At 68.6% G+C, this 55,310-nt stretch carries 42 protein-coding genes, 1 tRNA gene and 1 pseudogene; 25 read left to right on the plus strand and 19 right to left on the minus strand.

What is annotated here, in order from left to right; all coding sequences use genetic code 11:
- The first annotated feature begins 380 nt into the window (after window positions 1–380).
- Window positions 381–1,949, plus strand: coding sequence for a CBS domain-containing protein (locus tag H0524_RS12575; RefSeq protein ID WP_255435921.1), 1,569 nt, complete (start codon window positions 381–383; stop codon window positions 1,947–1,949).
- Between the two features lie 324 nt (window positions 1,950–2,273).
- Here H0524_RS12575 and H0524_RS12580 read toward each other — a convergent pair whose 3' ends face one another.
- From H0524_RS12580 to H0524_RS12590, 3 genes are read right to left on the minus strand one after another with little or no spacing between them, the layout of a single operon-like run.
- Window positions 2,274–4,283, minus strand: coding sequence for a hypothetical protein (locus tag H0524_RS12580; RefSeq protein WP_180198819.1), 2,010 nt, complete (start codon window positions 4,281–4,283; stop codon window positions 2,274–2,276).
- Window positions 4,280–5,431, minus strand: a complete 1,152-nt coding sequence (locus tag H0524_RS12585; protein WP_180198820.1) for a 5'-methylthioadenosine/S-adenosylhomocysteine nucleosidase — start codon at window positions 5,429–5,431, stop codon at window positions 4,280–4,282. Before H0524_RS12585 ends, H0524_RS12580 begins: the two co-directional genes overlap by 4 nt.
- Window positions 5,428–6,159, minus strand: a complete 732-nt coding sequence (locus H0524_RS12590) for an NUDIX domain-containing protein (RefSeq protein WP_180198821.1) — start codon at window positions 6,157–6,159, stop codon at window positions 5,428–5,430. Before H0524_RS12590 ends, H0524_RS12585 begins: the two co-directional genes overlap by 4 nt.
- A 1,138-nt stretch (window positions 6,160–7,297) precedes the next feature.
- Between H0524_RS12590 and H0524_RS12595 the strand changes: the two genes are divergently transcribed.
- The 3 genes from H0524_RS12595 (at window position 7,298) to H0524_RS12605 (ending at window position 10,301) form a co-directional block, all read left to right on the plus strand.
- Window positions 7,298–8,572 carry a M23 family metallopeptidase gene (locus H0524_RS12595; RefSeq protein WP_180198822.1) on the plus strand — a complete coding sequence of 425 codons (1,275 nt, stop codon included), beginning with the start codon at window positions 7,298–7,300 and terminating at the stop codon, window positions 8,570–8,572.
- Window positions 8,573–9,234: 662 nt separating this feature from the next.
- On the plus strand, window positions 9,235–9,624 hold the full coding sequence (locus H0524_RS12600) for a hypothetical protein (protein ID WP_180198823.1): 390 nt from the start codon (window positions 9,235–9,237) through the stop codon (window positions 9,622–9,624).
- 215 nt (window positions 9,625–9,839) lie between these two features.
- Complete coding sequence (locus H0524_RS12605) at window positions 9,840–10,301, plus strand: hypothetical protein (RefSeq protein WP_180198824.1); 462 nt, start codon at window positions 9,840–9,842, stop codon at window positions 10,299–10,301.
- A 263-nt stretch (window positions 10,302–10,564) separates the two neighbouring features.
- On the opposite strand, the gene H0524_RS12610 is transcribed toward H0524_RS12605, so the two are convergent.
- Entirely contained in the window at window positions 10,565–11,233 is a 669-nt protein-coding gene (locus H0524_RS12610; protein WP_180198825.1) for a response regulator transcription factor, read from the minus strand.
- Window positions 11,230–12,387 (minus strand): sensor histidine kinase, encoded by a 1,158-nt coding sequence (locus H0524_RS12615; RefSeq protein ID WP_309225090.1) that lies wholly within the window; start codon window positions 12,385–12,387, stop codon window positions 11,230–11,232. The genes H0524_RS12610 and H0524_RS12615 overlap by 4 nt, the downstream gene beginning before the upstream one ends.
- Window positions 12,388–12,556: 169 nt before the next feature.
- Between H0524_RS12615 and H0524_RS12620 the strand changes: the two genes are divergently transcribed.
- Together H0524_RS12620 and H0524_RS12625 are read left to right on the plus strand one after the other, a co-directional pair.
- A complete protein-coding gene (locus H0524_RS12620) occupies window positions 12,557–13,321 on the plus strand; it encodes an ABC transporter ATP-binding protein (protein WP_180198827.1) in 765 nt (254 codons plus the stop codon).
- Window positions 13,315–15,717 carry an ABC transporter permease gene (locus tag H0524_RS12625; protein ID WP_180198828.1) on the plus strand — a complete coding sequence of 801 codons (2,403 nt, stop codon included), beginning with the start codon at window positions 13,315–13,317 and terminating at the stop codon, window positions 15,715–15,717. Before H0524_RS12620 ends, H0524_RS12625 begins: the two co-directional genes overlap by 7 nt.
- 246 nt (window positions 15,718–15,963) lie before the next feature.
- Here H0524_RS12625 and H0524_RS12630 read toward each other — a convergent pair whose 3' ends face one another.
- The 9 genes from H0524_RS12630 to H0524_RS12670 all read right to left on the minus strand — a co-directional run bounded on the left by H0524_RS12630 (window position 15,964) and on the right by H0524_RS12670 (window position 29,139).
- Window positions 15,964–16,740 (minus strand): NAD-dependent deacylase, encoded by a 777-nt coding sequence (locus tag H0524_RS12630; RefSeq protein WP_180198829.1) that lies wholly within the window; start codon window positions 16,738–16,740, stop codon window positions 15,964–15,966.
- Window positions 16,741–16,854: 114 nt separating this feature from the next.
- Window positions 16,855–18,450 (minus strand): long-chain-fatty-acid--CoA ligase, encoded by a 1,596-nt coding sequence (locus tag H0524_RS12635; protein WP_180198830.1) that lies wholly within the window; start codon window positions 18,448–18,450, stop codon window positions 16,855–16,857.
- Window positions 18,447–18,848, minus strand: a complete 402-nt coding sequence (locus tag H0524_RS12640; protein WP_180198831.1) for an acyl carrier protein — start codon at window positions 18,846–18,848, stop codon at window positions 18,447–18,449. The genes H0524_RS12635 and H0524_RS12640 overlap by 4 nt, the downstream gene beginning before the upstream one ends.
- Window positions 18,849–19,071: 223 nt before the next feature.
- Complete coding sequence (locus tag H0524_RS12645; protein ID WP_180198832.1) at window positions 19,072–20,451, minus strand: MFS transporter; 1,380 nt, start codon at window positions 20,449–20,451, stop codon at window positions 19,072–19,074.
- A 394-nt stretch (window positions 20,452–20,845) separates the two neighbouring features.
- Complete coding sequence (locus H0524_RS12650; RefSeq protein WP_018719874.1) at window positions 20,846–21,229, minus strand: hypothetical protein; 384 nt, start codon at window positions 21,227–21,229, stop codon at window positions 20,846–20,848.
- A gap of 26 nt (window positions 21,230–21,255) precedes the next feature.
- Entirely contained in the window at window positions 21,256–21,636 is a 381-nt protein-coding gene (locus H0524_RS12655; protein WP_026323001.1) for a hypothetical protein, read from the minus strand.
- A gap of 34 nt (window positions 21,637–21,670) precedes the next feature.
- Entirely contained in the window at window positions 21,671–22,456 is a 786-nt protein-coding gene (locus H0524_RS12660; RefSeq protein ID WP_180198833.1) for a thioesterase II family protein, read from the minus strand.
- A 62-nt stretch (window positions 22,457–22,518) separates the two neighbouring features.
- A complete protein-coding gene (locus H0524_RS12665; protein WP_180198834.1) occupies window positions 22,519–28,812 on the minus strand; it encodes a type I polyketide synthase in 6,294 nt (2,097 codons plus the stop codon).
- Window positions 28,813–28,836: 24 nt separating this feature from the next.
- The gene (locus tag H0524_RS12670) at window positions 28,837–29,139 is read right to left on the minus strand and encodes an acyl carrier protein (protein WP_180198835.1); all 303 of its coding nucleotides are present in this window, start codon (window positions 29,137–29,139) and stop codon (window positions 28,837–28,839) included.
- Between the two features lie 278 nt (window positions 29,140–29,417).
- On the opposite strand from H0524_RS12670, the gene H0524_RS12675 reads away from it, so the two are divergent.
- Together H0524_RS12675 and H0524_RS12680 are read left to right on the plus strand one after the other, a co-directional pair.
- Window positions 29,418–30,701 (plus strand): LLM class flavin-dependent oxidoreductase, encoded by a 1,284-nt coding sequence (locus tag H0524_RS12675; protein WP_180198836.1) that lies wholly within the window; start codon window positions 29,418–29,420, stop codon window positions 30,699–30,701.
- The gene (locus H0524_RS12680) at window positions 30,698–31,504 is read left to right on the plus strand and encodes an alpha/beta fold hydrolase (RefSeq protein WP_180198837.1); all 807 of its coding nucleotides are present in this window, start codon (window positions 30,698–30,700) and stop codon (window positions 31,502–31,504) included. The genes H0524_RS12675 and H0524_RS12680 overlap by 4 nt, the downstream gene beginning before the upstream one ends.
- 23 nt (window positions 31,505–31,527) lie before the next feature.
- Here the strand turns inward: H0524_RS12680 and H0524_RS12685 are convergent, their stop codons facing one another.
- Window positions 31,528–32,925: a pyridoxal-dependent decarboxylase gene (locus H0524_RS12685; protein WP_180198838.1), complete on the minus strand. Its 1,398-nt coding sequence runs from the start codon at window positions 32,923–32,925 to the stop codon at window positions 31,528–31,530.
- Between the two features lie 180 nt (window positions 32,926–33,105).
- Here H0524_RS12685 and H0524_RS12690 point away from each other — a divergent pair.
- From H0524_RS12690 to H0524_RS12715, 6 genes and pseudogenes are all read left to right on the plus strand, one after another.
- Window positions 33,106–33,188: transfer RNA gene (locus H0524_RS12690), tRNA-OTHER, on the plus strand.
- Window positions 33,189–33,352: 164 nt separating this feature from the next.
- Window positions 33,353–34,492 carry an acyl-CoA dehydrogenase family protein gene (locus H0524_RS12695; protein WP_180198839.1) on the plus strand — a complete coding sequence of 380 codons (1,140 nt, stop codon included), beginning with the start codon at window positions 33,353–33,355 and terminating at the stop codon, window positions 34,490–34,492.
- 25 nt (window positions 34,493–34,517) lie between these two features.
- On the plus strand, window positions 34,518–35,030 hold the full coding sequence (locus H0524_RS12700; RefSeq protein WP_018728329.1) for a hypothetical protein: 513 nt from the start codon (window positions 34,518–34,520) through the stop codon (window positions 35,028–35,030).
- On the plus strand, window positions 35,027–35,578 hold the full coding sequence (locus H0524_RS12705; protein ID WP_018728330.1) for a flavin reductase family protein: 552 nt from the start codon (window positions 35,027–35,029) through the stop codon (window positions 35,576–35,578). The genes H0524_RS12700 and H0524_RS12705 overlap by 4 nt, the downstream gene beginning before the upstream one ends.
- A 28-nt stretch (window positions 35,579–35,606) precedes the next feature.
- Entirely contained in the window at window positions 35,607–36,596 is a 990-nt protein-coding gene (locus H0524_RS12710) for a VlmB-like protein (RefSeq protein ID WP_180198840.1), read from the plus strand.
- A 291-nt stretch (window positions 36,597–36,887) separates the two neighbouring features.
- Window positions 36,888–38,191 (plus strand): annotated as a pseudogene (locus tag H0524_RS12715) (methylated-DNA--[protein]-cysteine S-methyltransferase).
- Between the two features lie 25 nt (window positions 38,192–38,216).
- Here H0524_RS12715 and H0524_RS12720 read toward each other — a convergent pair.
- Both H0524_RS12720 and H0524_RS12725 read right to left on the minus strand, forming a co-directional pair.
- Complete coding sequence (locus H0524_RS12720; protein WP_180198841.1) at window positions 38,217–38,399, minus strand: hypothetical protein; 183 nt, start codon at window positions 38,397–38,399, stop codon at window positions 38,217–38,219.
- A gap of 17 nt (window positions 38,400–38,416) precedes the next feature.
- Window positions 38,417–39,415 (minus strand): bifunctional lysylphosphatidylglycerol flippase/synthetase MprF, encoded by a 999-nt coding sequence (locus tag H0524_RS12725; protein ID WP_180198842.1) that lies wholly within the window; start codon window positions 39,413–39,415, stop codon window positions 38,417–38,419.
- Window positions 39,416–39,698: 283 nt separating this feature from the next.
- Between H0524_RS12725 and H0524_RS12730 the strand changes: the two genes are divergently transcribed.
- The 7 genes from H0524_RS12730 (at window position 39,699) to H0524_RS12760 (ending at window position 48,240) form a co-directional block, all read left to right on the plus strand.
- Window positions 39,699–40,889: a sulfotransferase gene (locus H0524_RS12730; RefSeq protein WP_180198843.1), complete on the plus strand. Its 1,191-nt coding sequence runs from the start codon at window positions 39,699–39,701 to the stop codon at window positions 40,887–40,889.
- A complete protein-coding gene (locus tag H0524_RS12735) occupies window positions 40,886–42,115 on the plus strand; it encodes an ABC transporter substrate-binding protein (protein ID WP_180198844.1) in 1,230 nt (409 codons plus the stop codon). Before H0524_RS12730 ends, H0524_RS12735 begins: the two co-directional genes overlap by 4 nt.
- Entirely contained in the window at window positions 42,112–43,806 is a 1,695-nt protein-coding gene (locus H0524_RS12740; RefSeq protein WP_180198845.1) for a thiamine pyrophosphate-dependent enzyme, read from the plus strand. The genes H0524_RS12735 and H0524_RS12740 overlap by 4 nt, the downstream gene beginning before the upstream one ends.
- Window positions 43,803–45,191, plus strand: coding sequence for a pyridoxal-phosphate dependent enzyme (locus tag H0524_RS12745; protein ID WP_180198846.1), 1,389 nt, complete (start codon window positions 43,803–43,805; stop codon window positions 45,189–45,191). The genes H0524_RS12740 and H0524_RS12745 overlap by 4 nt, the downstream gene beginning before the upstream one ends.
- Window positions 45,188–46,342 (plus strand): Glu/Leu/Phe/Val dehydrogenase, encoded by a 1,155-nt coding sequence (locus H0524_RS12750; RefSeq protein ID WP_180198847.1) that lies wholly within the window; start codon window positions 45,188–45,190, stop codon window positions 46,340–46,342. Before H0524_RS12745 ends, H0524_RS12750 begins: the two co-directional genes overlap by 4 nt.
- An 18-nt stretch (window positions 46,343–46,360) precedes the next feature.
- Window positions 46,361–47,776, plus strand: coding sequence for an adenylosuccinate lyase family protein (locus H0524_RS12755; RefSeq protein ID WP_180198848.1), 1,416 nt, complete (start codon window positions 46,361–46,363; stop codon window positions 47,774–47,776).
- Between the two features lie 62 nt (window positions 47,777–47,838).
- Entirely contained in the window at window positions 47,839–48,240 is a 402-nt protein-coding gene (locus H0524_RS12760; RefSeq protein WP_180198849.1) for a transposase, read from the plus strand.
- A gap of 8 nt (window positions 48,241–48,248) precedes the next feature.
- Here the strand turns inward: H0524_RS12760 and H0524_RS12765 are convergent, their stop codons facing one another.
- Together H0524_RS12765 and H0524_RS12770 are read right to left on the minus strand one after the other, a co-directional pair.
- A complete protein-coding gene (locus tag H0524_RS12765; RefSeq protein WP_180198850.1) occupies window positions 48,249–48,998 on the minus strand; it encodes an SDR family NAD(P)-dependent oxidoreductase in 750 nt (249 codons plus the stop codon).
- A gap of 199 nt (window positions 48,999–49,197) precedes the next feature.
- Window positions 49,198–49,995: an AfsR/SARP family transcriptional regulator gene (locus H0524_RS12770; protein ID WP_180198851.1), complete on the minus strand. Its 798-nt coding sequence runs from the start codon at window positions 49,993–49,995 to the stop codon at window positions 49,198–49,200.
- Between the two features lie 1,049 nt (window positions 49,996–51,044).
- On the opposite strand from H0524_RS12770, the gene H0524_RS12775 reads away from it, so the two are divergent.
- From H0524_RS12775 to H0524_RS12790, 4 genes are all read left to right on the plus strand, one after another.
- Window positions 51,045–51,542 (plus strand): hypothetical protein, encoded by a 498-nt coding sequence (locus H0524_RS12775; RefSeq protein WP_309225091.1) that lies wholly within the window; start codon window positions 51,045–51,047, stop codon window positions 51,540–51,542.
- A 728-nt stretch (window positions 51,543–52,270) separates the two neighbouring features.
- Window positions 52,271–52,798: a hypothetical protein gene (locus H0524_RS12780; protein WP_309225092.1), complete on the plus strand. Its 528-nt coding sequence runs from the start codon at window positions 52,271–52,273 to the stop codon at window positions 52,796–52,798.
- Window positions 52,799–53,039: 241 nt separating this feature from the next.
- Window positions 53,040–53,237 (plus strand): hypothetical protein, encoded by a 198-nt coding sequence (locus H0524_RS12785; RefSeq protein ID WP_180198818.1) that lies wholly within the window; start codon window positions 53,040–53,042, stop codon window positions 53,235–53,237.
- Window positions 53,238–53,791: 554 nt separating this feature from the next.
- Window positions 53,792–55,310: type I polyketide synthase (locus H0524_RS12790; RefSeq protein ID WP_180198852.1), on the plus strand; the 1,519-nt coding region annotated here is incomplete at its 3' end.

Below are 55,310 nucleotides of genomic sequence, written 5' to 3' on the forward strand. Positions count from 1 at the left end.
CGCTGTGGCTCTCGGCCACCGCAAGGTCTGATGTTGTGTCCACAACACACAGACGATCATGCGGTGGCCGTCCTCGTTCCCGCGGGACCCGAGGTCACCTCACGAACGGCGACTGCCGTATTAGAGCACCGACCGACCCGACCGTCGTCACCCCGCGCGGCCACTAGTTGTTGAGGTCTACTCTGCGCATGTCAGGAGTTGCCCATGTTCCCCTGATCCCGCCCGAGTGAATCGCCCAGGGAACATCGAGTCCATCAAATTTCGGCACAGTCTCGAGGGAGGGTTGAAGACTGCTTGGCAGTTTGAAAGCCTGCGTAGGCTGTCCCGGTGCCGCTGGCTCGGCGACACTGCTGTGTCTCGCGCGATATCTGGGGGGGGCGATGACGACGGCGTGGATGGTCCGCGCAGGACGAGAGGGCGAGCGCGAGGCGGATGCCCTCGAGCAGTCCCTGGTCATTGCCGGTTGGCCGGAGGTGGGCGACCTCAGCGAGGTGGCGACGCGCAGGGAACTGCACGCGGTTGTTCGAGCGGCATACCCGAACCGCTCGCGAACAGTGGTGGCGAACTGGACCGGGCAGCTGTGGCGTCTCATCCAGGTCATGGCGGTCGACGATTTCGTAGTGCTGCCCCTGAAGACCGTGCCGGACCACGTGGCCATCGGTCGGATCGCTGGCGGATACCGATACCGCCGGGATGCCGCAGCGGATCGGCGCCACGTGCGTCCGGTCGTCTGGGTTCAACGAGCACTGCCGCGACCGGCCATCGGGCAAGATCTGCTATACAGTCTGGGGTCACTGCTGACCATCTGTCAGCTTCGACGTAACGGAGCCGCGAGACGGATCGCTGCACTCGCCGAGACCGGCGCCGACCCCGGTCCCACCGTTGAGGAGATGTCCAGCAACGAGTGGGTGACCCCGGATGGCTTCATCGCCCGTGCTGTCGCAGCTGAGGACGGCCTGGAACTGACCATCCGGGAGCTTCTGCGACAGTGGAACGCCGGGCGACGGACCAGCTCCGCTGTAGCTGTCATCCAACGTGACCTCAACGAGAACGGTCTCACCACGGTTCCGCCCTTTACGGAGGGCTGGATCGACAGCAGTATCCGTGTCTTCAAGTCTGGTGCCGAGACTGACGACTCCACAGACGAGACCGCAGTCGAAGAGTTGATCGACGATGAGGATGGTGCTCGAGTCGAGTCTGATGAGCCTGTCGATGACGAGCTTGTCCCGGATAAGCCGTTCGCGCTGCGGTTCGGCAACCTGCTGCGGACGGACACCGCAGTGGTATCGGTGCGACCCACGGATTCGACTGCGTTGGCTAGAACACTGATGCTGCGCTACAACTACTCGCAGCTCGCGGTGATCGACGATGACGGCACCTTCAAAGGGGCCATCAGCTGGGAGTCGATCGCAAAGGCGCAGATGGCACATCCGGCGGTGCCGACAGTCGATCAGGCGAAGCAGTCTGTGCCAGATGCCGCCCACGATGAGCTGGTATTGCCACGAATCGATGAAATATCTGGTCGTGGCTTCATCTTCATCCGGTCGAGAGACGGGAAGGCGATCGCTGGGATCATCACAGCTGCCGACCTGACCAACCGATTTGGCGAAATCGCCAGACCATTCACCATGATCGAGGAATGTGAGCGCCGGCTGCACCGTAGGGTGAAGTCCAAGATCGCCGCGGACATCATCGAGGCCGCCACGAACAAGAGACACAAGGACGCTGACAGCTTGACCTTCGGAGCCTACGTCCACGTCCTCAAGGACGAGAAGGAATTCCGGCTCCTCGACTGGCCGCTCGACCACGCCCAGTTCGTTCAGCAGGTCAAGGACGTTGCCGAGATCCGCAACAAGATGATGCACTTCTCGCCAGACCCCGTTCCGAACGAGTGGGGGGCGATCGACGGTCTACTCGCCATGTTGCACGCCGTCGACCCTCTTCCCTGATCCGGCAGCGGTGGAGCCCACCAGTAGTGCCAGCTCGCGGTCGGGGTGACGTTCGTGGCCGTACAGAGGGCTGCAGGGCGTCGTGGCAGCCGCAGCGAGAGTCCACCGTCGCGGTCGGCCCTTCCAACACCGTCCGCGTCGCGGCCGGCATCCGCTTGACCAGAGCGTGCACATTGTCCGGGCCGAGGAGGACACCCGCCACTGAGGTTCCCCCAGTATCTCGGAAACTTTGATGTTCCCCGGGTTTGATGGGGACCTTGCCCCCCGACTACCCCTGAAAACACAATGCGGTCCTGACCTCCGAAGTGGTCAGGACCGCATGTGTCAGTCCTCCATCGCCGCAACGAGCCGCCGGAGGCCGGCGTGTTCCCGGCGGCTTTCGTGGGTGATCCACTCTTTGCCTTCGGCGGCGATGCCTTCCAGTACATGCACAGTGCGATCGAGGCCCGAGGCGTCGAGGGAGACCTGGGAGGCGATGCGGTCGTCATCGCCGAGCTCCGGCATGCCTGGCCACTCACCGGTGATCGTCAGCTCGTCCCGGGGATTGTTCGTCAGAGTCAGGGAGAGCTTCTTCTCGCCGTTGCGGGCATCGACGACGTGCGCCGCGACGACCGAGTTGTATTGGTAGGTGAGGCGCTGCTGGTCGCCGAATCCCGCGGTCCCGAAGTCGAGGGTGACCGTGACCTGCCGGACGCCGTCCTTGGTGAGCAGGAAGAGGAGAAGTTTGTATCGCGAGTAGCGCCAAGGTCCTTTGCTGACTCGGGCCCGTTTGCACCCGGGCACGGGCGCCTCGATGAAGGCGTGCGCTATCACGTCCTGCGCGGCTACGCGGTAGTGCCGCAGTGCGTCCTGGAGGAGGATCTTGCGATCGCAGTCGAGCCAGTGCGCCATTTCTGCGTCGGTGGGCCTCGATTCCAATTTGCGCACCCACCTGTCGTACGCCGCCTGCCGGTCCTCATAGTCGTGCCGGAGCCGGAGCAGGTCGTCTCGGTAGCGGTGGCGCTCGAGAAGGATCGCATACCAGCCCTGAATGGCGAGTCGAGCCCCGGCCACGACACCGGCCATCGCGATCGCCGTCGTGAACGGTGCTTCGACGAGGGCCTGCCACAGGAGCAGCGGCCCGGCCGCCACCAGGGCGAACACGGCCGCGCCGAAGGCGGCCCGCGTCGGGGATGGCACTCGGGAGTTCTCCGGATCCGCCGTGAGCTCACCGCTGAGCCACAGCCGCTTGACGTCGCTGGCGAGGAATCTCACCAGCCAGGCGACCCGCTTGGCGTCGACACCTTTCTCCCGGTACAGCTCGACCAGCTCATTGCGGAGGGACTGCCGGATGCCCGCCGTCTCCGCCAGCCACGTCTCCCGGCCCATGTCCTGCGGTAGGTAACGTCCAAAGTAGCGGCCGAACAGGGAGTCCATCGCTGAGGCGAACCGGTCGAACTGTGCGGGAACACGCTGAGGTATGAAGGTGAGACGTTGGCGGGCGATCCGGCGGCGATGCTGAGCCAGTCTGATCGTGAATCCTGTCCGGACCGCCACGACAGCGGCTCCAAGAACCACCATCAGGTAGCCGGCCGAGCGAAGCGACGAGTACGCCCAAGCGTGGTTGACCACCAATAGGCCCGTGGCGAGGAGCAGTGCCGGACCGCCGAAGGCGCGCAGGAAGTCCGCCGCGTCGGTGCGGATCGGGGGTGGCGAAACCTGCCGAGGAGGTATCGGCTTGGTCTGAAAGAACTTCCAGACGCGCTGCGTCCGGTCGTTGGCCGTCCTGTCCCGCCGGGCGGCCGCGAATGTCTTCTGCCAGGTCCAGTCCTGGTGCGGGCCGGCCAGGAAGACCTCGAGGTGGTTGAGGATGCTCTCCTGTAGGGACGGGTCGAGTGATTCGAACTCCTTGACTACCGCGCCGATCGCGGCCGGGTCGGGAGTCTCCGCCGTGGTCTGCGGCAGCGAGTCCAGCAGCGAGCCGACGACATTGATGCCCCGGGCCCAGGGATCTTCGGAGTGTTGCGTCGCCCAGCGGCGCACATGTGCCAACTGCGCGAGTTCCTGGTCCGTCAGGCTCTGCACGGTACGGCCACTCAGCAGTGCCAGTGCCAGGTAGAAATTGACGCGGGAGTTCTTGTAGCCCCGGGCGACCGCTTTCCTGATTAGCTCCCTCGCCTCGGAGGGTGCGCTGATCTCCAGGTAGCGGAGGCCGACTTCGAACTGCCGCTCGGGTGGGTCGTCCCCGCTGACGTGGTATCCGACTTCGATGTGGACCTCCTGGGCCTGGAAACCCACCCAGGCATCGCCGTCCGCGACGTTGGTAAACGATCTCTCCTGCGGTCCGGCACTCATGACAGATTCCGTAAAGCCGCGATGAGCCCTGTGACCCGCGTGGCGAGGTCCGTCCAGTCCAGCAGCAGGCCGCGCAGCTTCCGCAGAGCGGTTGTCGCACGACCGCGTGCCTCGTCGTCGGCCGGAGGCACCTCGGCGGCGGCGGCGTCCATTTCCTGCTCCGCGGCGCGGTACGTGACCGTGTCCACGTCACCCGCATCATGGCATTTCCGGAGCGAGGCACGTAAGTCTGCGAGCTGGTCGTGGAATGTCTCCCGGCCCGGACCGCTCGGCGCGCCGTGGACGGTCGCGTGGTGAACGGTATGTGCCTGAAATCCGACGCGAGCGTTACCCTTGGCGACGTTTCTGACAGAGCCCGACACCGATTCATCACCTGCTTCTTTTCGGGGACGGCGAGGGGAGGAGCCATACTGCGCCCCGAGCTCCTGGGCGAGCGCGAGGGCGAAGGCCGCGGCGTTGGCGGCGGCACGCGGCTGCCAGTTCTCGCCGTCAGTGTGGATCTTGGTCCCGTCGGCGTGGTCGCTGATGCCGCGGACGACGACGGCCGGCAAAGAGCGGTTCAGGTGGGCGGCCTGGGCGACCCCGGCCGACTCCATCTCCACCGCCAACGCGTCGTTGTAGTGGTCACGAATGCGCTTAGCCTCGGGCGAGGACGTCGAGTCGAGGACGGCCTCTCCAGCGGCGATCGGGCCGAACCGCACCTGGGGCACTCCTCCGGCGAGGCCCCGCGCCCAGCCCCGTTCCCGCTCAAGATGCCGGGCGAGCTGATCACAGACATGGGGGATCTCCCACACCCGAGGTCGGCTGCGGAACGCGTCGCTTTCGCTGGTGCCGCCGTGATAGGCGTACACGTGGGTGGCCACGACGACGTCGCCAAGGCCGACGGAGGGCCAGAGCGCCCCGGCTACGCCGACGAAGATGACCGCTTCCGGATCGAACTCGGTCATGGCGCGTTCGGCGATGACGGCGGAGGGGTGGTTGCCCTTGCCGACAAGGCCGAGGATGATTTCACTGGAGCCTCCGGTCACGGTGCCACGCTCGAAGCGCGTGCCCATCGGATGTACGTGCGGTTCGACTTTCGTGAGACGTTCGCGGACTGCGTGGTACTCGAGGTCCAGTGCGGTGAGCACGACCACAGGTCTGGTCATCTCTCGTCTCCTCCGACTGCGACGGCCGAAGCCGTGCGGATCATGGGTGGGTAGAGGTTCCGGCACGGACCGGCGCGGTAGACGCGGGCCGGGCGGCCGGTGCCCGCGGCGCGGGGTGGACCGGCGGGGACCACGAAGCCCTTCGTGCCCTGGACCTTGCGGTAGAAGTTGCGGGGATCAAGCGGCGTGCCCCAGACAGCCTCGTATACCTGCTGCAGCTCTGTGAGGGTGAAGACCTCGGGGCAGAAAGCGGTGGCGAGCCCCGTGTGCTCCAACTTGGAACGGGCACGCTCGACCCCGTCGATGACGATGCGTAGGTGGTCGAAGGCAAGCGGTACCCGCGCGGCGAGTACATCGTCGGCCGGCGTCCACTCGGCAGCTGCGGCGTCGGTTCCGGCGATGGGCTCGGGAAGGCGCGGCACGACGGCGAGGTGAGCGACGGAGACTACGCGTCCACGAGGGTCACGGTCGGGGTCGCCGTACGTACCGAGCTGCTCCAGGTGCGGGATGTCGGTGAGTCCCGCCTCCTCCCGTAGCTCCCGGCGAGCGGCGCTGAGGATGTCCTCGTGCTCATCGGCGAGGAACCCACCAGGCAGCGCCGCTCGCCCAGCGAATGGCTCGACGCCGCGCCGCACGAGAAGCAGGTGCAGACGGCCACCGCGCAGGGTGAGGATCACGAGATCGACGGTGAGCAGGATCCGGGGTGGTTTCCAAGTGTCGTCGGGCACGGCTCGACCATAGCTTTTTGTCGATTTGACAAGAAATGGTTCCAAGCTGTCGCGTTGCCGACACTTGAAGTAGCGTCCAGATTGCCAAGAGTGAGTCCGGCGGTGATGTGGTCTCACGGGGTGGTAGCGCGCAAGCGCCGGTGGCGCTCTGGCCTCGGGCGCCCTTCGACGAGCCGGAGGAGGCCCGCGATGGAGTCAGGTGGCGTGACCAGCGCCCGCAGGGAGAGTCGCAGCCGTCATCACTTCGGTACGGAGCGTCGACGAGTACGCCCTTTGAGGCATCAGCTCCGAGTAGCGGCGGTGGGACGAAGTTCCGTGAGAAGCTTCTCGACACGGGCACGGATTTCGTCGCGGATCTGACGGACGGCGTCGACGTCCCTTGCCGGCGGGGACTTCGAGCTTCCAGTCTTCGTAGCCCGTGCCGGGGACGACGGGGCAGGCGTCGCCGCAGCCCACGGTGGCGATGACGTTGGAGGACTCGACGGTCTCGTACTCGAGGATTGCGGGTCTGGTCGGTGACGTCGATGCCGACCTCGCGCGTGGCCTCGACGGCGGCCGCATCGGCATGCGGGCCGTGGGGGAGAGCAGGGCTTGGTACTCCAGCCGTAGCTGCGCAGCGGCTGGACCCATGTGGGCCAGCAATGCGTTTCTGGAAAAGGTGTCTAATCAGTCTCCGAATGACTCCTTGCTGACTGCCCCGATCGGGGAGGTGTGTCAGGCTGTGCGGGTCTCGGCCCACCCGGATCGGTACCGTAAGCAGGTGGGCGATGCGGAGATCATCATTAAAGCCATCTGGCCGTCACCGGTGTCGGCGTATGGGGTGGTGTCGGATGGCAGGCCCACGTACTCGGCCATTGAGGATGACTCGGACCAGTTTTCGCAGGTGGTGAGGTCGGGTGCGGCGTTTGGGGTTCACGCCGAAGGCGATGGCGACGCTGAACTTCAACACGATTCTGTTGACCTCGGCGGAGGGGGACCGGATCCTCGGTACGGTTTCGGATGGCCGTTTGATGTCGTACCAGATTAATGGGGCGGGGAGCTGGTGGCCGCGGCCGCCTCAATCCCAGCACATCTCAGCGAACCCCTGAGGAGACCCATGCCTTCGAAAACTGGAATACGTCGCTTCCTTCCGGCGGCATTGGCCGCCCTGGCCCTCGCCGTCAACGGTGCTGTGGTGGTCGAGACAGCGCGTCCGGCCGAGGCTCGGGCCGACGGTGTGCGGCCTTCCTTCCAGCTTCCATTCCCGTGCGGCGAATCATGGGAGCTCTCCACTTATCGCAGTCATGACGACTACGACGTCGACATGTTCGCGAGTAATGGCACCACGGCCGGCCGACCTATTCTCGCGGCTGCCGCCGGTACCGTCTCGTATGCTGGTTGGGACGGTGGCGGTGGCTGGCACGTCCAGCTCAACCACGGCGAGGGCTGGGAGTCGCTCTACCTGCACATGGAGTCGCCCCCGGTGGTCTCCACCGGACAATCGGTCCAGCAAGGGCAACTGCTCGGCAAAGTGGGCAGCACCGGCAACTCAAGCGCCCCTCATCTGCATCACGAGCAGTTGCGCGAAGGTGCCAAGGTGGAGACCTACTTCAACGGCATCCGCTCGGAGATTACGACGGACGGTTTTCCCCTCGGGGAGCCGCTGTCGCCACCGGTCAATGCCGTGAGTTCTAATTGTGGCGATATTTCCATCTACGGAATCCTGCCGGACGGTAGGCTGACCTATTCGTTGGTCGAGTCGGTTTCGGGTCGGTTGTTGAGAGCTATGACGTCGGGTGTGGCGTTGGGGTTCACGCCGAAGGCGATGGCGACGCTGAACTTCAACACGATTCTGTTGACCTCGACGGAGGGGGACCTCTATCGGGTTGATGTGATCACGAACAATGAGTCGTTGGTGTTCAACCCGCCGGTGAAGATTCTTAGTGGCGGATGGACGTACACTCATCTTTCCTATGACGGTGCCGAGGGTCTGTATGGACTCACGTCGGCGGGGGTGTTGCGACGCCACGAGGTGACCGCGATGAAGCCGGCTGGCAGTGAGATCGTCAATTGGGTGACGGTCGACAGTGGTTTCACTCTCGAGACGCTGGCCACGACTGGGCCGGACTGGATCCTCGGTACGGTTTCGGACGGCCGTTTGATGTCGTACCAGATTAATGGAGTGGGGAGCTGGGAGTCCGGCGAGCTCACGTCGAGTACCTGGCAGAACATGACTCACCTGCTGTCTCCCGGCGCCGGTACGTTCTTCGGCCGTACCAGCGATGGCGCCCTGCACCGATACGGCGACCGGGACCCTTACGACAACAACGGCAGCGACCTGTACGGGCAGGGCAGGGTGACCGATTCCGGCTGGACCGAGGTCCTGCTCTCCGCCCAACCCTTCGGCTTCTGGTACTCCAGCCGTAGATCGTGATGGTTATGGATGTGTTGGTGCTGGTAGTGGCTGGCTTTGGCGCGGTGTGGGTGGCCGCGTCGCCAGGTTGACCAGGTGTTCGGGCAGGCGACGCGGCGGGCTGGTTCGATGACGTGGGCGACGGGTAGGCACCGGATTCGTTGCAGGTCAACGCGATCAGACCGTCCGGTGCTGGGATGCGGGCCTGCTCGGCGGCGGTGACAGCGAGCAGGGCATGTGCGAGCATCGCAAAGACCGTCGCGCGTCGCCAGGACAGCCAGCGGTGGTGCTGGTGTTCATCGCGGCCGGCCAGGCCCTTTCCGGCCTGAACGATTTCTCCATGCTCCACCTGCGGCCGGCACCGCCACGCAGAGATCGCGATCTACGGCTGGAGTGCTGGGCGGCTCATACTTCAACCGCCCCTCAACGCACAGGTCGGGAGAGCGCATTGGTCGTACCGGTCGGGTAGCTTCGCCGGATGGTTGATCGAGCGGTCCGACCCGGCGACGTCGCCGTGATGCGGCTATCAGACGGTGGATTTGGGGCATGCCAGGTCATCGGTGTCGAAGCCCGTGTGACCTCGGCCTACGCGTGCCCTGGCGGGCCTGAAGCAACTGGAGAGCATCCGGATCGTCTGGCGCAAGCCCCCAGGACGCTTGGTCGACGCCGCTGCTCTGGCCAGTTTGACCCATCTTGCTGTCATTGAGCTTGTCGATGGCTACGGTCTGGACGCGGACACCCTGCCAGACCTGGCCTCGTTGACGCAGCTGAGCATCAGCGGTCTACTCCGATCGATTTCGCCCGCCTTGAAAGCCCGGTACCGCGGCTCCCGGGTGCGCCTGGTCATCGAAGGAGCGAAGCCCGATACGTGGCGGGCCGCCAACCTGAACAACCCGTTCCGGGACTGGGTCGACGACGAGGCCCGAGGCGGAGCTGCCGCCTGTAAGGCATACGCCAGCGCGGTCCGCACCATTGACAAGCTCCCGCAGGACCACGCGGGCCGGGCCGACGAAGCTGAAGTGGCCTTGCGCAAGCTGGCCGACCAGTGGTTCGACGAGTGGCGTGACTTCTAGGAGACCCTGTCTGACAGTGCCGTCAACCCGGCCACGCCTCCGGCGATACCCGTCCGTGCCCGGTCGCCGCCTGGCTGATCCCGGTCTTGGCCGACGGCGTTTGAGGGCCATCCTCCTAGGACGCTTTACGCATTGTGTCAAGCAGAACGATCACCGCGCAGGGCGTGGTTGCCGGACCGTGAGTCCTCTCGTTGCTGCCCGTACTCTCTGCCAGCATGGAAACGAACGCCGTGTGGTGGAGTTTGGAGGCGTTGAACGCTGAGGTGCCGGACCACCATCACGATTCGACGGTGGAGAACCTCGATGGGATCTTTGACGCCAGCGACGAGTTGCGCTGCTTCCGCAAGGAGCACATCCCCGTTGCCGAGATCGAGAAACGGCAGCTCCACGATGACCCCGATGACGCTGAAGGGATCGCCAAGATTGAAAGCCTCCGACGTGCGATCCAGGCTGGGGTTCGGCTGCCGGCGATCGTTGTGGTTCATGTACCCGGCGGGCCTCGACTCGAGCAGTTCAGTGACCCTCGATATGTAGGCGCTTACCGCCTACTCGAAGGTCATCACCGCTACAACGCCGCTTACCAGGAGCAGACGCGGACGATCTTCGCGTGGGTCGCTCACATCGGCTGCTGCGGTGGACCCGGCGCTGACCTTGTGGCAGCGGAATCTGGCGGGTAGGCGTGGTTCCATCTGAGCATGGGACTCCTCACCCTCGCGCAGGCTGGACCGGGGTGTAGCCGGCGGGAGATGTCGAGCTTCGGAGGCAGTGTGTCGTCCATCGCGACCAGCTTGGCGCCATCGGTCGACGCGACGACCGCCGCGATCTGTCTGCCCGTGGCGACCCACCGCCAAGACACCGCCGCCCTGTTCAGACAACGCCTCAACATCTTCTGGGCCTGCATCCGTGACAAGACTCCCTACCAGTTCGGAGGGTGGTCGGCTCAGCGGAGGCCGCCCGGCCCTACCAGGCCCGTTTCGTAGGCGACGATGACCAGTTGCGCCCGATCGCGAACCGCCAGCTTGGTCAACAACCGCCCCACGTGCGTCTTAACGGTGGCCAGGCTGAGACCGAGGTGCCCGGCCAACTCCGCGTTGGACAGGCCACGGCCGATCAGCGTGAGCACTTCCCGTTCCCGCTCGGTCACCCCCTCCAGCCGTCGCGGCAGTGGCCGGGCCGGCTCAGGCCGACGCGCGAACTCGTCGATCAGCCGGCGGGTCACCGTTGGCGCGAGCAGCCCCTCGCCGGCGGCCACCACCCGGATGCCGGCCAGCAGGTCCGCCGGCGGGGTGTCCTTGAGCAGGAACCCGCTGGCTCCGGCGCGCAGTGCCCCGTAGACGTACTCGTCCAGGTCGAACGTGGTCAGGATGACAACCCGGGTGCCGGACGTGGCAGGGTCGCCACAGATCCGTCGGGTCGCCTCGATGCCGTCCATCTCGGGCATCCGTACGTCCATCAGCACCACGTCCGGCCGGTGCTCGGCGGTCAGCGCCACAGCCTCCATGCCGGTGCCCGCCTCACCGACCGTGGTGAAGTCCGGGTTCGAATTGACTAACAGCTGGAAACTGCCACGCAGCAGCGCCTGGTCGTCGGCGATCAGTACCCGGATCACGCGGCCACCCGGCAGGGCAGGCTGGCCGTGACCGCGTAGCCGCCGCCGGAGCGTGGCCCGGCGCGGAACTCGCCCCCGTGCAACGTCACCCGTTCCCGCATGCCGACCAACCCGTGTCCCTCCCCGCCGATCAGGACCGAACGGCGGCCGTCGTCGGTCACCTCGACCCTGACCTCGTGCGGTGTGACGGTCACCGTTGCCCTGCAGGAGGCCGGTGCCGCGTGCTTCACCACGTTGGTCACCGCCTCCTGCACGATCCGGTACACCGCCAGGCCCACCGACTCCGGCACCGCTCTGGCCGGTTTCTCCCGCCGTACGTCGAGCCGTACGTCAACACCGCCGATCGCCGCCTGCCGGGCGAGCGCGGGCAGCTCGTCCAACCCGGGCGTCGGGGCGTACGGGGTGTCCTCGCGCAGTGCGCCGAGCACCCGGCGTACGTCGGTCAGCGCGTTGCGGCCGGTCTCCTCGATCACCCGCAGGGCGGCCCCCGCCTCGCGGGGCTCGGCCTCGGCGACGTGGTTGGCGACGGCCGCCTTCACCACGATGAGGCTCAGTGTGTGCGCGACCACGTCGTGCAGGTCCCGCGCCACCCGTAACCGTTCCTCGGCGGCGGCCTGGCGTACCAGGTGCTCGCTCTGACGGGCGGCGAGGGCGCGTCGCTCGCGGACCAGCCAGCCAATCGTCCAGGCGGGCGCGACCATGACGGTGGCGTAGACGACCGCGCCGGTCCGCGACCAGAGGTCGCTCTCGGTCAGCACCAGGGCGACGCTCACCAGAGCGAGACAACCGGCGGCGCAGAGCGTCGATCGACGCGTGCCCGCCAACAGGGCCACCGTGTAGCAGGACAGACCGATGGCGATCGCAGGCGCGGCGACGGCATAGTTGGGAACCACGCCGGTGATCAGGGCGACGGTGGCGACGGAGCTGATCACGACGGCGACGGTGATCGGCCACCGCCGCCGGACGGCCAACGGCAGCCCGAGGGCCATCCCGACGAGCACCGACACCCAGAGCGGCTCGTGTACGCCACCGCGCAGCGGTGATTCCAGCGCCGCGTACGGGCCGAGCAGCCCGCCGACCGCCACGGCGAGCACGGCGTCCACGGTGGCCAGTTCCGCCGGGCGCAGCCGCCGGGTCAGCAGGAGGGTGGTCACCCGTCGAAGGGTATCGGCGGGCTGGTCCGGCCGCGTCCACCTGCGGGTGGTCATCCTCGGGTACGACGTCCAGGCTCGTCCCGGGCCCGGGCTCCGTCCGGGGGAGGGCCGGAAAGTGACCGCGCCGGTACGACGCGCGGCACCTGCCGGAGCCGGCACCCTGGCGGTCATGACCACACAGACGGTGACCCTGACAGGGCTGCGCGCGGTGTACGGCACCGGAGCCCGACGGGTGACAGCGCTCGACGGCGTGACGACCAGCTTCGCGAGCGGCACGTTCACGGCGGTGATGGGCCCGTCGGGCTCGGGGAAGTCCACCCTGATGCACTGCGCGGCCGGGCTGGACAGGCCAGTCGAGGGGACCGTCACGATCGACGGCAGACGCCTCGACGACCTGGGTGAGGACGAGCTGACCCGGCTGCGCCGCGACCGGATCGGCTTCGTGTTCCAGGCGTTCAACCTGGTGTCCACGCTGACCGCGGCACAGAACGTCGAATTGCCGTTGCGCCTGGCCGGGCGCCGCCCCCCGGGCCGGGACGTCACCGCCGCACTCGACGCCGTGGGACTGGCCGACCGGGCCGGGCACCGGCTGAGCGAACTGTCCGGCGGCGAACAGCAACGCGTCGCCGTGGCCCGAGCGCTGATCACACGTCCCGCGGTCGTCTTCGCCGACGAACCGACCGGGGCACTGGACAGCGCGGCGTCCCGGCAGATCCTCCGGCTGCTCCGTGCACTCGTCGACGACCACCGGCAGACCGTCGTGATGGTGACCCACGATCCCACCGCCGCCGGGTACGCCGATCGGGTCCTCCTGCTCGCCGACGGCCGCGTCGTGGACGAGCTGACCGGCGGGATCACCGCCGCGGCCGTCGCCGCGCGGATCGCCGAGCGGGAGACGGTCCCGGCGGGGAGCGCCGTGGAGCCGTCGTGCTGAGCATCCGGCGGTCGGCCGGCGCGTTCGTGGCCGTCGCCATCGGCGTCACCCTGGTCGCGGCGGCGACCCTGCTGCTCGCCTCCGGCCGTCCACAGGTGCCCGACCGACTGGCGCAGGCGGCAGTCGTGGTGCAAAGCCCCCAGGCCGGTACGCCGGCCGACTCGTTCGCGCCCACCCGGCCCTGGTCCGCCGCCAGGACGGCGGAACTCACCGGCAGGCTGGCCGAGGTGCCGGGCGTTGCGGCGGCAGTGCCGGACCGGACCTTCTACGCCCAGACGCTCGTTGACGGGCGGCCCCCGGCCACCGATGGGCAGCGGGAGGACGCCCACCAGGGGCACGGCTGGTCCAGCACCCGGCTGGGCGGGCTCCGCCTCACGGCCGGCGAGCCGCCCCGGCAGGCCGGCGAGGTGGTCGTCGACCGCGCGCTCGGGCTGCGTCCCGGCGGGCCGATCACCCTGCTCACGGCGGCGGGCCCGGAGCCGTACACCGTCACCGGTTTGGTCGATGCACCCGGCGTATACGTCGCGGACGAGGTTGCCGCCGCGCTCGCGCCCGGCGTCCTGGCCATCGGTTTGCTGGTCGCGCCGGGCACCGATCCCGGGGAGGTCGCCGAGGCGGCCCGCGGTGTCGTCGGCGGCGACGGACGGGCGCTGACCGGCGACGGACGCAGCGCTCTGGAGCCTCGGGGTGACGCCCGTACCCGCTGGATCGGCATGCAGGTGCTCACCGCCACGGCGGCCCTTGCCGGCTTCGTCACGGTCTTCGTGGTCGCCTCCACCTTCGCGTTCACCGTCGCGCAGCGTCGCCGTGAGCTGGGACTGCTGCGCGCCGTCGGCGCCACGCCCCGTCAGATCCGCCGCATGGTCCACGCCGAGGCGTTCGTCGTCGGCGCCGCCGCCGGGCTCACCGGCCTCGTGGCCGGCGCGACGCTCGCCCCGGTGTTGGGTCGGCTGCTGGTCGACGTCGGCTTCGAGCCGGCGACCTTCCAGGTCCGGTATGAACCCTGGCCGGTCGCGGTCTCGTTGGCCGCCGGCCCGGTGGTCGCGCTGCTGGCCGTCTGGTCGGCGTCGCGCCGAGCGGCACGGGTACGCCCGCTGGAGGCGCTGCGTGAGGCGGCGGTGGAACAGCGACCGATCGGGCGGCTACGGGTCGCCACCGGGGCGCTCCTCGTCGCGGCGGGGGTCGCCCTCAGCCTCGGCACCGCGACGTCCGACGAGGCCCGCGACGCCGCCACGTACGCCCTCTACGCGGTGATGGCCCTGGTGGCCGGTGCCACCGTGCTGGCCCCGGCGGTCGTCGGCCCGGTGGTGCGGATGCTGCGGTCGCCGGTGCGTCGACCGGGTGGCGCGATCGGGATGCTGGTCCGGGCCGGGGCGTTGACCGCGACCCGGCGGACCGCTTCGATCGCCGCCCCGGTGCTGCTCACGGTCGCGTTCGCGGTGCTGGTCGCCGGAATGGTGCGCACCACCACGGCTGCCTACGCGGCGGACCGGGCCGGCAATGTGAACGCCGGATGGGTCGTCGTGCCCGATCGCGCACCAGGCCTGTCGGACCACGCCGTAGCGGCGACCGGGGGCACCGCCCTCCTACCGACGACGGTCTTCGAGAACAACCCGAGCACGCCGCCGGAGAACCGGCCACTGACCGCGCTCGGCGTTGACCCGGCGGGCTTCGCCGCCGCGAACCGGGCGCTCGCCGTCGTTGCCGGCTCGCTGAACGACCTCAGCGGCGACGACACGGTGGTCCTTTCCGCTTCGGCGAACCGGCGACCGACCGAGCCGTACGCGTTGGTCTTCGCTGATGGTGAGGTGGTGTCGTTGCGGGTCGTCGCGGTCGTCACCGACGACTCGATCCCCGGTGACCTGCTACTGCCCCGGTCGGTGGTGCGGGCGCACGACTCCTCGGCGCTCACCTCCGCGGTGTACGTCCAGGACCGGGTCGACCCTCCGGTCGGAGCGCGGATCGTCGACGTATCCAAATGGGCAGCCGAGGTGGACCGCGCCGAGGATCGCCTCGTCTGGCTCTTCACACTGCTGCTGATCGGTGTCTCGGCCGGCTACGGGGCTGTCGCGGTGGCGAACACGCTGCTGATGGCCGCCGCCGGCCGGGTGGCCGATTTGCGGCTGATCCGGCTGGCCGGCGCGACCCGGAGACAGGTCATCTGGCTGGTAACGGCCGAGTCCGCCCTGGTGGTGCTGATCGGCGCGCTGCTCGGAGGGGCGATCGCGTTCGGCGGTCTGTTGAGCGTCCGTGCCGGCCTCGCCGAACAGGCCGGCGTACCGGTCGACCTGGTGGTGCCGTGGTCGATGGTCGGCGCGGTGGTGGGGCTCTGCCTGCTCCTGGCGGTGCTGGCGAGCGCACTGCCGGCCTGGCGGTCACTGCGTCACCGTGGCTGAGCTTCCGTGCCGCGGTTCTGAGGAGCGCAGCCGGCAGCCCCAGCCTACGAGGACCGAGGACCGAGGACCGAGGACCGAGGACCGAGGACCGAGGACCGTGGACCGTGGACCGTGGGACGAGTCGATCTCTGGCAGGATCGCGGCGATGGAGCCGGTCCCTGCCGTGCGGGCCCAGTCCATCGCGGGGCGTCAGCCTCTGCTCTCGGCGTTGTTGATCGTCGTGGCGGCGCCGATATCTCTCCTGAGCTACTTCCAGGCGGCTGCGACCAGGGTCGGGAGGACCTGTGCGGCGGTGCCGCGCAGGTTGATGGCGGCGATCTGGTCCAGTGGGGTCGGCTGGGGGTTGACCTGGATCACGGTGGCGCCTGAGCTTGCCGCGATCCGGGGGATCTCGGCGGCCGGGTACACGACGCCGGAGGTGCCGACCGTCAGCAGCACGTCGCAGGCGGTGACGGCTTCGGCCGCTGCGGTCAACGCGGTCTCGGGCAGTGCCTCACCGAACCACACCACGCCTGGGCGGACGAGCGCCCGGCAGGAGGCGCATCGGGGCGGCGAGATGCGGCGGCCTTCGTGCGGTTCTGCGGCCTCGCCGTCGGGTGGGTCTGGGAAGGTTGCCGGGTGAGCCGGCGCCCCCACGCAGCGGGGTGTGAAGAGGCTGCCGTGTAGGTGGATCGCGGCCTGGGTTCCGGCGCGTTCGTGCAGGTCGTCGACGTTCTGCGTGATGACGGTAGTGTCGGCGGTTTGGGATTCGATGGTGGTGATAGCCAGATGCCCTGAATTGGGCTCGGCGCGGCGCACCCGGGCGCGTCGCCACTCGTACCAGCCCCAGACCAGGTCCGGATCGGCGTGGAACGCCTCCGCGGTGGCGAGCTGCTGGGCGTCGAAACGCGCCCACAGGCCGGTGAGGTCGTCGCGGAACGTGGGCACATCGCTCTCTGCGGAGATGCCGGCGCCAGTGAAGATGACGACCCGGCGGGCGTCGCTGAGGAGTTGGGCGGCTCGGTGCGGCAGAACACCTTCCATGCGAGGAGATCCTGCCACCTCCTACCAGCGCACCGGGGAAGGGTTCCGCTAGCTCGCCGTCGTGGTCGATGCCTACTCCTGGCGAGATGGCCGATCACCTGTCCATCCGGCCGGTCAGGAGGCGACGTCGGCGGTGCGCGGGGCGCCGGTGGTAGGTGCGCGCACGCCACCGTCCTCGGCGCGCAGCACCCGGCGCAGCACCTTGCCGGTGGGATTGCGCGGGAGGTCATCGACGAATCGGTACCCCACCGGCACCTTGTAGTCCGCGATCTGGCCGCGGAGGAACAGCAGCAACTGGCGTGGCGACACCTGCGCGCCGGGGGCCAGCACGACGGCCGCGTGAACCACCTCGCCCCAGCGCGGGTGCGGTACGCCGTAGACGGCCACGTCGGCGACGTCGGGGTGGGTCCGGATCACGTTCTCGACCTCGACCGGGTAGATGTTCTGCCCGGCCACGATGATCGTGTCGTTGATCCGGTCCCGCAGATACAGGTAGCCGTCGTCGTCGAGGTAGCCACTGTCGCCCATGCGCAGCCAGCCGTCGACCTTCATCGCGGCGGTCTCGTCCGGCCGGTTGGCGTACTCGATGAACTCGGCCGGGGTGCGTACGCAGATCCGGCCTGGCTGCCCGGGCGGCAGCTCGACGCCGGCCTCGTCGAGGATACGTAGATCGTTGCCGGGACAGATCCGCCCCGCCGAGCCGAGCTTGGGGTGACCGGGGGTGTGTTCGTCGGCGCGCAGGCAGGTGACAAAGCTGCCTGTTTCGGCGGCCGCGTACGCCTGCACCAGGTCGCAGTCGAACTCGCGCATGCAGCGTTCCTGTAGCTCCGGGGAGATCGGCGAACCGCCGTAGACGATCTTGCGCAGGGACCGGAACCGATGCGGGCCGGCGTCCGGCTCCGACAGCACTATCTGCAGCATGGCGGGCGCGGCCCACAGGATGGTCACGGCATGACGTTCGATCAGGGCGCCTGCCTCGCCGGCCACGAACGACTGCATCACGATGCTGGTCGCGCCGACGTTCAGGCTGTGCATGAACCACGCGTAGCCGCCGGCGTGCAGGCCAGGAAAGGCGCTGAGACTGCGGTCCTCCGGCCGCCAGTCGATCCAGTCCACGTCGGCGCGTCGCATGTTGTCGATGAACGTGAAGAATGTTCGGTGAGCCAGTATGACGCCCTTGGGTAGTCCGGTGGTGCCGCTGGTGTACATCTGCGCCACGGGGTCGTCGGTGCCCACTGGTATATCCAGGTCGTGCGGCGGGCAGCCAGCGAACCACCGCAGAAACCTGCCGTAGCGGTCTCCCGTCGCGTCCATGTCGACCAGGTGTCGCAGCGCGGCCAGGTCCGCCCGCAGCGGCTCGATTACCGACCCGAACTCGTTCTGGACGAAGAGGATCTCCGCAGTGGAGTCGCGCAGCACGTGGTTTATCTCCACCGTGGTCAGTCGCGGGTTGACCGGCACCAGCACCGCGCCGATCTTCGCGCACGCGATGGCAATCGTGTAGAAGTGGTGCGACTCGCGGCCGAGATAGGCGACGCGGGAGCCTCGGCCGAGCCCGTCACGCAGCAGAGCATGCCCGACCCGGTTGCTCTCCGCGTGCAACTCCGCGTAGCTGACCCGGATGTCCTCGAAGAGGATCGCGTCCACGTCCGGCTGGCGTCGGGCGTGCTCCGCGATGCGCGCGGCGATGGTGTGCTCGTGGGAGATCATGCCGCCTCGGCGCCCATCTCGTGCAGAACGTTGTCCCAGAGCACCCGGGTCATCGCCCGTGGTAGCGCGGTCGGCGGCGAAGCGGATTGCGGGAACATGTCGGGCAGCACGTCGGTCGTAAGGTAGTCGACCACCTGGGCGACCGTGCAACTGTTGAATAGCACGGAACTGTGCAGATTCTGACCGAGCAGGTCGGAGAGGCGATGTTGCACCTCGCCGATGAGAACCGACGACATGCCGAGTGCGAACAGGCTCTCGTACAACAGCACGGGCTCGTCGTCCGGAATGGAAAGTACCGCCCGGAACTGTTCTGTCACCATGGATTCCAGCTCGGCGCGGCGCTCGGAAACCGGCAGGTGCCTCAGTCGTTCGACGGCTGGAGCGCGTGTGGTGGTCATTCATTTCCTCCCCATCATGAACGACAACGAACTGCGCAGCGGTCCTCAGCCCGGTGGTTGTGGGGTTCTCGTCCCGGTCTAACTATTAGATCAGTTGATCTTTACGTCATGCTGACCCGACGCTGATCCGGTCCGGCCCACGCCCCACTTACTGATCCGGCACGCAGGACGATCCGGTCTGCCCGTGCCAAGGCCGCACGGTCAGGCCGGCCTGGTCGGGCGGTCAGCGGGCTGATTGCGGCGTCCGGGGTAGGAATTGGACCAAGGTTGCCACCAGGACCCCGACCACCGCGATGAACACGAGGCTGGCACTGAAGGCGTCCCGGAACGGATCGCCGCCGGTGCGCGACAGCGTCCCGTAGAAGATGATGCCAATGATCGCAACACCGAAGGCATTGCCGGCCCAGATTCCGGTACTCAGCACGCCGGAGGCCGCGCCGGCGTGCTGCGGGTCGATGCGCGACAGCACCGTCGACGCGAGCGGCGCCACGGCCAGCCCCTGTCCGGCACCGTCAATAACCAGCGCGGGGACCAGCCACCAGATGCTGCCCTCGCCCGCCGGCCCGGCCAGCGCCGCGATCATCAACACCGCAGCGGTGGTACGCAGCAGGGCGCCAAGGGCGATCACCTGACGCCCGAGCCGCATCGCCACCCGCTGGGCGATCAACGACGTGGCCATGTAGCCGCCGCCGATGGCGATGAACAGGACGCCCGCCTGCAGCGCGCTGAATCCTCGGCCGTTCTGCACGTAGACGGCGAAGACGAGGAAGAACGACGCCTGCCCGAAATAGAAGAACAACTGGGTGAGCAGTCCAGCGGAGAACGCCCGGTCGTGAAACAGCCCCGGGTGCACCAACGGCGCGGCGCGGCGCCCGGCCACGGCCCGCTCCCGCACCATGAAGGCGGCGAAGAGCATCAGCGCGGCGGCCAGGCACCACCAGGCCCAGAGCGGCCAGCCGCGCTCGCGGCCCTCGATCAACGGCAGCACCATCGCGCCCATCGCCAGCGAGATCAGGATCATGCCGGGAAGGTCGAGCACCGGCCGGCCGGTGGCGCGCGACTCGGGTACCCGGCGCGGCACCAGGACCAGCGCCGCGACGCCGATCGGCACATTGATCAGGAACACGCTGCGCCAGCCGAGGCCCATCGGGTCGGCCCAGATCAGCACACCACCGATGAGCTGGCCGAAGAGCGCCGCGATGCCCATCGTGAAGCCGTACGCGGTGAACGCGCGGGCGCGCGGTGCGCCGGTGAGTGTCGCGCTGACGATGCTGAGCACCTGCGGCGTCATGATGGCAGCGGCGAGCCCTTGTGCGACCCGGCCGGCAATCAGGGATCCGGCGTTCGGCGCCACCCCGCACACCGCCGACGCCACAGTGAACAACAGGATGCCCGCGCTGAACATGCGGCGGCGGCCGAAGATGTCACCAAGGCGGCCACCGACGATCAGCAGACCGGCGTATCCAAGGGCATAGCCGGCGATGGTCAACTGCACGGTCGCCGACGTGGCGGAAAGATCCCGTTGAATCGATGGTATGGCGACGCTGACGATAAAGAAGTCGAGGACGCTGAGGAATATGCCGATCATCAGCACGAGGACCATGCCTGGGTGATCGGCTGGGCCCGAGGCGGGGGCATCCGTGCGCGGAGCCGGCGGTGTCGTGCCGCCACCGGCGTCGACCGGGCGTGCGTGAGTCGCCATCATTACTCCTGGAAGAGGTGCCATCACCAGCTGTACTGATACTCTGCGACGGAGATGGCGGCGGGCAATAGCCTCAGAGGTCGCGAACGAGCGGTGCGGCTACGGCGGGTCGGAACGGCCTGTCGCCGCCGGACCTCGCGATCAAGGCGTTCTATCCGCAGGATCGGCTCATCGCGCTGGCGCTGAACGCCTAGCCAGCCTGGTCCAGCCGCACGTCGCTTCTCGACAGTATCGTCGGGCTCGGCGCCGACTACGTGACCATGGGAGCCGGCGCCGATTCCACACGACCCACTCGTCACACCGATGGCTTCTTCATAGCAAACTGATAGTCCACCCGGATGCGACCCGACTCGTCCAGGACGACGAAATCCTCACCGAAGGTGTCCACCTCTCCGGTCGCGCTGGAAACCATCACCCAACGGAAGCGCATCCCGCCGTGGTGGCCGTACGCGTCGTTCTGGTAGCGGAAGCAGAAGCCCTTGCCGTAGTACTCGTCATGGGCCCGCCCCACCACGAACGGCATCATCCCGCGTCCGGAGACGACGAACAGCCGGTTGTAGTAGGTACAGTCCTCCGCCCACAGCTCCTCGACCAGCTTCTTGCGTGTCTCGGGGTCGGGCTCGTTCCAGGAGGCGATGTAGCGCTCAGCGATGTCGTTGTAGTCGAAGTTGTCCGCCATCGTGCTGCTCCCTCGGGTTGGCCGGCTCAGATCGCCGGCGGGCGGAGACCGAACTGGTAGTCCGCGACGATCTGCCCGGAGCCGTCGAGGATCAGGAACTCCTCGCCGAACGTGTCGACCTCCCCGGTGGACCGGGCGGCGAGGACCCAGCCGAACTTCACCCCGCCGTGGTGGCCGTACGCGTCGTTGCGGGACTTGAACGCGAACCCTTTTGCGCTGTATTCGCGGTACGCGGTGGAGACCGCAGCCTCCACCATGTCCCGCCCCTGGCAGACGAAGAGCCGGTTGTAGTAGGTACCGTCCTCGGCCCACAGCTCGTCGATCATCTTGCGGCGGACGTCGGGCTCCGGCTCGTTCCAGGTGGCGATGTACCGGTCAACGAGTGCGTTGAGGCTTCGCTGCGACATGATCGCTCCGTTCTGGCGGGTCACGGCCCGCCGGTTAGTGACCGGGTGTCGAGGTGGGCGCCGCGAGCCGGCGCAGGTGCCGGGTCAGGTCGGCGGTGATCGGCAGCGCCGCGGTGTAGATGAAGAAGTGGCCGCCGGGGAAGGCCGAATTGCCGAGGTACTCGGGGCTCCGGCCGGTCCAGGACTCAGGGGCGTCGGCGCTCAGCAGCGGGTCGTCGCGCCCGGTGTAGCTGACTACGGGGCACGGCACGGGGGCGCCGTCGTCGACGTACCGGGCAAAGGCAGTAAGGTCGGCCCGGGTGGGCGGTATCGTCAGCTCCAGCAGCTCCGGGTCCTGGTAGATCACCGGTGGCAGCGAGCCGAGACTCACGATCCAGGACACCAGCTCGGGCTGGGGCAGTTGCACCTGCTCGAGGGTCGGCACCGAGAACCCCTCCGGGGTCCATCCGGCCGAGGCGACCAGGATCGGCCTCGTTCCGTACTCGGCGGCGAGCAGCACCGCCACCCGGTACGCCAGCAGCCCGCCCATCGAGTGCCCGAACAGCGCGAAGGGTCGCCCGTCCAGCTCTGCGGCGATCGCCTCGCCGAGCGCCTCTGTCAGTGGGCCGAGGTCGGTCAGCAGCGGCTCGTCGCGGCGGTCGAGCCGGCCAGGCGGCTGTACGGCCTGCGCCGCGATGTCCGCCGGGAACAGCGGCAGCCAATCGCGAAACATTCCGGCGTTGCCGCCCGCATACGGCAGGAGGAACAACCGCACGGCAGCCTCGGCGGGCACTCCCTCGGGTTGGAACCAGCGGTTGACTATCGCGCGACGCTGGATCATCGGACCTCCTTCGTCGTCGCGGAAGCCGCGACCGGACGTCGGTCGTGCCGCGGCGCCGCGGTTCAGGTGGTGGTGTCGGTGACGAGTAACCCGTCGAGGTACTCCGCCAGCGCCTCAGCCGTGGGGTACTGCAGTGCCACGGACGCCGGCAGCGGCACGCCGAACGCGGACTCCAAGGCGTTCTTCAGCTCGACGCCCACCAGTGAGTCCAGACCCAGCCGGACGAACTCGACAGTGGAGTCGACGGCATCGACGTCGTCGAAGTGCAGCACGGCGGCCACCTTCGCCCGCACGTACTGGTCGATGCGCGCCAGGCGCTGCTCGCTCGGGGCGGCCAGCAGTGCGGCCACGTCGAGCCCGACCGCGGCAGCGTCACCGGTGTCGTCGCGCAGCCGCTGGTAGAGGGCGTTGGCGACCGGCTTGGCGGCGATGAACCGGTCCCAGTCGCACTCGCCGACCACGGCTTGCCCGGTCGGCTTACGCAGCAGGTCACGCAGCGCCCGCATGCCGACGGCCGGTGTGGTCAACACGATGCCTTCGTCGGACCACCGCCTGATCAGCTGATCGGAGAGGCGGGCCGACATGCCGACCTCGCCCCACGGTCCCCAGTTGACGGTGAACGCGCCCTGCCCGGCGGCGCAGCGGCGCAGCAGCAGGTCGTCGAGGAATGCGTTGGCTGCCGAGTAGTTGAACTGCCCCGGCGTGCCGACAATCGGCGCCGCCGACGAGTACCCGATCAGGAAGGCCAGCTCGGGCAGGTCCCGGGCCGCCTGGTGCAGCAGCCAGGTGCCGTACACCTTGGGGCGGAACACCTCGTCGATCGACTCCCAGGTCTGGGCAGCGACCGGCGCGTCACGCAGCATGCCCGCCGAGTGCACGATGCCGCCGATCGGGTGCGGCCTGCGACCGATCTCGGCCAGGATCCGGGTCAGGTCGGCCGGCTCGGCCACGTCACCGCGGTGCACGGTCACCTCTCCGGTGGCGCGCAGCCGCTCGAACAGCTCCGCCACGTCCGGTGCGGGGGCGCCGCTGCGCCCGATCAGGGCGATGTGCCGGGCCCCGGCGGCGACCAACTCGTTGGCAGTCACCAGACCGAGGGCACCGAGCCCACCGGTGACCACGTACGTGCGGTCGGGTCGGATCGGAATCTCCGGCCGGGCCGGCTCCGGCGCGAGGTCGACGACCAGTTTGCCGATGTTCTGACCCCGGCTGAGCACCCCGAACGCCTCTTCCAGCTCATCGAGGGTGTAGGTGGTGGTGCGAATCGGGGTCAGAACCCCTGCGGCGAGCCGATCGGCGATGATCCGCAGCGTCTCGCCGGTGACCCGGACAGCGTCGTCCCACGGCAGCTCGCTGAGGTCGAAGTTGTGGTAGCGGAGGTCGGGACGCACCTCGCCAGCCTGTTCTGGGGTCCAGGCACCGACCTTGCCCATCTCGATGAACCGGCCGCCCGGCGCCAGGCAGGACATGCTGACCGGGATGTAGTCCTTGTTCAGGCTGTTGAGCACGATGTCCACGCCGGCGCCGTCGGTGACCCGCATCAGCTCGTCGGCGAAGTCCAAGGTGCGCGAGTTCATCACATGCCGGACACCCTGTGCGGTCAGCACCTGCCACTTGTGCGGGCTGGCGGTGGCGTACACCTCCGCGCCGGCCGCCTTGGCAAGCTGGACGGCTGCCTGGCCCACCCCGCCGGCGGCGGCATGGATCAGGACCCGGTCGCCGGCCTTGATGGTGGCGAGTGTGTGCAGAGCGTAGTGGGCGGTCACGTACACCGCTGCCACGCCGGCCGCCTCGAGCATGCTCAGGTTGGGCGGCTTACGCACCGCGACCGCCGAGGGCACCACGATCCGGCGCCGCATGCAGCCGAGGTAGTTGACGATCACCTCGTCGCCGACCTGGTGGGTGGCGTCGGGGCCGGCGGCCACGACCGTGCCGGCCGCCTCGAAACCGAGTGGCTGTTCGCCGTAGGCGCGCAGCATCCCCAGGGCGTTCAACACGTCCTTGAAGTTCAGGCCGGCGGCGCGCACCAGAACCTCGACCTGGTCGCCCTCAGGGGCGACAACCGGCGCCGGGATGACCCGCAGGTTGCCGAACTGCCCGTACTCGCGAATGGTGACGGCCCAGTTGTCCTCGGGGTCCGCGCCCGTGTTCAGCGGCAGCGGGAGCAACCGGCGTACGTGCCGGTGCCCGTCGCGGTACGCCACCTGGAACTCGCCGCCGACCGAGGCCGCGATCTCCTCGAGTAGCTGCCGGTAGCCGGTCCTGTCGCCGGGCACATCCACCAGGGTGGTCCGGTACGAGGGGTGTTCGTTGAGCAGCGTGTGCCCGGCTCCCCACAGGCTGGCGGCCGCAACCGGCCGATCATCGGTGGTGGCGTCTCCGGGCAGCAGTTGGGCCCCCGCGGTGACCAGCCACAACCGCTGCTGCCGGCCGAAGCCGGCGTCGCCGAGCGACCGGATCAGGTCGAGCAGAGCCGTGTAGTTCGCCTCGCACTCCGCGCGCAGGGACGCGACGGCTACTTCGCCGGTCGGCGTGCCGGTTCGCCCGGCCGGCGTCCAGAACCAGCACACGTCGGTGACCCCGCCGGCGGCGACCATCCCGGCGGCCTCGGCGGCGTCGGCTGCGGTAACCACACGAGCCGACTCCACCGCCTGCTCGCCCAGCTCGGACGCCACCGGTCCCGGCGCACCGACCAGTAGCACAGTATGCGGCTGCGGCGTAGCGGCCGGCGGCAGGGACCGCTTCAGCCACCGCTGCTGGTGGGCGATGCCGCGCCGCCGGCTGCCGGCGGCGCCTTCCACCCGCTTCATGCCGAGGCCGCGCAGCTCGAACACCGGCTGGTCAGCTTCCAGCGCCAGCAGGTCGATCGCGCGGTCCAGGCCAGCCGGCGGCGTGGGATCGATGCGCATCAGCACCCGCAGCGCGTCGGCCTTAGGCTTCTTGAACATGCCGAACGCCGCGTAGCTCACCGGCAGGTAGCTGTTGCCGTCGTCGCCGATCGCGGCGTACGCGTGGGTGGCACTGTCAGTCAGGTATGGCGGAATGTGCTCCACCGCGCCGGCCCGAACGCCGCGCACCTCGCCGACGGCGAGGTCGGTGCCGTGCCGGGCAGCCTGCTGGGTGCGGCGGAACCTGGGCCCGTACTCCAACCCGGCGGCGGCGTACGCGGCGTAGACGGCGTCCTCGCCGAGCACCTCGTCGGGCTCGCCGAGGGCGGCTGCCAGCTCCCGCAGCGCCGCGCCGGTCTCCGTCGGCGTGTGCGACGGGTGCCGGGCGATGCGGGCCCGCACATGCACCCGTTCGACGCCGTCGGCGTGGCTGGTGATCTCGGTGATGTGGTCCTCGCCGTCCTCGGTCGCCGGACGGAAGCGGATCCGCACCTGCACCGGTTCGTCGTCCAGGAACAGCGGCTCCGCGATCCGCACGTCGCGAATCTCGTGCCCGGTCCGGCCGAGGACCGCGTCCTGCAGCGCGAGAAGCACCTCCAGGTAGCCGGTGCCGGGAAACACCACGCGACCCATCACCACGTGATCGGCAAGGTAGCCCGGCGACGTGGCACTCCACCGGGCCCGGAACTCGCGCATCCCGTCGCCGCCCTCGGCCTCGGCGCCGAGTAGCGGGTGGTGAACGGTTCCGTCACCGGACGCGCCGCCAAGGCCGTGCCGCGGTCCCTTGATCGGCAACCAGTACCGCTTGCGGTCGAACGGGTACGTCGGCAGGTCGATCTTGCCTCGCTCCCTGCCGGCGTGGAAACCGGTCCACGAGATGGTGGCGCCGGCCCGGTAGAGCGCAGCCACCGACCCGCGGATGACGTCACCGTGCTCGTCGTGGCGGTCCAGGCTGGCCAACCACCGGTGGTTCTCCGGCGTCAGGCACTGCCGGGCGAGACCCATCAAGGCGTTGGACGGACCGATCTCGACGAAGTTGTGGTTGCCCCGCCGCTCGACACTGCGCATGCCGGCCAGGAAGTTGACCGGCTCGCCGATATGCCGCACCCAGTACTCGGGGTCGGCCAGCTCGCTGAGCCGGGCCGGCCTGCCGGTCAGGTTCGACACGACCGTCATGCTCGGCTCGTGGAACTCGATGTCGGCCAGCGCTGCGCGGAACTCGTCGAACACCTCCCGCATCAACGGCGAATGGAAGGCATGCGAGACGGCGAGGGTGGTGACCTTGCGGCCCTGTGCGGTCAGCGCGGCCGTCACGTCGGCGAGCGTGTCCGCGGCGCCGGAGATGACTGTCTGGCTCGGCGAGTTGATACCGGCGACCGCCAGATCGTCGTGGCTGGCCAGCAGGTCGGTCAGCTCCTCGGCGGCGCAGTTCACCGCGGCCATGCCGCCCGGCGCGGCGACCGCCTGCATCAGTCGGCCACGGGCGGCGACCAGACGCACCGCGTCCGTCAGGCTGAACAGGCCGGCGAACGTGGCCGCCGCCACCTCGCCAATGCTGTGTCCGATGAGCACGTTGGGCCGGACTCCCCACGACAACCACAGCTGCGCGAGCGCGTACTCCAGGCTGAAGAGCGCGGCCTGTGTGTAGCGGGTCTGTTGCAGGTCCTCGGCGCTGCTCTCCGGTCCGGACATCAGCCCGACGACCGAGCGGCCCAGTTCGGGGGCGAACAGCCGGTCGCACGCGTCGAGGTGCTCGCGGAAGACCGGGAACTGCCGGTGGAGCGCCGCTCCCATGCCCGGGTACTGCGAGCCCTGCCCGGTGAAGAGGAACGCCACCTTGCGGATCTTCTCGGTGGGGGTGGCCTTGCCGGTTCGCTCGATCTGCGTTGCGAGGAACGCGTCGAGCTGTTCGCGGTCGCGCACAACTCCGGCGGCCCGCAGCGGGAAGTGGGAGCGGCCCACAGTCGCGGTGTAGCAGAGCTCGTCGAGGCGCGTTTCGGGATGCGCGGCGAGGTATTCCCGGTACCGGCTCAGCAGCTGCGTCAGCGACTGACGGCTCTTGGCCGAGACCACAACGACATGGTTGCCGGCCAGCTCCACCGGAGGCTCGACGGTGACCGGCGGTGCCTCCTCCAGCACCGCGCTGGCGATGGCACCGCCGAAGCCGAAGCTGTTGACCAGCGCCCGCCGGACCGGAGCCGGCCAGGGCCCGCCCTCGGTCGGGACGTGCACCGGGATCTGGTCCCACGGGATGCGCCCGGAGGGCTTGGTCATGTTGAGGTGGGGGAAGAAACGCTTCTCCCGCATCTGCAGCACGCTCTTGACCACGCCACCGATGCCGGCAACCGGTTCCATGTGCCCGACATTGGTCTTCACCGACGACACCACCAACGGCGCGTCCTTGGTGTGATGTGCGCCGAAGACGTCGGTGATGGCGCCCATCTCGATCGGATCGCCGAGCGCGGTGCCGGTGCCATGGGCCTCCACGTACTGGATGTCGCCCGGCGTCAACCCGGCATTGCGCAGCGCGGCGCGCATCACGGCCTCCTGCGCGTTGCCGTTGGGCACGGTCAGGCCGGCGCTCTCGCCGTCCTGACCGATGGCGGTGCTGCGGATGAGCGCAAGGATGGGATCGCCGTCGCGCTGGGCGTCGGACAGCCGCTTGAGTACCAGCGCGCCGCAGCCCTCGGCACGCACGTACCCGTCTGCGGAGTCGTCGAAGGTCTTGCACTGCCCGTCGGGGGCCAGCATGTTGCCGTGGGTGAACATCACCGGGATCTTGGGGTGGTGGATCGCACAGACCGCTGCGGCCACCGCGATCGGGCACTCGCCACCACGCAGACCCTCCACGGCCAGGTGCAGGGCGGTCAGCGAGGACGCGCAGGCGGTGTCGGTGCTCAGGCTCGGCCCGCGCCAGCCCAGGAAATACGACAGCCGGCCGGCCATCGGGAAGAAGCTGATGCCGGCGGCCAGGTGCCCGTCGACCTCCTCGTAGGGCAGCGAGTCCAGCTCAAGGGCGTAGTCGAAGGAGCTGGCGCCGACGTAGACGCCGCCGCTGCTGTGCCGCAGGGCGGCGGGATCGAGGTTGGCGCTCTCCAGCGCCTCCCAGGTGACCTCGAGCAGCATCCGCTGCTGGGGGTCGACGTACTGCGCCTCCAGCGGGGAGATCCCAAAGAACGGCGCGTCGAACTGATCGATCTGGTCGAGGAAGCCGAACCCCGCCGCCCCGATCTTGCCCTTGGCGTCGGGGTCATCGGACCGGAACGCCTCCACATCCCACCGTTCCTCAGGCACCGGGCGAATGCCGTTGCCGCCGCGGGCGAGGAACGCCGCGAACTGGTCCAGCGACTCGTTGCTGCCCGGGAACCGGATGCCGGCTCCGATGATGGCGATCGGCTCACGACGCGCGCCAGGATCGGCACCCGGGTCCCGGACCGCCTTCGGCTGCGTGTCAGAATTGGTGGACACGGCGCCGCCTCCTTACCTTCTGTGCTATGTGGCCGACAGCCGCAGGAGGTCGTCGGCTAGGTAGTTGACGAACTGCTTGAGCGTTGGCCGGTTGAACACAACGGTGGCGCTGATGGGGCAACCGAGCAACGTTTCGAGCTGTTCTTTCACATCAGCGATGATGAGCGACGTGCAGCCCAGGTCAAAAAAGCTGGTTTCCGCTGGAAATTCTTCGCCCTCCTCCATAAGAAGCGTGGCGCGGAACTGCTCCGTGACGATCATCTCGAGAGCTTCGCGGCGCTCGTGTCGAGGCAGCTCCCGCAACTCCAGCACCGTTTCCGGGGTCATTAAGGCTCTCCCATTTACCGGCTACGTGCCCGCGTCGCCCCCGTCGCGGTTGTGGTCTATCAGCAAGTCAAGCAGTTGCCGCTGACCGCCGATTGACGATCGGCTGATACGGCGGCGAGGCCCCAATCAGTCGCGGATCAGCATCGGGTCAGCGGCGGATGCGAAGGTGGCACCAACCGTCCGCGTTCGGTATTTCCGCCCCGAATGGGCGCAGCCGGCAGGCACCCTTGCCTTCTCGCGGACGGGGTGAATCGGTTGGTCTATTGCCGGAGGGTGACGTGAGGATAACGCTGTTCGAGCAGGCACCGTACCGCTATCTCCCGGCGGATTTCGAGGAGCGGTTCGACTCGGTCTGCGACACGCCGTACGCGCTGGTCGATCCCTGCCGCATGTACGAGTCGATGCGCTCGTTTCTGGACGAGCTGATGGTCGGGGCCCGTTCCGGTTTCGACGCGCTCCTGGTTACCGAGCACGGCCAGAGCGCCTACGACGTGATGCCCAATCCCGACGTCGTCGCCGGTGCGCTGGCGTACGCCACCGAGTTGGAGGGGCTCAACGTCGGGATCATGCCGCTGGGCCGCACGTTGGGTAAGACCCACGAGCCGGTCCGGGTGGCCGAGGAGTATGCGCAGCTCGACGTGATGAGCGGTGGCCGACTGATCGCGGGCTTTCCGGTCGGCCTGGGCTACGACGTGACGATCAACAACGGCGTGCCACCCATCGAGGCGCGGGGACGGTACGAGGAGAACCTCGACCTGGTGCTGCGCGCCTGGAGCGACCCGGCGCCGTTTCCGTGGAACGGTCGGTACAGCCGCTATCCCCAGGTCAACATTTGGCCGCGGCCGTTGCAGTCGCGTCCGCCGCTGTGGGTCACCGGCATCGGCAACCCGCGTACCATGCAGATGACGCTCGACCGGGACTTCGGCTTCAACTACTTCGGCTTCTCCGGCGCCAAACTGACCGGCAGGCGCATTTTTCCCCGGTTCTGGGAGCTGGTCGAGCGCTCCGGCCTCCCGGCCAACCCGTATCGGGTGGGCTTCCTACAGACCATCGCGGTAGCCGACACCGACGCCGAGGCGGACCGCCGGTACGCCGAGCACGCCGAGTACGCATTCCGCAAGGGCCTTGGCTCGATCCCTGGCCACCTGCTCGGTATCCCCGGCGGGATTGACATTCAGGGCCTGCGGGCGGTTTTCGCCGACCCCGGTGACGTCGGCATGTCGCGGCAGATGCGTGGGGCGTCCTACCGGGAGCTCGTTGCGGCCGGGGCGGTGATCGCCGGCAGCCCGGAGACCGTGGCGGAGCAGCTGTTCGCGTTCTGCCGGGAGCACCGGATCGGCAACCTGCACGCCATGCTCGGCTTCGGCTCGCTCCCCACCGAGCTGGTCCGCGAGAACATCCAGCTGTTCGCCGAGGCGGTCGCGCCGCGACTTCGTCACCTGTGGAGCGACACGGACTACGCCCACCACTGGTGGCCCGAGCGCCTGGGTGGCAGCCCCACCACGACGATCGCCGCACCCGCGCCCCGATCAGACAACCAGAACGAGAGGACCGTCGCATGAGCACCAGCTTGCCTTCGGTACGCCGCGAGGCGGTTACCGTCCTCGGCGGCCGGCTCACGGTCGAGGTGCAGATCGCCGGCGCCGGTGCGCCCCTGGTCTACCTGCACCAGGCCGGGGGCTTCGGTTGGGATCCACTGCTGCGGCACCTGACCGAGCGGTACACCGTGTACGTACCGGAGTTCCCCGGAACCAGTCCCGACGACCCGTACGCCATCCGGCAGGTAGCGGACTGGTCGGACCTGGTGCTGGCCTACCAGGAGGTGATCGGGCAGCTCGGGTTGCAGCGCCCGGTACTGGTCGGGGCCTCGTTCGGCGGGATGCTCGCCGCTGACCTGGCGGCGCACTTCCCCGACCTGCCGGGCCGGGTGGTGCTGCTGGCTCCACTCGGGTTGTGGCTCGACGACGCCCCCGTCGTCAACTGGAACGCGGTAGCCCCGGACAAGCTGCCGGCGCTGCTGTTTCACCGTCTCTCCAGCGACCTGGTCAGGACGGTCCTGCAGCTGCCCACCGATCCAGAGCAGATGCGCGCCAGGATGGTTGCCCAAATCTGGGCCTACGGTTGCAGCGGCAAGTTCGTGTGGCCGTTCCCGGAGCATGGGCTGCGCCGTCGGCTGCACCGGGTCACCGTCCCCGTGCTGCTCGTTTGGGGACGTCAGGACCGCATCGTTGACGTCCGGTACGCCAAGGAGTTCGCCGCGGTGGTCGGTGACTGCACGACAGCGGTGCTGGCGGAGTGCGGACATCTGATCCAGCTCGACCAGCCGCAGCTCACCATGGCGACGCTGGACAGTTTCCTCGCCTGAGCCTACCGTGGCGTCGCCACCGCCTACGGGTGCAGGATCTCGGTCACGGTGGCCGCGACGCGCGCGGCGGTGTCGTCGACGTCCGCCGCGGTGGTCTGCCACGAGCTCACCGAGATCCGCATCGCGGCAGAGCCCTGCCACATCGTGCCGCCGAACCAGCAGTCGCCGGAGTCTTGCAGCTGCCGGATGACGGTTCGGGTGACCTCATCGTCGTCACCGAAGCGCACCAGTACCTGATTGAGCGGGCCGTCGTTGAGGACCCGCACGCCCGGGACGTCGCGCAGGTGGTCGGCGAAGCGTCGGGCCAGTGCGCAGCACCGCTCGACCTGCTCGGCGACCCCGCTCCGGCCGAGCGTGCGCAGCGTCGCCCATACCGGCAGGCTGCGGGCCCGACGGGAGAAGTCCGGCACCCATTCGATCGGATCACGTTCACCAGGTGCGGGGCCCGGAAGGTAGCCAGGCCGTACGGTGAGCATCGCGGCGCGATGGGCATCCGGGTTCGCCACGAAGACGAGTCCGCAGTCGTACGGCACGTTCAGCAGCTTGTGCGCGTCGGAGGCCCAGGAGTCCGCGTGTTCCAGCCCGGCGACCAGGTGGCGCAGTTGGGGGCTGGCGGCCGCCCACAGCCCGAACGCGCCGTCCACGTGAACCCAGGCGCCGTGCTCATGAGAGATGTCGCAGACCGCGCCAACCGGGTCGACGGCCCCGGTGTTCACATCACCGATCTGGGTGCAGACAATCGTCGGGCCCTCGCAGTCGCGCAGGATCTCCGGCAGCCGGTCGACGAGCATCCGGCCGTGAGCGTCGGTGGGCACGAGCCGGGTGTTGGCCACTCCGAAGCCCAGGTAGCGCAGCGCCAGGTCGACGGTGAGGTGGCGCTGTGCCGAGGCGACCACGTTGACCAGCGGCGCGCTCTGGAGACCGTCGCGTTCCACGTCCCAGCCGACCTCTTCCAGCACGTGGTGCCGGGCCGCCGCCAGCGCGGCGACGTGCGCCATGGCGCAGCCGGTCGGAAAACCGACGGAGGTACCGGGCGGCAGACCCAGCAGATCGACCAGCCACTCGGCGGTCACCTGCTCGGCGGTGGCCACGGCCGGGCCGAGGCCGTACACGCCACTGTTCTGATCCCAGGCGCTGACCAGCCAGTCGGTTGCGATGGACACCGGGTGGGTGCCGCCGACGACGAACCCGAAGAACCGGGGCCCGGAGCTGGCGACTACGCCGCCCTCCTCGGCCGCCTGGTTCAGCAGCGCGATCGTCTGCTCGGGCGGTGACGGGCCCTCGGGCATGGCGCCGCCGAGCAGCTGTACCAGCTGCTTCGGGCTGGCGGTCGCGCCGACGCGTCGGGTGGGCAGACTGTCCAGATAGGCGGTGGCGTAGCCGGCGGCGAGACCGAGCAGCCGATCATGCGCACTATTCATGCGCCCGACAATATCGACCGGTTCCTGATCGGACGCTGACCGAAATATTCCTCCGGCGGAGCACGCCGGCCCGCGGACCGATGTCAGTCGGTCGTCAGTATCGGGTCAGGACCAGTCTGCAAAGATTGTCTCAGCAAGGCGGCGGGAGATCCCACCAGCGGAGCCGGCCACCGCGCTGAAGGAGAGGTACCCAGAGCGGCCTAATGGGGTCCGGGTCACCGGAAGGGCTTCGGCCCACGCAGGTTCGAATCCTGCCCTCTCCGCACACGCAGCGAGCGCCCGGGTACGCCCGGGCGCTCGCTGCATTTCGACCCGATGGTGCTTTCGTCAAGACGGCGTCAGTCTTCGGTCAGCGCAGTTTGTCAGATTGAAATTGGCTCGAAACAAGCGGCTGGACGGTGCCTTTCGACATCAAGGAGTGTTACAGATGCGTTCTCTCACAGTGGCACGGGAAGTGTGCGAGCGGTTCCATCCCGGGTTGCTTGCGGCGTTGGAGCAGATGCCGCTTCACGAGCGCGAGGCTGAAGGCAGTCGAATCGTCGAGGTGTTCCGTGTGCACGGCGGTCCGGGGCTGCTGGTGCCCCAGCAGCACGGTGGGTCAGCCGCAGATCCCCTGGACGCGGTACGCGTACAGCGGGCGGTGTCGGCGTTGTCGCCGTCGCTCGGCGTGGGCCTGGCCATGCATCACTTCACCGTCGCCATGTTGTTCGCGCTCGCCGAGACTGCCGGGCGGCTGACCGACGCGCAGCTGAAGGTGCTCTCGGGCATCGCCAGCGACGGACTGCTACTCGCCTCCGGCTGGGCGGAGGGACGTACCGATCAGAACATCCTGCTGCCGTCGGTCGTGGCGCGGCCGACCGACGGCGGCTATCTGGTCAACGGCAGCAAGAAGCCGTGCAGCCTGTCGGCGTCGATGAACATCCTGACCGCCAGCGTTGCCCTCCCCGGACCGGACGGCCGGAACAACCTGGCCCTGCTGTTGATCCCTGCCGACTCGGCGGGCATCAGCACGACGCCCTTCTGGGTCAGCCCGATCCTCGCCGCCGCGCAGAGCCACGAGGTGCGGTTGGATAACGTCTTCGTCCCGCAGGAACTGGTCATCCAGAGCACCGCCGAGGACGAGAGCCGGCTCGACGACCTGCAGACCGTCGGCTTCACCTGGTTCGAGCTGCTGGCCACGTCCATCTATGTCGGTGCGGCTTCGCACCTGGTGGCACAGCTGGTGGCGACCGGTCGGGGCAGCGCCTCGGACCGGGTGGGGGTGGCCCTGCGCCTGGAGGCTGCGGTCGACCTGGTGGAAGGCGCTGCCCGGGCGCTGAAAGACGGGGTCACCGGCGACGAGGCGGTGGCGTCCGTGCTCGTGGCCCGGTACGCGGTGCAGGATCTGCTCACTGCCGCGGTCAATGACGCCGCCGAACTGCTGGGCGGGTTGACCTTCATGCGCACCTTCGACGTCGCGTACCTGATGTCTGCCGTACGGGCCCTGGCATTCCACCCGCCATCGCGCACCAGCACCGTCGAGGCGCTCGGTGACTACTTCGCCGGCGCTCCGCTCAATTTGTCGTAACCGCCCCTCGGGAAAGAGGACCACCATGGACCAGAAGAATCCGTACGAGTCGCCGCTGACGTTCCGTCTGCACCGTGCCGAATATCTGGTGGGCTTCGCGATCTCGATCGTGCTGATTCTCGTCCACTTCGACGAGATTCGTTGGATTCCCTTCCTCGTCTTGTTCGCGGTCATCGACCTGGTGGGCTACATCCCCGGGGCCATCGCGTTCCGCCGCAGCCCGGACGGGCGGATTTCGAAGGTCTACTACGTGCTGTACAACACGATGCACAGCCTGATTACCCAGACCGCCCTGGTCGGTCTGTGGCTGTGGCTGATCGGCCCGGAGTGGGCCCTGTTGGCGATCCCGTTCCACGTTTTCGGCGACCGCGGGGTGTTCGGTAACTTCCTCAAGCCGTTCGGCCGGCCCTTCGAGCCTGTCCCCAACGCCGCGTACGACCGGATCGTCGCGATGCTGCGGGCCCGCTCGGCCGGGACCAGCCGGGTGCCCGCCCCCGAGGAGCCGGTATCGGCCGGCAGTGTCGGGGCGGCGCGGTGACCGACCAGGCACCGGAGCGCGGTGCCGTCGCCGGCGGGGAGGTGGTGGATCTCGGGCCGCCGGCCCGCGCCGCGTTGCGCCGGTTGGCCTCGGGAGTGACGGTGCTGACGGTCCACCACGACGGCGCCGCGCACGGCGCGACGGTCAGCGCGATCGTCGCCGTCTCCCGCGATCCGCTGGTGCTCGGGGTCGCGCTGCGCGCCTCGTCGACGTTCACTGCCCTGACCGAGAAGGCTGGTGCCTTCTGCGTCAATGTGCTGGGCCGCTACCAGACGGACCTGGCCACTCACTTCGCCGATCCGCGGCGACCCACCGGCGACGCCCAGTTCCACAACCTGACCTGGCATCCGGATCCGCACACCGGGGCGCCGCTGATCGACGGGTGCCTGTCCCACCTGTCCTGCCGAGTCCGTGAACTGCACCCGGTGGGAGACCACGATGTGATCTTCGCTGATGTCGTGGAGGGCCGACACCACCGGGGCGAGCCGCTGCTGTCGTACGCCGGCCGCCTGTACCCCCACATCTCCGTGGCCCTGCCCCCGGGCTGACCGAGCCGACCAAGAGGAGCTGATCACTGTGACCGGTATGGTTGCCACCGAAGCGGACTTCGACCACGCGCCCGGCCTACTGGACGGTGCCGCCAACCTGGCCCTGACAGTGGAACGGTGCGACCTCGGCTACTGGTTCCGGGAGGTGGCCCAGGGAACCCTGCGCGGTCGGCCTCTCGGCTACTCCGGCGAGCTGGTCACCCCCGACTACCTGCGCGAGCCCGGCCCGCTCAGCGAGGCGCTTCGCCTGGAGCTGGCGTACCGCTCGCTGGATGAGGAGGCCGCGACCCGGGTTTTGGCCTACTACGTAACCACCGCCCCCGACATTCCCGAACTCGAGTTCTTCAGCACCCAGCTGCTGGACGAGGCCCGCCACCACATGATCTTCAGGAATCACCTGCTCAACGTGGGTGTGCCCAAAGGTGAGCTGATGGACTTCGTGCGCCGTACCGGCGCGGAATACCAGCGCAGGGTGCTGCGACCGGTGCAGGACTTCGCGATCACGCTCGTCCGGGACGAGGGGGACTTCGTCGGCGCGGTCGTCGCCTTCGCGGTCATCATCGAGGGGGTTCTGGCAGCCTCCACCGAACTCAGCGAACGCAAGTGGGGTGTGCTGGACCCGGTCGCGGGGGAGATCGCCCGGGGCGCCGCCATCGACGAGATTCGTCACCTGGCGGTCGGTAGCTCGTACGTACGGGACCACCTGATCAGGCACCCGGAGGATCGGGGGCACGTGCTCGAGGTGCTGCGCCGGGGCCGGCAACTGTGGGATCAGTTGGAGGACGAGGAGTTCGTCATGCACCGGGAACGGCTGTTCCAGGAGGGTATGCAGCCGCATGCCGAGGCGTTGCGCGACTACGAGCTCTTCCCGGGACGCCGGCTGATCGACACCACGCCGCAGGAGCGCTGGGAGCTGGCGGCGAAGTGGAACGACGACCTGGCCGACGCCCGGTTGAGGTTCATGGGCCTGCCGGAGGCGATCGATCTGCTGCGGGCCAAGGCTCCCCGGATTCTGTGAGGGTCGACCGAGCGGTCGATGAGGCCAGCGACGAGCGACCGGTGTTCGTACCCGCGCAGCGCGTCCCGGAGCAGCGTAAGGCCACCACCGTGTACACATTGATACGATGACCGCAGATCTTTATGGAGCGGTCCGCGCATCCGCGATGTGGGCGGGACCGACGTCGCCGATCTCCGGTCCGACGGTTGGGGTCGCGCTGATCGCCCCCTGAAGGCAACCAGTCCTGCGTCTGCGCCGAGTGAAATGTCGCGAGCGCGTTTAGCTGTTTCCGGTACGAAAGTGAGGAGCCGCATGGGTGCCGACGTGGGCTTCGCGATGTTCGATACGGCGATAGGTCGGTGCGCGATTGCGTGGTGCGGCGATCGCGTTGTGGGCACCCAGCTCCCCGAGACCAGCAGCGCCACAACCCGGCGGCGGATGCAGACCCGGTTTCCCCACACGCGGGAGGCCATTCCGCCGGCCGACATCGCCCGGGTGGTGAACGACCTGGTGGCCCTGCTGTCCGGGCAGCCGGGCGACCTCGGCGCCGTTTCGCTGGACCTCGACGGGCTGGCGCCGTTCCGCCGCCGGGTCTACGAGGCTGCGCGACGGATCCCGGCCGGCGACACCGTGACCTACGGGGCGCTGGCCCGCACCATCGGCGCACCCGGCTCCGCCCGTTCCGTGGGGCAGGCACTAGGACGCAACCCGTTCCCCCTCATCGTCCCGTGCCACCGGGTCGTCGCCGCAAATGGCCGGCCCGGCGGCTTCACGGCGGCGGGTGGGGTGGACATCAAACTGCGAATCCTGGACATCGAGAACGTTTCGTCCACCAACGCCGCACCGGCCAGGACCACCTCGGCCAGGAGCGCGCCGGACAAGACGCCGTCGAAGAAGAGGGCGCCGGTCACGACTGCGTCGGCGGCCGGCAGCGCCGCCGTCCCGTTGGCCGGCGTGGAGACACCCCCGGGTCGGCTCGGGTTCGACCCGGCGGCCGCGGTCGCGCGCCTGCGCCGCGCGGACCAGGTCCTCGCCGCGCAGATGCACCGGCTGGGGCCCTTCGACCTGCCGGTACGGCCGACCTTCTCGGTGTTCGACATGCTTGCCGAGGCGATCGTCCACCAGCAGTTGAGCACCAAGGCTGCAGCGACCATCTTTGGCCGGCTGCGCGCGCTCGGCGCGGGGGCCGACCGCCGGCCCACCCCGGCCCGGATTCTTCGTGCCAGCGAGGACGAGTTGCGAGCGGTCGGGCTGTCCCGGGCCAAGGTCCTCGCCTGCGCGACCTCGCCAACCGCGCCGACCGCCGAGCCCTACCCGGGCTTGACGAGCTTGCCGGGATGGACGACGACAGCATCGTCGCCCGGCTGACGGAGGTGCGCGGCATCGGGCGGTGGTCGGCGGAGATGTTCCTGATCTTCCGGCTTGGCCGCCCCGACGTCCTACCGCTGGCCGACCAGGGTCTGCGGCGCGGCGCCGGGCTGCTCTACGGGATAACTCCGATCCCCACTGCGGAGCAGGTAGCGGATCTGGGGGAGCGGTGGCGGCCGTACCGGACGGCGGCCAGCTGGTACCTGTGGCGGGCGGTCGAACTGGAGCGGAACCCGGCAGGCGGATGAGCCGCACCGGGCCCCTACGGAAGCCCTAGGACGACACGCCGGCGTCGTGGGAGCGGCGCATCAACTTCTCCAGTTCGGCGAGCACCTGGTCGGCCGTGGCACCCGCCGCACGGTCGTCCGGTGCGGCGGCGCAGGCCCCGAAGCACTCGGCGAGCCGCTCGCTGAGTGCCTCGATCTCGGCGTTGGACACGTTGACCTCCCTAATCATCGTGTTGGCGCCAGGGCTCACACCGCGTTGCAGGCGCGGAAGATCGCGACCAGGGCGGGGATACTCGCGCCGTGTTGGAAGCCGATGTACTCACCCGTGATGTGGCTGGGGGCCCACTTCTGCTTGTACGCCAGTTGGGTCTGTGCAGGGTAGACCGCCTCCCCGTGCTGCCACAGGTACCGCATGAACTGGTGGAAGGCGCGGCTGTAGTCACCGAACCGGGGCAGTCTCTCCAGCTCGGTGAAGGGCGTGAAGCCGAAGTGCAGCCAGTGCACGCCCTCGCCGATGAACGTGTCGATCGCCGCCCGGTTGATCGTCTCCATCGTGCCGGGAGGTGCGCCCGGCTGGCGGCGGGTCAGGTCGTGCAGCCATCCCTGGTGGGCGCCGTACACCGGTGAGTAGGTGATGTAGCCCATGAGTCGGTCGCCGACGGCCGCCACGAACAGCCGGCGCAGCGACTGGTGGCGGTCGCCGTACTGGCCCACCAGGAATTCCAGTGGCTTGGCATCCGCACCTTTGGTGCCCAGCCAGGCGGCGTCCAGCGCCTGCATCCGCTCGTACCAGTCCGCCAGCGGTGCCTCCCGGACCACGAGGCCGGTTCGATGGGCCCGAGAGATCTTGTTTCGGAGCTGCATGAACGCCGTCCCGCGCAGCGAGAACCGGGTCAGGTCGACGGCGAACGAGGCGCCCATCTGGTTGACCGTGAATCCGCCGGCCACGTAGTCGGGGGCGTCGGCGGCCTGGATCTGCACGGCGACCACCTCGCGATCGCGCTCGGCGGCGAACGCGACGAACGCGTTCAGCAGCTTGCCGCGGTCGCCCGGTGCGGCGAACGGGCCGGCGAACTGCACCAGGTACCGCCCCGCCTCGCGGTAGACGATGACGCCCGGGGTTCCCTCCGCGTGAAAGTACCGGTTACCCGAGTTCAACGCCAGGAATGCGCTCGGATTGTCTGACTCCGTATAGTTCTGGAGCGCTGCCAGGACGATATCGGATTCGCTGGGTGAACCGTTCATAATGTCGTCCCATCTGACGCGGTGGCCGATCCAGTTATTGCACAGGTGGGTGCTGCGGAACAAGGGTTACGCGTGTGCGAGTTTGGTCAGGCGGTCGTCAGTGTCCCGTCAGGATGACGAATGATAATGACGTCCGTTCGCGTTAAAACGGCTATGAGAAGCGTCAGTACGACGTCAGTAAACGGTAGGTGTGGGCTGCCAAAATCGCCGTCAGGACTCTTTTTCGAGCCTTCTGGTGCAACGGCCTGACGTCATCTCGGTGTAATTGCGGAAGGGAGGGACCGTGACCCGTTCACTGGACCGAAACGATGCGCGGTCGCTCGATCCTGACGAGGTGATCCGGCTGGCCTCGGACACGGTGGGCGGCGAGCCCGATGAGGATCCGGAGGTCGTCGCCGGGCTGCGCCGGCTCACCGCCGCGTTGGACGCCGAGGCCCGGCTTACCGACGACGGACTCGTCCGGACCCGCGCGGCCCTCGTGCAGGCGTTGACCAATCACCACCGAGTACGCCGCATGAGGGCGTCCCGGCCCCTTCCCCCGCCGCCGCGGCCGTTGGTGATCACGGGTTTGCTCCGCACCGGCACCACGTTCCTGCACAACCTGTTGTCCCAGCACCCAAGGCTGCGCACGCCGAGGCTGTGGGAGCTGATGCACCCGGCGGACCCCCGCCCGGAGCCGCAGTTGGTGCGTGAGTGCGAGCGGTACGTCGCGGAGTACCACCGCGCGGCGCCCGGTCTCCGCGCCATCCATCACCTCGACGCGCGGCACGGCGAGGAGTGCCATCGGCTGACCGCCAACACGTTCCGGCACGTCATCTACGGCCTGCGGTACCGGGTGCCCGGCTATCTCGGCTGGCTGGCGCAACAGCCGATGGCGCCCGCCTACGCGCATCACCGTGCCGCCCTGCAGTGTCTGCTCGCCCGGCCCACTGCGGACGCCGACGCGGCAGCGCCGTACGCGGTGCTGCTGAAGTGCCCGTCGCACCTGTGGCACCTCGATGAACTGACCCGGAGCTTCCCGGACGCCACGGTGGTCCGGCTGCATCGCGATCCGACGGTGGCCATCCCGAGCGTGTGCAGCCTGACGGCGACCATCCGGGCGGCCCGGTCCCGCCAGGTCGACCCCTCCGAGATCGGCCAGGAGTGGCTGGCACGGGCGGCGGCGGTGCTACCCGGCCTGCGCCGCGGCCGAGGCGGGACCGCCCGGGCGCCGCTGGACGTGCGCTACGCGGACCTGGTCGCAGGCCCGCTCGACGTCGCCGAGCGGGTGTGTGACCACGCCGGGGTACCGATGACCGACGCCGCCCGCGACGCGATGACCCGGTTCGTCATCGATGGGGCCGGCCGCCCGCCGGAACGCCACCGGTATCGGGTCGAGTCGTTCGGCCTGCGCCCGACGGAGCTGGCGGACCGCTTCTCCGGCTACCTGACCGAGTTCGAGCTGACCCCGGAGTTCGAGGAAGGACGATCGTGACCGCAACCGCAGACACCCCCCGCACCCGCGCCACCGTCATGGTGGGGAAGGTCAACCGGAGCGCCGGGGACGACCCGGTCCGCATCGGCATCCTCACCCCGCTGACGCCGCCCGGCGACCCGGTCGCCGGCGAACTGATCGTCCGGGGCGCCTGTTTGGGCGCGGAGTACGTCCGCGAGCACGACCTCGCCGGCGGTCGCGGCGTGCAGTTGGTGCTCTACGACGACCAGGCCACCGCCGCGCAGGAGGGCATGGCCCGATCGTCGGCGGCGCAGATGACCAAACTTGCCCTCGTCGACGATGTGGTCGCGGTGATCGGACAGTGGCACCTGCGGACCACCCCGTGGGTGGTCGACGTGGCGACCCGCTACGACGTCCCGATCTTCATCGAGAACGGGCTCAGCGACGTCACCGCAGAGCGGCGTCGCAACGTCTTTCGCGCGTACTTCAGCATCGCCGACCGGGTGCCGGTGATGCTCGACTTCGCCGCCGCGCAGGGCATGCGTCGGGTCGGTCTGATCGCCTCCGACACCGTCTTCGGCCAGATGATGGCCGACACCCTGGTCCGGTACGGCACCGAGCGGCACGGCATGGACTTCCTGCGCTTCGACTTCCCGCAGGACGACACCGACAACGTCACCGAGGAGCTCAAAGGCATCCAGCAGTTCGAGCCCGACCTGTTCATCAACGGCGGCGTCGTCCGCACGAACTATCTGATCATCGAGCAGGCGGCGGCGCTGGGCCTCCTGCCGGGCACCCCGATGATGGTGACCTTCGGCTTCCCGCTGCGGTCGGAGGACTTCTGGCGCTTCGCGGGGCCGGCAGGCGTCGGCACCATGTGGCCGGCGATGCGCTACCGACCGTCGTGGCAGGGACTCACCGATGTCGCGCACTGGTTCATTGACCGGTACAGCACCCGGTACGGATCGTTTCCGCCGGACACCGCGCTGACCCACTTCACCGACGTCACCGTCATCGCCCAGGCCGTCGCCGCCTCGTCGGGCAGCCGGGCCGACGTTCTCGACGCGCTGGAGCGGATGCCGTTCGACACCTGGCGCGGTCCGATCCGCTACGAGCGCGGCGCCGAGCACTGGCACCACGTGGCGCCGGAACTGGTGCTACTGCAGTACCAGCGGTGGGGGCAGACGTTCGACGAGTCGGCGATCATCTTCCCGCGGACGGAGGCCACGGCACCGTACCGGGCGCCCGGCGGGGGCGGGGTGTGACCGGCGCCGACGGCGCGCCGGCACCGGTCCCGGCTGGCGCGACCATCGTGGCCAGCCTGCGGGAGTACGACGTCGATCGGGTTTTCTGCGTCGCCGGGGAGAGCTACCTGCCGATCCTCGACGCCCTGCATGACGAGCCCCGGGTGGACGTGGTGACCTGCCGGCATGAGGGATCAGCCGGCTTTATGGCGCTGGCCGACGCCCGGCTCGCCGGCCGGGTCGGGGTCGCGTTGGTCAGCCGAGGGCCCGGCGCAGCCAACGCCACGATCGCCGTGCATGCCGCCCGCGAAGACGGCGCCCCGTTGCTGCTTGTGGTGGGCGGTGTCCCACGGCGCAACACCGACCGCGACCCGTTTCAGGGCGTGGACTGCGGCCGGCTCTTCGGCGGTATCGCCAAGGCGGTGTGGACGTTGCACGACCCAGCGGACACCGCGGAGTTCGTCGCACGCGCGGTGCGCACCGCCGAGTCCGGCACGCCCGGACCGGTCGTGCTGACCGTGCCGGAGGACGTGATCGGCCGCGCCGACCCGCTTGCCCTGCCGGCCTGCCGAGCGGCGGTCGCCCCGCCCCGGGTCGGCGCGGCGGAGCTGGGCCGGGCTGCCGAGCTGATGGCCGGGGCGCGCCGACCGCTGCTGATCGCCGGCCCGCAGCTTGACCATCCACGTGGCCGGCACGCCGTGCGTGCGTTCGCCGAACGGCACGCGGTACCGGTGGTCACCGCAAACAAGTGCCAGCACCTGCTGCCCAACCGCCACCCGCACTACGCCGGGCACCTGCACAACGCCACGCCCGCGGTGCAGGCCGAGGCCCTCGGCGCCGCCGACGTCATCCTGGCCGTCGGCACCGCTCTGGACGGCACCACCACGCTGCGGCGGCGGCTGCCGGCGCGGGGACAGACCCTGATCCACGTCCACACCGATCCGGCCCGGCTGGACACCTACCACCCGGTCACGCTCGGCGCCGTAGGCGATCCCGCCACGTTCCTGACCGACCTGACCGAAGCGCCAGCCGTACCGGACAACCGGGCCGGGTGGATCGCCCGGCTGCACCGAATCGAGGCGGACAAGGCCGTCTGGCGACCCGTCACGGCGCCGGACGGTGTGGTGTTCGGCGAGGTCGCCGCGGCACTCGACGAGTTGACCGGCGGGCGTCTCACGCTGGTGGTCGACTCGGGCACGTTCACCAGCTGGCTATACCGGTATGTTCGCTTTGACGAAGGCGGCCGCCTGCTCGGGGTCGCGTCCAGCGCGATGGGCTTCGCTGTTGGCGCCGGTGTCGCGGCCGGACTGCGGGACGCGACCGTACCGACCGTCGTGGTGGTCGGCGACGGCGGACTGGTGATGAACCTCGGTGAGCTGACAACCGCGGTGCAACGACAGGTGCCGGTCACCTACGTGGTCGCGGACAACCGCAGCTATGGCACCATCCGGCTCCATCAGGAACGTGACCATCCCGGCCGTTCGATCGGTACCGAGCTGGCCAACCCGGACTTCGCCCGGCTGGCCGAGGCGTTCGGCGCGCTCGCATTCACCGTGCAGCACCCGGACGAAGTGCGCCCGTGCCTGGTGAAGGCCCTCGCGTGTCCCGGCCCCGCGCTGGTGTGGGTGCGGACCAGCCTCGAATTCATCACCGCCTACCGCCGCCTGTCGACGGTGTCGGACGCCCGCCGTGCCGGGGGAGGAGCATCGTGAAGCACCACGAGTCAATCGTGGACCTGATCGGTGACACGCCGCTGGTCCGGCTCACCCGGATCACCGCTGGCCTGGCGCCACTGGTACTCGCCAAGCTGGAGTCGCTCAACCCCGGCGGCTCTGCAAAGGACCGTATCGCGCTGCGCATGGTGGCCTCGGCCGAGGCCGCGGGCCAGCTGCGTCCCGGCGGGACGATCGTTGAGCCGACGTCCGGCAACACCGGCGTGGGGCTGGCGCTGGTGGCGCAGGCCCACGGCTACCGGTGCGTGTTCACCTGCCCCGACAAGGTAGCCGAGGAGAAGCGGGCATTGCTGCGCGGCTACGGCGCCGAGGTGGTCGTGTGCCCGTCCACCGTGCCGCCGGAGCATCCGGACTCCTACCGCAGCGTCGCCGCTCGGCTGGCCACGGAGATCCCCGGCGGCTACTCGCCCAACCAGTACGCGAACCCGGCTAATCCGGACGCACACTATTACGGCACCGGCCCGGAGATCTGGGCGCAGACCGACGGAAGGATTACCCACCTGGTGGCCGGAATAGGCACCGGGGGCACGATCAGCGGCGTCGGCCAGTACCTCAAGGAGGTCTCCGACGGACGGGTGCGCGTCATCGGGGTGGACCCGGAGGGGTCGGTCTACAGCGGTACGCGGGCCCGGCCGTACCTGGTGGAGGGAGTCGGCCAGCCGTCGCTGCCCGGGTCGTACGACCCGTCGGTGCCCGACGAGGTGCTGGCGGTCAGCGATCGCGACTCGGTGCTGTACGCCCGACGGCTGGCACGTGAGGAGGGAATCCTGGCTGGCGGTTCGAGCGGCATGGCCGTTGCCGCCGCCGTACGGTTGGCCAGACGTTGCGAGCCGCAGGACGTGATCGTGGTCGTCGTGCCCGACAGCGGACGCGGCTACCTGTCGAAGATCTTCGACGAGGGGTGGGTGCGCCGGTACGGCTTCGTCGCCGACTCCACCTCGGCGCGCTGTCTCGGCGCCGCGCTCGACGCGGTGACCGACCGGCCGGCGGCCGTTGTCGTGCATCCGCAGGAGACGGTCGCCGGCGCGCTGAAGTTGATGGCCGACACCGGCCTGCGCCACCTCCCGGTGACGGCGGCGGAGCCGCCGATCCGGCTCGCCGAGGTGGCGGGCACCGTGTCCGAGCCCGGCCTCGCCCACCTGCTCGCCACCGGTGCGGTGGCGGTGCACGACGCCATCGGCCCGATCGTCGATCCGCCCCTGCCGCACGCCGGCTCCGGCGAGGTGCTGGAGGACGTGCTCGGACGGCTTCGCGCGGCCGGTGCGCTACTGGTCCTCGACGGCGGCCGGCTCCGCGGCGTCGTGACCGCCCGCGAGGTGGCAGCGCTGCTGCGTCGAACCCAGACGGAGGACGACCGACCATGACCACTGTGCTGAGCTACGAGGACCACCGGTCGGACCTTCGTGGCTGGCTGGTCTACGACAGGGTCGAGCGGCCGTTGGCAGCAGGCGGTTGCCGCGTGCAGCCCGGACTCGACGTCACCGAACTGGGTCGGCTCGCGCAACGGATGACGTTGAAACAGCGGGTCCTGGGGCTCAACGTCGATGGTGCGAAGTGCGGCCTGGACCACGACCCGCGCAGTCCCGACAAGGACGCCGCGTTGCGTGGCTTCATCGGCTTTCTCCGTGACGAGCTGGGCTCGCGGTTCAGTATGGGTCCCGACATGGGCACCGGGTGGGCGGAGCTGCAACAGCATGCCCGCACCGTCGGCATCCCCTCGGTCAAATACGCGATCGCCACCGCGCAGGGGCTGACCAACGAGGAGTTCTTCACTCGGATGGCGCGGTTGGACGAGATGGTCGGGCCGTTGGCGGTCAGCCAGCGCCGGGCTGGACATGCGGTCGCGCACGCCGTCTTCGGAGCGGCACGGGTGATCGACGTGTCGGGCCCGCTGCGCTGTGCAGTGCAGGGCTTCGGCAACCTGGGCCGGGCGACGGCGCTGACGTTGCACGAGGCCGGCGCGCGTGTCATCGCGGTTGCCGACGAGTTCGGTACGGTCACTGACTCCGCCGGCCTGGACGTCGTCCGCATGCTGGCCGACCCGACCGGCACGCCGGTGCCCCAGCTCGGCGTGGGCGGCCGGCCGGAGGACATCTTCGCCGCTCCGGCCGACGTGCTGGTGCTGGCCGCCTGCGCCGACGCCATGTCGATGGCGCAGGTGATGCGCTGCCAGTTCCCCGCAGTGGTCGTGGGGGCGAACTGCGGGCTGTCCGTCGAGGCCGAGCAGGCCCTGTACCACTGCGGTGTGTTCGTGGTTCCGGATTTTATCGGTGGCATCGGTGGGTCGGCGTCCATGGAGGCGTTGTTCGGCTCGCGACAGGTACCGAGTGGCCAGGGGGTCCTGAATGCGTTGGCCGGCATCATGCGTGAGCTGATCGGGCAGATCGCCCACACCGCGCGGCGCGACGGCCTCACCCCGCGGAAGGCGGCGCTGGACCTGGCCGCCGCGGCCCGCATCGACACCGCCGCCCCGCCGTACGGCGGCTGTCCGTACCTGCGCGAAGCCAAGCTCTGACGAAGGCGAGGTAGAGCTGTGTCCGAGACACCAGCCGGCAGGTGCCGACACGAACGAGGCCACATCACCGACTCCCGGTTCTACGGCAACCGCTACGCCACTCCTGCGTCTCGGCGGATCTTCTGCGACACCTGTCGGCACCAGCGGTGGCTCGACATCGAGGCGGCTCTGGCGCTGGCCGAGGCGGAGGTCGATCTGATACCCCGGCGGGTGGCGGACCAGATCGCCACCTCGGCTTTGCTGTCCAACATCGACCTGGACGAGGTGCAGGCCCAGATCGAGAGCTCAGGGCATTCCCTGGTCGGGCTGCTGCGGGTCTTCGAGAGCGCCTGCGGGCCGGAGGCGGGCCAGTTCATCCACTACGGCGCGACCACCCAGGACATTCAGGACACCGGCCAGACGTTGGAGATGCGGGACGTGCTCGACGAGGTCGAGCCGGCGCTCGACCGACTGCTCACGCTGTTGGCAGCGCTCGGCGAGCGGCACGCCGGCACTGTCGCCCTCGGTCGCACCCACGCTCAGCCGGCGTTGCCGATGGGGTTCGGGCTGAAGCTGTCGAGCTGGCTGGACGAGCTGCTGCGGCACCGCGAGCGGCTGGATCAGATGCGGGAGCGGATCCTCGTGGTGCAGCTGTTCGGCGGCTCGGGCACCATGGCCGCGTTCGGTGACCGCGGCCCGCAACTGCTGGAACGGGTGGCAGCCCGACTCGGGCTGCGCGCGCCGGCGGTCGGCTGGCACGTGGCCCGTGACCGGGTTGTCGAGTTCGTGACCGGGCTGGCCATGCTGACCGGCACGCTCGGGCGGATCGCCGACGAGATCCGGACGCTGTCGCGGCCGGAGTTCAACGAGGTGCGGGAGGCGTGGCGGCACGGCAAGGTGGGCAGCAGCACGATGCCGCACAAGCGCAATCCGGAACGCTGCGAGCAGGCCGTGGTGATGGCTCGGCTGGCAGCCGCCCAGTCCGGTCTCGCACTGGCGGCCATGATCGGTGACCACGAACGCGACTCCCGCTCGTTGCGGCTGGAGTGGGCGTGCGTGCCCGACGTCTCCCACTACTGTCTCGCCGCGTTGGCGATGGTCTTGGAGAGCGTCGAAGGCCTGACCATCAACACCGACCGCCTGGAGCGCAACGTTGTCGCGGTGGCCGACCAGGTCATGTCGGAGCGGCTAATGCTGGTGCTGGGCCGCCAGTTCGGCAAGCAGCATGCACACGAGCTCATTTATCAGATCACCCAGGAGGCGTTTCAGCAGGGTCGGCGGGTGCGCGACCTGCTCGCCGAGCGCCCCGACCTGATCAGCGCCATGGCACCGACCACGATAGAGGAAGTATTCGACCCGGGGTCGTACCTTGGCGCGTCCGCCGAGCTGACCATGCGGACGGTTGACGAGGCGCGTAGGCGATTGGGCCCCCAGCGTACGGGCTCGTCGGCGTGACGGTCCGCTCAGATCGTGAGTTGGTTGGGGCTGTGAAGCGTCGGGTCATACGTTGACCGGGTGTGGATGACGTGGAGAGGTACTGCCCAGAGGCGTTCTGGCATCTCGCGCAGCCGTTGCTGCCGCCGCACCCGGAAAGGCACCAGGGTGGCGGCCGGCGACGGACCGATGACCGGGCGATGCTCGCGGCGATCATGTACGTCCTGGGCTCCGGCTGCTCGTGGCGCACGCTTCCCGGCTCGTTCCCGGTGCACTGGCGGACCGCGCACCGCCGGTTCACCGAATGGGTCGAGCTTGGGGTGATGGCCGCTCTGCACCAGGCGACGCTCGACGTGCTCGGCCTTGCCGCGCAGACCGACTGGTCGCGGGCGAACATCGACAGTACGCACGCCGTGCGCGCAAGAGGGGGACCGGACCGGGCCCAGCCCAGTAGACCGGGGCAGGCCCGATTCCAACCCAAATGACACACGGTCTAGCCCCGCCCGGCGATCGCACCCCCGTTGACCTGCAGGATCTGGCCGGTGACGAAGCCGGCCGACTCGCTGGTCAGGAAGCCGACGGCTGCGGCGACCTCGTGTACCTCGCCGCCGCGACGCATCGGTGACTGCTGTACGCGGCTAGTGTGGAATCCCGGTGACATCCGGTCGCCGTAGAATTCGGTCTCCGGGATGTAGCCGGGCGCGACGACGTTGACGGTGACGCCTTCCGCCGCGAGCAGGTTGGCCAGCTCGAGCGACCACGGATGCAGGGCCGCCTTGGCCCCGCCGTACGTGGCAGGGCCGCGGAAGGCCGCAATTGACGTGACGGTGACGATCCGACCGCCCGGCCGCCGGAGCGCGGGCAGTAGCGCGTGGGTCAGCAGCGCCGCCGGCAGCACGTTCGCGTCGATGTTCGCCCGCCAGTGCTCACCGACCTCGGTCAGGTCCTGCGGCGGGGCGGGGGCGACGTTGCCGCCGGCGTTGTTGACCAGCACGTCGACGGTGGCGCCGCCGTCGGTGATGTCTGCGGCGGCGGCGCGGACCTGCTCGACCTGGGCGAGGTCGGCCGGCACCGCCCTTACCCGGTGCGCCCCGACATCGGCGTTGATCTGCGCTGCGGCCGTCCGCAACGGCTCCGGCCGGCGGCCGAGGATGACGACGTCGGCACCGTCGGCGGCCAGCTCCGCTGCCACCGCCCGGCCGATACCGGTTCCGCCTCCGGACACCACCGCCAACCGAGCCATCCGGTCCTCCCCAGGGCCTGTCCGACGCATGGGCGTGTCGATCGTAGCGGCCAGGTGGTTCCGCCGATGTCCTGTGGCCCGGAGAAGATGTGATGCCGGGCGGGAGACGGCCGCCGGGTCGCGACGGCCCGGGTCCGCTCGTTCGGTGTCGTTGGCGCCGACGGCGGCGCCGCAGGGTGTGCCGCCGGGGTGCCGGTGGTCAGTCGCCCCTGCTGAACACCGGTGGGGCGGCCTGCTGGAACAGCAGCGGATCGTGGTCGAGGATCGCCTTCTCATACCGCCGGAGCACGGGCGAGGTCTCCATGCCCAGCTCGTCGGCGAGGTGACGGCGGAGGTGGCGGTACACCTCGAGCGCCTCGGCCTGGCGCCCGGCACGGTAGAGCGCGACCATGAGCAGGCTGCACAACTGCTCGCTGGTGGGGCTCTCGGCCATCTGTCCCACCAGCTCGGGGATAATCCGGGCCTGGTTGCCGTTGCGCAGCTCCCGGTCGTAGAGCAGTTCGAGGGCGGTGGTCCGGATTTGCCGGTAGCGGGCGGCCGCTGCCTGGCAGATCGCACCACCGGCCAGACCACCGAAGATCGGGCCGCGCCACAGCTCCAGCGCGCTGCGCAGGTCGCGGATATCGCGCCTCAGGTCCGTACACGGTCGGTCCTGGATGGCGTTCACGGTTCGTTCGAACGACAACACGTCCACCTCGGACCAGGAAACCAGCATCCGGTAGCTGGACACGGTGGTGATCAGACGGCTTTCCGGGCGTTCGGGTTCCAGCCGGTTGAGCAATCGTCGAATCCGGCTGACCTGGGCCTGCAGAGCGTTCTCCATCTTGGCCGGCGGCGTCGGCCCCCACAGCTCCTCGGAGAGGGCTTCGATGGTCACGGGCCGGTTGTTGGCGGCGAGTAGGGCAGCTAGCAGCGTCTGCTTCATAACCCCGGTGATCCGTTGAACGGTGGTGCGGGTACGGACCTCAATGGTTCCGAGCACCAGGAAACTGGTCACTTCCTACTTCTCCGATCTGGAACGCCGGGAAAATACCGGTCGGATGAATCACGTCCACTCTGGTCGGGTAGATCGCCAATTCTTCCTTGGGTGGCCGGTAGCGTTTCAGGACATGCCGATCCCCGACCGCTTGTCTCGTGCCTCTTTGTCCCTCGGGGCCCGTTTACTGCTGGCCGTGATGCCCGAATCGTCACTACGAGGAAGCGCATCGCCGCGATGGAGTTCGAATCCGTCGGATCTTCGGGTAATTCTGTCACAATTAACAGAGATTATCAATGTTAAGCTGCCCGGCGAGTGTGAAGGTTAAAGCATAGCCAGGGTCCTGTCGATAGACCGTGTGTCATTTGGGGTTGTCGAAGCGCAAGGTCATTCGTTGACTTGCGGTGATGACGTGGAGAAGTGCTGCCCCGAGTCGTTCTGGCAACTCATGCAGCCGTTGCTGCCGCCGCACCCGGAAAGGCGCCACGGCGGCGGACCGATGACCGGGCGACGCTCGAGGGTCAGGACCTGGTGCCGCAGGGCGAGGATCTCGGCATCCTTGTCGCGGGGTCATACCAAGGTGGGCCAGTCGAAACAGCGCACCCGTAATCCTCGCGTAACGCTCAACCTACGCTATCGTTGCGATTCAGCCGCGAGTCCGCATCGACGCCAGTGATCAGGGTGACTGCGACCAGGGGTGCGGCACCTGCCGATCCACGTACTCGCCGACTACGGCTGGCGCGTACCATTCGTTGTAGATCAACGGACCCCGGCGCTCAACCATTCATATGGGGCAAAGGTGCCGATCGGGCCACTATTTGATTGAGCTGACCGCTGAGGTTGGGTGCACCGGGCCGCGGATGTCGCGACTGGACATGTCGGCTGTCGCCCGGTGGATCAACAGGCTGGTGTGGACCGTTCGGTGCCGAACCCTCGGCAGTGGCCTGTCTGCGCGCGGCTGCGGCCTGGGTCTGTGCTGTCCCGGGCCAGGCACCTCGAAGCTCATCGCTACCCTGGCGGCATGAAATGTCGAGGAGCGCCTGCGGCGAACTCGCGGCTGGCTCTGGGTCGTGGTGGCGGGACTGTTCCTGAGCGGGGTGACCGCGTTCCCGCTCGAGATCGAGGTGCGTTGGCTGCTGCGGGCGGTCGACCCGTTCGCCGACCAGTTGCCGGCCCTGGTCAGTTGGATTGAGCGGGTGCACGTCGGGCTGGTGGAAACCGGGGACCACCACCCGTTCATGCGGTACGGGACGGATTGGCTCGCGTTCGCCCATCTGGTGCTTGCGGTGGCATTCTGGGGACCGCTGCGCGACCCGGTGCGCAACGTCTGGGTGGTCCAGCTCGGCATGATCGCCTGTGCCGGGATCGTACCGCTGGCGCTGATCTGCGGGCCGCTCCGGGAGATCTCGTGGTTCTGGACCATGGTGGACCTGTCCTTTGCCGTCGGAGCGTTCCCACCGTTGTGGTTCGCGTACCGGCACATCCGGGCGATCGAGGCACAGCAGGCCAGGCCGACGGGCCCGACTCGCTCGTCGACCTCCGAGATTTCCGGGTCGACGCGGCCGTAGCGGCCGACGGCCGCCTACCGGGCGCGGTCGAGCTGGTGCCCGTCGGGGCAGCGCCCGCACCTACGTTCGAGGGTGCCGGACCTGGCGACGCAGCGAGGCCGGCGCGACCGACCCGGTGCCCTTCATGGCCGTGCAGGGCGCCCGCTGGGCTGAGCGAACGCCACGACTGATCCGTGTCTGCTGGCGCTTCGGCAGGGCCGTTGAGGCGATGCGGATGCCAACGCCGCCCCAAACCTCTCAGCCGGAGCCGCCCCATCTGGCAGTACTGGCACGTCCCGGCGTTGTCAGGGCTGCTCCCACCCGCCCCGGCGCCACCCGGATCAGGCTGCCCCAACTACATCAACCTGCGGCGACAGGTCGAAGGTGGTGGTCTCTCACCCCCACTCGAACCAACAGTACCTCACGGCGCAAACCGAAAGTGAGACAGGGCCGTTAGCTTCACAGACCCGGGACGGTTATCGCTGAAGGCTAGGGGTGGCACCATGTACGGCACGACATTCGTTCCCGACCGGAGTTCCTGGAAGGTTGATGCGGATCTTGCAGCTCACGAGAAGCGCCACCGCGACCAGTAGGGGAACCAGGACGGTCTGCTGTTCCCCGGACTGTACTTGGGTGCCGAGGTGATCGATTTCTGGATCGGCGGAAGGTGCAACAGGTATGAGACCGCAGCTGAAGCTGCCAGTAATAGGGGGATATAAGTGTTGAGAATGCGATTCGCCGCTTGCCTCGTGAGTCTGTTGCTGACTTCCGGTTGTGGTTTATTTTTGCCGAGTCATGACTATTATGCGGTCGGATTTGCGGAGATTGGTGATCAACTTCACATCTATGCGCCGCTGTGCGACGGTGAACGAGTGGTGGGGGTTGAGGCGTACGACAATCTATTGGCCGGGCAGGAGCCCGACTACGACCCTGCTTTGATGCAGTTCACCTACTGGAAGGTGCAGGACCCGACCCATGAGTCGGTGGCAAATGGTTGGATCGTGCTGGGAGACAGCAGTCAGTTCCGGTCGACCGAAGTGGTGGCGGGCTCGAATATCGAGCTTCCGGAGTTGTTAGGAATAACCCTGCAGCTTGACGTGGGGGGTCAACATGCTGTGGGGGACGTAGTTTCGGTTTCGGAGGCGCCAAGATACCCTGCCGGTGCAGACCCCGGTAGTGTCCGCTACGTGTACCGCCCCGAGCGTGATGGAGAGGATATGCGTAGTCCCGGGGAGATTCGCGATGATTCCGGGTGCGCTTCGGGCTACCCGGCATGATTGGGTCATTCGACCAGATCTATTGCTAGATCCCACGGGCGGACTGGTGAAGGCCAAGAGGTCGTCTTGCGGATGTCGGCATCTAAATCGATATTTACCAATATGTGGGGTAACGGCGGCCTCTGTCGGTTCGGTAGTGTGTCGATTTCCGTGTTTGGGCCTGTGGCGTGATCGAGGTTGTGAGGGTGACTTTCGCGCCGCTATCGGCGGCTCTGGAGTCGCTCGGTTTGATCCTTGTGAGGTGGAGGCGCTGCTGGATGACCGGGCGGGCGATGCGGCGGCGTGGAGGTGCAGACTGACCGGGACGTGTTGGTTCTGGCTGCACAAGGAACCCCGCAGCGTGTTCTGGGCGGCGTATATGGTGGCGGGTCGCAAGTTCGCCTATGTGACGTGGTCGGTCCGACTTCTGGTGCTTGGAGTGGTGGCCGGGCTGGTCTGACGAGTCGGCCGGTGTCGCCGACATGGTGGCGGGAGGCGTAGGCACCGGCTCCTACGGCGCCGGACTGACCGCCCTCCCCATAGATCACGGCACCAGGCAAGACAGACGAGGGCGACCGGGCTGTCCATCGCGGCACCGAGTACCAGGACGACGGTCTCCCCGGGGACGACGATTCCGACGCCCAGCCCCGACTCGGCGGTGCTGAACGAGGCGGCGGTCAGCCGTACCACCGGCGTCGGAAGGTCGGAGAGGGTGTCCAGGACGCCGGCGATCCACGATACGGACTTACCTCCAAAGTTGATCGATCGGCTACCCTTTCTCGCCGCCCCGGCCATCGGCCGCCCTCTCGCCGCCATCACCGGAGCGGGGTCGCCGTCGCTAGGGGGAGCTCTGGGGGCGGTAGGGGGTTGGGGGTGCGTGCGCCACTTCGTAGGGTCATCGCGAACAACCAACAATGCCTGAAGAAGCTCTCTATTTCGACAGTTGCCGTCCCGATGGCCCGTGAGTCGCAATTGGCCCGGGCTTTGTGGCTGGGCTAGTGGCGGGAGACATAGATGGGGAACGAGGAGAAGCTTCTCGGGTACCTGAAGCGGGCCACCACCGACCTGCGCGAGGCCCGGAGGCAGCTACGCAACGCCGAGCGCCGGGAGTACGACCCGATCGCGATCGTCGGCATGAGCTGCCGTTTTCCGGGCGGTGTGGACGGTCCGGCGGCGCTGTGGCAGCTCCTCGTCGAGGGGGTCGACGCCGTCTCCGACTTCCCCGACGACCGGGGCTGGAACACCGAGGACATCTATGACCCCGACCGTTCCAAGGTCGGCAAGACGTACGTGCGGAGCGGCGGGTTTCTTTCCGACGCCGCGCTCTTCGACCCCGAGTTCTTCGGCATTTCCCCGCGTGAGGCGATCGCCATGGACCCGCAGCAACGGCTGTTGCTGGAGGCGTCCTGGGAGGCGTTCGAGTCGGCCGGCATTGACCCGGTCTCGGTACGCGGAAGCCGCACCGGCGTGTTCGCCGGACTCATGTACCACGACTACTCGACCCGGCTGTCGACGGTACCCGCCGAACTGGAGGGCTTTCTCAGTAACGGCAATGCCGGCAGCATCTTCTCCGGTCGGGTCGCGTACGTGCTGGGCCTGGAGGGGCCGGCGATTACGGTGGACACCGCCTGCTCGTCGTCACTGGTCGCGTTACACCTGGCCATTCAGGCGCTGCGCCGGGAGGAGTGCACCCTGGCGCTGGCCGGTGGCGCGACGGTGATGGCCACCCCGGAGACGTTTGTCGATTTCAGCCGGCAAGGGGGTCTGGCATCGGACGGCCGGTGCAAGCCGTTCGCTGCCGCCGCCGACGGCACCGGTTGGGCCGAGGGCGTCGGTGTGCTGCTCGTCGAGCGGCTCAGCGACGCCCAGCGCAACGGGCACCGGGTACTGGCCGTCGTACGCGGCACCGCGGTCAACCAGGATGGCGCCAGCAGTGGCCTCACCGCCCCCAACGGTCCCTCGCAGCGTCGGGTCATCGCCGACGCCCTGGCGAATGCGCGGCTTTCTGCTTCTGATGTGGATGTGGTGGAGGCGCATGGTACGGGTACGACGTTGGGTGATCCGATTGAGGCGCAGGCGATTCTTGGGACGTATGGTCAGGGTCGGGATCAGTCGTTGTGGTTGGGTTCGGTGAAGTCGAATCTTGGGCATACGCAGGCTGCTGCTGGGGTGGCTGGTGTGATCAAGATGGTGTTGGCGATGGAGCATGGGGTGGTGCCGCGGACTTTGCATGTGGATGAGCCGACCTCGCATGTGGATTGGGGTGTTGGTGATGTGCGGTTGGCGGTTGATTCGGTGGGGTGGCCGGCTACTGGGCGGCCGCGGCGGGCGGGGGTGTCGTCGTTTGGGATTAGTGGTACGAACGCGCATGTGATTGTGGAGGAGGCTCCGGCTGTTGCGCCGGTGGTTCGTTCTGGGGTGTCGCCGGTGGTGTTGTGGCCGGTTTCTGGTCGGTCGGTTGGTGGTGTGGTTGGGCAGGCTGGGCGTCTTGCTGATTTTTTGGTTGATGCGGATGCGGATGTGGAGTCGGTGG

This window comes from Salinispora sp. H7-4, from assembly GCF_013416675.1.
Taxonomy (GTDB): Bacteria; Actinomycetota; Actinomycetes; order Mycobacteriales; family Micromonosporaceae; genus Micromonospora; species Micromonospora vitiensis.

Bases quoted from the DNA above. Each gene is read 5' to 3' on its own strand.
- H0524_RS12575 (WP_255435921.1), top strand. From the start codon at position 381: ATGACGACGGCGTGGATGGTCCGCGCAGGACGAGAGGGCGAGCGCGAG.
- H0524_RS12580 (WP_180198819.1), bottom strand. From the start codon at position 4,283: ATGAGTGCCGGACCGCAGGAGAGATCGTTTACCAACGTCGCGGACGGC.
- H0524_RS12585 (WP_180198820.1), bottom strand. From the start codon at position 5,431: ATGACCAGACCTGTGGTCGTGCTCACCGCACTGGACCTCGAGTACCAC.
- H0524_RS12605 (WP_180198824.1), top strand. From the start codon at position 9,840: ATGGAAACGAACGCCGTGTGGTGGAGTTTGGAGGCGTTGAACGCTGAG.
- H0524_RS12620 (WP_180198827.1), top strand. From the start codon at position 12,557: ATGACCACACAGACGGTGACCCTGACAGGGCTGCGCGCGGTGTACGGC.
- H0524_RS12630 (WP_180198829.1), bottom strand. From the start codon at position 16,740: ATGGAAGGTGTTCTGCCGCACCGAGCCGCCCAACTCCTCAGCGACGCC.
- H0524_RS12635 (WP_180198830.1), bottom strand. From the start codon at position 18,450: ATGATCTCCCACGAGCACACCATCGCCGCGCGCATCGCGGAGCACGCC.
- H0524_RS12640 (WP_180198831.1), bottom strand. From the start codon at position 18,848: ATGACCACCACACGCGCTCCAGCCGTCGAACGACTGAGGCACCTGCCG.
- H0524_RS12645 (WP_180198832.1), bottom strand. From the start codon at position 20,451: ATGGTCCTCGTGCTGATGATCGGCATATTCCTCAGCGTCCTCGACTTC.
- H0524_RS12650 (WP_018719874.1), bottom strand. From the start codon at position 21,229: ATGGCGGACAACTTCGACTACAACGACATCGCTGAGCGCTACATCGCC.
- H0524_RS12655 (WP_026323001.1), bottom strand. From the start codon at position 21,636: ATGTCGCAGCGAAGCCTCAACGCACTCGTTGACCGGTACATCGCCACC.
- H0524_RS12660 (WP_180198833.1), bottom strand. From the start codon at position 22,456: ATGATCCAGCGTCGCGCGATAGTCAACCGCTGGTTCCAACCCGAGGGA.
- H0524_RS12670 (WP_180198835.1), bottom strand. From the start codon at position 29,139: ATGACCCCGGAAACGGTGCTGGAGTTGCGGGAGCTGCCTCGACACGAG.
- H0524_RS12680 (WP_180198837.1), top strand. From the start codon at position 30,698: ATGAGCACCAGCTTGCCTTCGGTACGCCGCGAGGCGGTTACCGTCCTC.
- H0524_RS12685 (WP_180198838.1), bottom strand. From the start codon at position 32,925: ATGAATAGTGCGCATGATCGGCTGCTCGGTCTCGCCGCCGGCTACGCC.
- H0524_RS12695 (WP_180198839.1), top strand. From the start codon at position 33,353: ATGCGTTCTCTCACAGTGGCACGGGAAGTGTGCGAGCGGTTCCATCCC.
- H0524_RS12700 (WP_018728329.1), top strand. From the start codon at position 34,518: ATGGACCAGAAGAATCCGTACGAGTCGCCGCTGACGTTCCGTCTGCAC.
- H0524_RS12720 (WP_180198841.1), bottom strand. From the start codon at position 38,399: ATGATTAGGGAGGTCAACGTGTCCAACGCCGAGATCGAGGCACTCAGC.
- H0524_RS12725 (WP_180198842.1), bottom strand. From the start codon at position 39,415: ATGAACGGTTCACCCAGCGAATCCGATATCGTCCTGGCAGCGCTCCAG.
- H0524_RS12750 (WP_180198847.1), top strand. From the start codon at position 45,188: ATGACCACTGTGCTGAGCTACGAGGACCACCGGTCGGACCTTCGTGGC.
- H0524_RS12765 (WP_180198850.1), bottom strand. From the start codon at position 48,998: ATGGCTCGGTTGGCGGTGGTGTCCGGAGGCGGAACCGGTATCGGCCGG.